The sequence below is a fragment of the Vibrio sp. WZ-1 genome, assembly GCF_052037695.1.
Classification (GTDB): Bacteria; Pseudomonadota; Gammaproteobacteria; order Enterobacterales; family Vibrionaceae; genus Vibrio.
The window spans coordinates 1-55314 of record NZ_JBQEQR010000044.1 but is presented as its reverse complement, the minus strand read 5'-3'; the positions used below and the strand labels follow the sequence as shown (position 1 = coordinate 55314).

General features: G+C 45.3%; 54 protein-coding genes, 1 rRNA gene, 1 pseudogene and 1 riboswitch. Of the genes and pseudogenes, 18 read left to right on the top strand and 38 right to left on the bottom strand.

Annotation, left to right across the window (positions count from 1 at the left end; translation table 11 throughout):
• Nucleotides 1-94 (bottom strand): 16S ribosomal RNA (locus ACTS60_RS02250); the annotation flags it as partial.
• A gap of 571 nt (nucleotides 95-665) precedes the next feature.
• Here ACTS60_RS02250 and ACTS60_RS02245 point away from each other — a divergent pair.
• On the top strand, nucleotides 666-1121 hold the full coding sequence (locus tag ACTS60_RS02245; RefSeq protein WP_440886966.1) for an RNA-binding protein: 456 nt from the start codon (nucleotides 666-668) through the stop codon (nucleotides 1119-1121).
• Here the strand turns inward: ACTS60_RS02245 and murI are convergent.
• The 3 genes from murI to ACTS60_RS02230 all read right to left on the bottom strand — a co-directional run bounded on the left by murI (nucleotide 1084) and on the right by ACTS60_RS02230 (nucleotide 4571).
• Nucleotides 1084-1890 (bottom strand): glutamate racemase, encoded by an 807-nt coding sequence (murI, locus tag ACTS60_RS02240; protein WP_045393385.1) that lies wholly within the window; start codon nucleotides 1888-1890, stop codon nucleotides 1084-1086. The two genes, ACTS60_RS02245 and murI, sit on opposite strands and share 38 nt — an antisense overlap.
• 40 nt (nucleotides 1891-1930) lie before the next feature.
• The gene (locus ACTS60_RS02235; protein WP_440886965.1) at nucleotides 1931-2614 is read right to left on the bottom strand and encodes an ATPase; all 684 of its coding nucleotides are present in this window, start codon (nucleotides 2612-2614) and stop codon (nucleotides 1931-1933) included.
• Between the two features lie 82 nt (nucleotides 2615-2696).
• Nucleotides 2697-4571: a TonB-dependent receptor domain-containing protein gene (locus tag ACTS60_RS02230; protein WP_440886964.1), complete on the bottom strand. Its 1875-nt coding sequence runs from the start codon at nucleotides 4569-4571 to the stop codon at nucleotides 2697-2699.
• Nucleotides 4572-4629: 58 nt separating this feature from the next.
• Nucleotides 4630-4828: riboswitch (cobalamin riboswitch) on the bottom strand.
• Between the two features lie 186 nt (nucleotides 4829-5014).
• Here ACTS60_RS02230 and trmA point away from each other — a divergent pair.
• Nucleotides 5015-6124 carry a tRNA (uridine(54)-C5)-methyltransferase TrmA gene (gene trmA / locus ACTS60_RS02225; RefSeq protein ID WP_182027376.1) on the top strand — a complete coding sequence of 370 codons (1110 nt, stop codon included), beginning with the start codon at nucleotides 5015-5017 and terminating at the stop codon, nucleotides 6122-6124.
• Nucleotides 6125-6189: 65 nt separating this feature from the next.
• On the opposite strand, the gene ACTS60_RS02220 is transcribed toward trmA, so the two are convergent.
• Nucleotides 6190-6555 carry a YijD family membrane protein gene (locus ACTS60_RS02220; protein WP_038884856.1) on the bottom strand — a complete coding sequence of 122 codons (366 nt, stop codon included), beginning with the start codon at nucleotides 6553-6555 and terminating at the stop codon, nucleotides 6190-6192.
• On the bottom strand, nucleotides 6555-7196 hold the full coding sequence (fabR, locus tag ACTS60_RS02215) for an HTH-type transcriptional repressor FabR (RefSeq protein WP_010444457.1): 642 nt from the start codon (nucleotides 7194-7196) through the stop codon (nucleotides 6555-6557). Before fabR ends, ACTS60_RS02220 begins: the two co-directional genes overlap by 1 nt.
• Before the next feature lie 264 nt (nucleotides 7197-7460).
• Here fabR and sthA point away from each other — a divergent pair, with 264 nt between their 5' ends.
• Entirely contained in the window at nucleotides 7461-8891 is a 1431-nt protein-coding gene (gene sthA, locus ACTS60_RS02210) for a Si-specific NAD(P)(+) transhydrogenase (protein WP_302847034.1), read from the top strand.
• A 68-nt stretch (nucleotides 8892-8959) separates the two neighbouring features.
• Here the strand turns inward: sthA and dinF are convergent, their stop codons facing one another.
• The 3 genes from dinF to lexA all read right to left on the bottom strand — a co-directional run bounded on the left by dinF (nucleotide 8960) and on the right by lexA (nucleotide 12008).
• Nucleotides 8960-10303: an MATE family efflux transporter DinF gene (gene dinF / locus ACTS60_RS02205; protein WP_440886963.1), complete on the bottom strand. Its 1344-nt coding sequence runs from the start codon at nucleotides 10301-10303 to the stop codon at nucleotides 8960-8962.
• Between the two features lie 55 nt (nucleotides 10304-10358).
• Entirely contained in the window at nucleotides 10359-11153 is a 795-nt protein-coding gene (locus ACTS60_RS02200) for a class I SAM-dependent methyltransferase (protein WP_009705150.1), read from the bottom strand.
• A 234-nt stretch (nucleotides 11154-11387) separates the two neighbouring features.
• Nucleotides 11388-12008: a transcriptional repressor LexA gene (gene lexA, locus ACTS60_RS02195; RefSeq protein WP_440886962.1), complete on the bottom strand. Its 621-nt coding sequence runs from the start codon at nucleotides 12006-12008 to the stop codon at nucleotides 11388-11390.
• A 368-nt stretch (nucleotides 12009-12376) separates the two neighbouring features.
• Between lexA and plsB the strand changes: the two genes are divergently transcribed.
• Complete coding sequence (gene plsB, locus ACTS60_RS02190) at nucleotides 12377-14803, top strand: glycerol-3-phosphate 1-O-acyltransferase PlsB (RefSeq protein ID WP_440886961.1); 2427 nt, start codon at nucleotides 12377-12379, stop codon at nucleotides 14801-14803.
• Nucleotides 14804-14893: 90 nt separating this feature from the next.
• On the opposite strand, the gene ubiA is transcribed toward plsB, so the two are convergent.
• Both ubiA and ACTS60_RS02180 read right to left on the bottom strand, forming a co-directional pair.
• Nucleotides 14894-15748, bottom strand: a complete 855-nt coding sequence (ubiA, locus tag ACTS60_RS02185; RefSeq protein ID WP_440886960.1) for a 4-hydroxybenzoate octaprenyltransferase — start codon at nucleotides 15746-15748, stop codon at nucleotides 14894-14896.
• Nucleotides 15749-16288, bottom strand: a complete 540-nt coding sequence (locus ACTS60_RS02180; RefSeq protein ID WP_440886959.1) for a chorismate lyase — start codon at nucleotides 16286-16288, stop codon at nucleotides 15749-15751.
• A gap of 153 nt (nucleotides 16289-16441) precedes the next feature.
• Between ACTS60_RS02180 and ACTS60_RS02175 the strand changes: the two genes are divergently transcribed.
• A complete protein-coding gene (locus ACTS60_RS02175) occupies nucleotides 16442-16852 on the top strand; it encodes a flagellar basal body-associated protein FliL (RefSeq protein ID WP_440886958.1) in 411 nt (136 codons plus the stop codon).
• 69 nt (nucleotides 16853-16921) lie between these two features.
• On the opposite strand, the gene glpG is transcribed toward ACTS60_RS02175, so the two are convergent.
• From glpG to ftsY, 6 genes are all read right to left on the bottom strand, one after another.
• Nucleotides 16922-17764: a rhomboid family intramembrane serine protease GlpG gene (glpG, locus tag ACTS60_RS02170; protein WP_440886957.1), complete on the bottom strand. Its 843-nt coding sequence runs from the start codon at nucleotides 17762-17764 to the stop codon at nucleotides 16922-16924.
• Nucleotides 17764-18084 carry a thiosulfate sulfurtransferase GlpE gene (gene glpE / locus ACTS60_RS02165; protein ID WP_440886956.1) on the bottom strand — a complete coding sequence of 107 codons (321 nt, stop codon included), beginning with the start codon at nucleotides 18082-18084 and terminating at the stop codon, nucleotides 17764-17766. The genes glpG and glpE overlap by 1 nt, the downstream gene beginning before the upstream one ends.
• Before the next feature lie 411 nt (nucleotides 18085-18495).
• Nucleotides 18496-19353, bottom strand: coding sequence for an RNA polymerase sigma factor RpoH (gene rpoH / locus ACTS60_RS02160; protein WP_440886955.1), 858 nt, complete (start codon nucleotides 19351-19353; stop codon nucleotides 18496-18498).
• 175 nt (nucleotides 19354-19528) lie between these two features.
• The gene (ftsX, locus tag ACTS60_RS02155; RefSeq protein WP_440886954.1) at nucleotides 19529-20491 is read right to left on the bottom strand and encodes a permease-like cell division protein FtsX; all 963 of its coding nucleotides are present in this window, start codon (nucleotides 20489-20491) and stop codon (nucleotides 19529-19531) included.
• On the bottom strand, nucleotides 20481-21155 hold the full coding sequence (gene ftsE / locus ACTS60_RS02150) for a cell division ATP-binding protein FtsE (protein WP_440886953.1): 675 nt from the start codon (nucleotides 21153-21155) through the stop codon (nucleotides 20481-20483). The genes ftsX and ftsE overlap by 11 nt, the downstream gene beginning before the upstream one ends.
• Before the next feature lie 22 nt (nucleotides 21156-21177).
• A complete protein-coding gene (ftsY, locus tag ACTS60_RS02145; protein WP_440886952.1) occupies nucleotides 21178-22386 on the bottom strand; it encodes a signal recognition particle-docking protein FtsY in 1209 nt (402 codons plus the stop codon).
• Nucleotides 22387-22609: 223 nt separating this feature from the next.
• On the opposite strand from ftsY, the gene rsmD reads away from it, so the two are divergent.
• Together rsmD and ACTS60_RS02135 are read left to right on the top strand one after the other, a co-directional pair.
• Nucleotides 22610-23209, top strand: a complete 600-nt coding sequence (gene rsmD / locus ACTS60_RS02140; RefSeq protein ID WP_440886951.1) for a 16S rRNA (guanine(966)-N(2))-methyltransferase RsmD — start codon at nucleotides 22610-22612, stop codon at nucleotides 23207-23209.
• A 25-nt stretch (nucleotides 23210-23234) separates the two neighbouring features.
• Complete coding sequence (locus ACTS60_RS02135) at nucleotides 23235-23501, top strand: DUF1145 domain-containing protein (RefSeq protein WP_440886950.1); 267 nt, start codon at nucleotides 23235-23237, stop codon at nucleotides 23499-23501.
• 66 nt (nucleotides 23502-23567) lie between these two features.
• On the opposite strand, the gene ACTS60_RS02130 is transcribed toward ACTS60_RS02135, so the two are convergent.
• The 4 genes from ACTS60_RS02130 to ACTS60_RS02115 form a co-directional block, all read right to left on the bottom strand.
• Entirely contained in the window at nucleotides 23568-24152 is a 585-nt protein-coding gene (locus ACTS60_RS02130; protein WP_010444492.1) for a YhgN family NAAT transporter, read from the bottom strand.
• 112 nt (nucleotides 24153-24264) lie between these two features.
• The gene (locus ACTS60_RS02125) at nucleotides 24265-24486 is read right to left on the bottom strand and encodes a YecH family metal-binding protein (RefSeq protein WP_440886949.1); all 222 of its coding nucleotides are present in this window, start codon (nucleotides 24484-24486) and stop codon (nucleotides 24265-24267) included.
• A 69-nt stretch (nucleotides 24487-24555) separates the two neighbouring features.
• Nucleotides 24556-25176, bottom strand: coding sequence for a lysoplasmalogenase (locus ACTS60_RS02120; RefSeq protein WP_440886948.1), 621 nt, complete (start codon nucleotides 25174-25176; stop codon nucleotides 24556-24558).
• Between the two features lie 1011 nt (nucleotides 25177-26187).
• Complete coding sequence (locus ACTS60_RS02115; protein ID WP_440886947.1) at nucleotides 26188-26553, bottom strand: DUF4145 domain-containing protein; 366 nt, start codon at nucleotides 26551-26553, stop codon at nucleotides 26188-26190.
• Nucleotides 26554-26794: 241 nt separating this feature from the next.
• On the opposite strand from ACTS60_RS02115, the gene ACTS60_RS02110 reads away from it, so the two are divergent.
• Entirely contained in the window at nucleotides 26795-27124 is a 330-nt protein-coding gene (locus ACTS60_RS02110; RefSeq protein ID WP_440886946.1) for a DUF2500 domain-containing protein, read from the top strand.
• Nucleotide 27125: 1 nt separating this feature from the next.
• Here the strand turns inward: ACTS60_RS02110 and ACTS60_RS02105 are convergent, their stop codons facing one another.
• On the bottom strand, nucleotides 27126-28139 hold the full coding sequence (locus tag ACTS60_RS02105; RefSeq protein WP_440886945.1) for an acyltransferase: 1014 nt from the start codon (nucleotides 28137-28139) through the stop codon (nucleotides 27126-27128).
• A 249-nt stretch (nucleotides 28140-28388) separates the two neighbouring features.
• Here ACTS60_RS02105 and ACTS60_RS02100 point away from each other — a divergent pair, with 249 nt between their 5' ends.
• Nucleotides 28389-28769 carry a cystatin domain-containing protein gene (locus ACTS60_RS02100; RefSeq protein WP_440886944.1) on the top strand — a complete coding sequence of 127 codons (381 nt, stop codon included), beginning with the start codon at nucleotides 28389-28391 and terminating at the stop codon, nucleotides 28767-28769.
• An 89-nt stretch (nucleotides 28770-28858) separates the two neighbouring features.
• Here ACTS60_RS02100 and arsJ read toward each other — a convergent pair whose 3' ends face one another.
• The 6 genes from arsJ to rhtB form a co-directional block, all read right to left on the bottom strand.
• Entirely contained in the window at nucleotides 28859-30076 is a 1218-nt protein-coding gene (gene arsJ, locus ACTS60_RS02095) for an organoarsenical effux MFS transporter ArsJ (RefSeq protein WP_440886943.1), read from the bottom strand.
• Between the two features lie 258 nt (nucleotides 30077-30334).
• Entirely contained in the window at nucleotides 30335-30829 is a 495-nt protein-coding gene (locus tag ACTS60_RS02090; protein WP_440886942.1) for a cyclin-dependent kinase inhibitor 3 family protein, read from the bottom strand.
• An 11-nt stretch (nucleotides 30830-30840) separates the two neighbouring features.
• On the bottom strand, nucleotides 30841-31842 hold the full coding sequence (locus tag ACTS60_RS02085; protein WP_440886941.1) for an ArsJ-associated glyceraldehyde-3-phosphate dehydrogenase: 1002 nt from the start codon (nucleotides 31840-31842) through the stop codon (nucleotides 30841-30843).
• Between the two features lie 41 nt (nucleotides 31843-31883).
• The gene (locus ACTS60_RS02080; RefSeq protein ID WP_440886940.1) at nucleotides 31884-32219 is read right to left on the bottom strand and encodes a metalloregulator ArsR/SmtB family transcription factor; all 336 of its coding nucleotides are present in this window, start codon (nucleotides 32217-32219) and stop codon (nucleotides 31884-31886) included.
• A 102-nt stretch (nucleotides 32220-32321) separates the two neighbouring features.
• Nucleotides 32322-33545, bottom strand: coding sequence for an EAL and HDOD domain-containing protein (locus ACTS60_RS02075; protein WP_440886939.1), 1224 nt, complete (start codon nucleotides 33543-33545; stop codon nucleotides 32322-32324).
• A 25-nt stretch (nucleotides 33546-33570) separates the two neighbouring features.
• The gene (gene rhtB, locus ACTS60_RS02070) at nucleotides 33571-34188 is read right to left on the bottom strand and encodes a homoserine/homoserine lactone efflux protein (RefSeq protein ID WP_440886938.1); all 618 of its coding nucleotides are present in this window, start codon (nucleotides 34186-34188) and stop codon (nucleotides 33571-33573) included.
• A gap of 65 nt (nucleotides 34189-34253) precedes the next feature.
• Between rhtB and ACTS60_RS02065 the strand changes: the two genes are divergently transcribed.
• Together ACTS60_RS02065 and ACTS60_RS02060 are read left to right on the top strand one after the other, a co-directional pair.
• Nucleotides 34254-35234, top strand: coding sequence for an alpha/beta fold hydrolase (locus ACTS60_RS02065; RefSeq protein WP_440886937.1), 981 nt, complete (start codon nucleotides 34254-34256; stop codon nucleotides 35232-35234).
• A gap of 181 nt (nucleotides 35235-35415) precedes the next feature.
• Nucleotides 35416-36240 (top strand): Cof-type HAD-IIB family hydrolase, encoded by an 825-nt coding sequence (locus ACTS60_RS02060; RefSeq protein WP_440886936.1) that lies wholly within the window; start codon nucleotides 35416-35418, stop codon nucleotides 36238-36240.
• A 69-nt stretch (nucleotides 36241-36309) separates the two neighbouring features.
• Here the strand turns inward: ACTS60_RS02060 and ACTS60_RS02055 are convergent, their stop codons facing one another.
• Entirely contained in the window at nucleotides 36310-36780 is a 471-nt protein-coding gene (locus tag ACTS60_RS02055; RefSeq protein ID WP_440886935.1) for an EVE domain-containing protein, read from the bottom strand.
• 39 nt (nucleotides 36781-36819) lie between these two features.
• On the opposite strand from ACTS60_RS02055, the gene ACTS60_RS02050 reads away from it, so the two are divergent.
• Complete coding sequence (locus ACTS60_RS02050) at nucleotides 36820-38370, top strand: COG3650 family protein (RefSeq protein WP_440886934.1); 1551 nt, start codon at nucleotides 36820-36822, stop codon at nucleotides 38368-38370.
• Nucleotides 38370-38966: a tRNA-uridine aminocarboxypropyltransferase gene (locus ACTS60_RS02045; protein WP_440886933.1), complete on the top strand. Its 597-nt coding sequence runs from the start codon at nucleotides 38370-38372 to the stop codon at nucleotides 38964-38966. Before ACTS60_RS02050 ends, ACTS60_RS02045 begins: the two co-directional genes overlap by 1 nt.
• A 91-nt stretch (nucleotides 38967-39057) precedes the next feature.
• Here ACTS60_RS02045 and ACTS60_RS02040 read toward each other — a convergent pair whose 3' ends face one another.
• The 7 genes from ACTS60_RS02040 to lptM form a co-directional block, all read right to left on the bottom strand.
• Nucleotides 39058-41544: an EAL domain-containing protein gene (locus tag ACTS60_RS02040; protein WP_440886932.1), complete on the bottom strand. Its 2487-nt coding sequence runs from the start codon at nucleotides 41542-41544 to the stop codon at nucleotides 39058-39060.
• 140 nt (nucleotides 41545-41684) lie between these two features.
• Nucleotides 41685-42401: a 5-amino-6-(5-phospho-D-ribitylamino)uracil phosphatase YigB gene (yigB, locus tag ACTS60_RS02035; RefSeq protein WP_440886931.1), complete on the bottom strand. Its 717-nt coding sequence runs from the start codon at nucleotides 42399-42401 to the stop codon at nucleotides 41685-41687.
• A 14-nt stretch (nucleotides 42402-42415) separates the two neighbouring features.
• Nucleotides 42416-43357, bottom strand: coding sequence for a tyrosine recombinase XerC (xerC, locus tag ACTS60_RS02030; RefSeq protein ID WP_440886930.1), 942 nt, complete (start codon nucleotides 43355-43357; stop codon nucleotides 42416-42418).
• Nucleotides 43323-44027: a DUF484 family protein gene (locus tag ACTS60_RS02025; protein ID WP_440886929.1), complete on the bottom strand. Its 705-nt coding sequence runs from the start codon at nucleotides 44025-44027 to the stop codon at nucleotides 43323-43325. Before ACTS60_RS02025 ends, xerC begins: the two co-directional genes overlap by 35 nt.
• A gap of 20 nt (nucleotides 44028-44047) precedes the next feature.
• Entirely contained in the window at nucleotides 44048-44878 is an 831-nt protein-coding gene (gene dapF, locus ACTS60_RS02020; protein WP_440886928.1) for a diaminopimelate epimerase, read from the bottom strand.
• Between the two features lie 10 nt (nucleotides 44879-44888).
• A complete protein-coding gene (lysA, locus tag ACTS60_RS02015) occupies nucleotides 44889-46142 on the bottom strand; it encodes a diaminopimelate decarboxylase (RefSeq protein ID WP_440886927.1) in 1254 nt (417 codons plus the stop codon).
• A 60-nt stretch (nucleotides 46143-46202) separates the two neighbouring features.
• Complete coding sequence (gene lptM, locus ACTS60_RS02010; protein WP_440886926.1) at nucleotides 46203-46319, bottom strand: LPS translocon maturation chaperone LptM; 117 nt, start codon at nucleotides 46317-46319, stop codon at nucleotides 46203-46205.
• Nucleotides 46320-46393: 74 nt separating this feature from the next.
• On the opposite strand from lptM, the gene cyaY reads away from it, so the two are divergent.
• The gene (gene cyaY, locus ACTS60_RS02005) at nucleotides 46394-46708 is read left to right on the top strand and encodes an iron donor protein CyaY (RefSeq protein WP_440886925.1); all 315 of its coding nucleotides are present in this window, start codon (nucleotides 46394-46396) and stop codon (nucleotides 46706-46708) included.
• Nucleotides 46709-46776: 68 nt separating this feature from the next.
• On the opposite strand, the gene ACTS60_RS02000 is transcribed toward cyaY, so the two are convergent.
• The gene (locus tag ACTS60_RS02000; RefSeq protein WP_440886924.1) at nucleotides 46777-49305 is read right to left on the bottom strand and encodes a class I adenylate cyclase; all 2529 of its coding nucleotides are present in this window, start codon (nucleotides 49303-49305) and stop codon (nucleotides 46777-46779) included.
• 348 nt (nucleotides 49306-49653) lie between these two features.
• On the opposite strand from ACTS60_RS02000, the gene hemC reads away from it, so the two are divergent.
• The 4 genes from hemC to ACTS60_RS01980 are packed head-to-tail and all read left to right on the top strand — an operon-like array spanning nucleotide 49654 to nucleotide 53733.
• Nucleotides 49654-50592 (top strand): hydroxymethylbilane synthase, encoded by a 939-nt coding sequence (hemC, locus tag ACTS60_RS01995; RefSeq protein WP_440886923.1) that lies wholly within the window; start codon nucleotides 49654-49656, stop codon nucleotides 50590-50592.
• Between the two features lie 2 nt (nucleotides 50593-50594).
• The gene (locus ACTS60_RS01990) at nucleotides 50595-51323 is read left to right on the top strand and encodes a uroporphyrinogen-III synthase (protein WP_440886922.1); all 729 of its coding nucleotides are present in this window, start codon (nucleotides 50595-50597) and stop codon (nucleotides 51321-51323) included.
• 17 nt (nucleotides 51324-51340) lie between these two features.
• Complete coding sequence (locus tag ACTS60_RS01985; RefSeq protein ID WP_440886921.1) at nucleotides 51341-52552, top strand: uroporphyrinogen-III C-methyltransferase; 1212 nt, start codon at nucleotides 51341-51343, stop codon at nucleotides 52550-52552.
• Nucleotides 52552-53733 (top strand): heme biosynthesis protein HemY, encoded by a 1182-nt coding sequence (locus tag ACTS60_RS01980; RefSeq protein ID WP_440886920.1) that lies wholly within the window; start codon nucleotides 52552-52554, stop codon nucleotides 53731-53733. Before ACTS60_RS01985 ends, ACTS60_RS01980 begins: the two co-directional genes overlap by 1 nt.
• A gap of 1168 nt (nucleotides 53734-54901) precedes the next feature.
• On the opposite strand, the pseudogene ACTS60_RS01975 reads toward ACTS60_RS01980, so the two are convergent.
• Nucleotides 54902-55314, bottom strand: a pseudogene (locus ACTS60_RS01975) (IS5 family transposase); the annotation flags it as partial.

The window sequence follows — 55314 nt, the reverse complement described above, 5'->3', positions numbered from 1 at the left end:
CCCCGAAGGTTCAGATAACTCGTTTCCGCTCGACTTGCATGTGTTAGGCCTGCCGCCAGCGTTCAATCTGAGCCATGATCAAACTCTTCAATTTAAGATTTTGTTCGGCTCAATGAATACTGAACATTACATAAAGTAATGTTTGAATTGACTGTGCTGAATCTTTCGATTCAATGGTCACTTCGTTTCATTGAAACCTAATTTGATACCGCTTTCCGTTAAGAAAGAAATATCTAATTGGATTATCATCAACGAGTGCCCACACAGATTGATAGGTTCTTATTTTTAAAGAGCTTTTTCTAACTAACTCACCACCTCAGCGCTTCGTCGTTAGGGGTGCGTATCTTACGCCTCCAAATTTGAGAGTCAAGCATTTTTTCAAATTCTTTTTTCTCTCTTCCCGACTCGCTGTGTGACTTTCGTCTCACTCCGTGTCGGTGGATGCGCAGTATAGGGAATCTAGAAATGAGCGCAACCCTTTTTTTAAAAAAACAGTTCAAGCGCTTATTTATCCATCAAACACGTAATATCTGCATATTTCTTCGTCACATTTGAGACATATCACAGCAATTGGTTGGAAAAACACCAACCATATACGTAAGATCCGTGTGTCTATTTTGTTAATAGGCAGCTTATCTATTTTTCATCTATATGTAGTAATCAAAATGACGTCTAAAAAAAATCTGATCTTATGTGTTGGGTTGTCGGTTCTTGGTGGAGTTATCTTCTCTCAAGTACCAGTCTCACCAGCATTGAGCTTTGTTATCGGTGTTGTCGCTACTGCTTTTCTGTTTTCACTTTCTAGCAAGACACCTGTTATTCAATCTTCTGATTCCGATCCTTCAACTAAAACGCTGTATGTCGGCAACCTTCCTTATAAGGCTAATGAGAGTCACGTTCGTGATTTGTTTGCTGAGTACGGGCAGGTTTACGCGGTACGCTTAATGAAAGATAAGCGCACTGGTAAAAGAAGAGGGTTTGGTTTCGTAGTGATGGCAGCAGCAGATGCAAAACCTACTATCGCTAAACTTAATGAGAAGGAATATATGGAACGTACGCTTAAAGTGCGTATTGCTAATGACCCTAAACACCCGGATGGCGATAAACCTGAACAGGATTAAATCCTAGGTTTGCCAAACATACATTCAGTGCATCTTCTTGCCAAGGAGGTGCACTGGCATATATCTTCTTACTCCCCTCATCTTTACTCTCTTCCTTTGTGTCACTCGATATTAACGCTTTCACTCGTCGGGCAATGGCTTCTCCAGAATCAACTAACGTTACTTCGCCACCCAATGCTTGATGTATTTCGTCTTTAATTAAAGGGAAGTGAGTACAGCCTAGTACTGCAACATCGACTTTATTACGTAGTGGGAGAAGAATACTCTCCAACTCTGAAAGAGAAATACTTTCACCACGCAGCTTTTCTTCTGCCATATCCACTAAGCGAGTCGAGCCTAATAACTCGACTGGTTTGCCTTGAGCAAAGTCGCGGATAAGTTCATGAGTATATTGACGAGTCACTGTCGCGGGCGTAGCAATAAGTCCTACGCCTTGAGAAGCAAGTAGTGATGCTGGCTTTATCGCAGGAACTACACCAACAACTGGAATAGATAGATTCGCACGCAGTGAAGGCAGCACTATGGTACTTGCGGTATTGCAGGCGATGACCACGATGTCAGCTTGATGCTCTTCGACCAACGCTGCCACCAGCTTATTAACGCGAGTAATCAACACATCTTGATCGAGCTCACCATACGGATAGGCTTCGTTATCGAACAGATACAAGTAATCCATATGTGGCAGAAGTCGGTGGATTTCTTGGAAGACCGATAACCCTCCGACACCGGAATCAAACACTAGGACTTTTTTCTTACTTGATGCTCGCACGAGTCTTACCTGCAAATTAGGGACTCGGCGATCATACTGGTTAGATTTGTTTTGGCAATGCTTTGGCTTGGTATCTTTGATGACTGAATCGCTCCCCTATTTCCACTTCAAGCATAGTCAATTCTATATGTCCTTGAAATGAAGGGGTTGATGTCACCAATGTATGGAATTCGCCATTTTCTCCGCAGGGATCAATATGACCGGGGAATGACTCTATTAGTGCTTTGTCATACCTACGTCCACACAACTCCGACTGCAATACTTCTCCATCGGTCGTTACCAGCATGGTTTGAATGCCACGATCGACAATTTCAATCGCTAACACCCTGCTCTCTTCTCCTAGTAAAGGGAAGACACACTCCCAACCAGCAGGCTCAATATAGCTGCGTCGATAATCGGCAATACCATTACAGAACATATCGCCAAACGCGACGGCTTCAATGTTTAGTCCACTATTATGTAATGCATTAACGATAGTCGATTGATAAATGTCGTTACTCGGGAACACTTCAGACAGTTCGATAGTTATAAGCGGAAGGCCAAGTAAGTCTGCCTGCATTTGCACAACCTCTAATGGCGTCGCTTGGAAAGGCACTTCTTTATCAACGTAGGTGGTGTACAAGCCAACCACCTGATAAAGGGGATTCTCGTTTAGTCGCTCCAACGTTAGCGTAGAGTCTTTGCCACTCGACCAGCTGACCACGACACGTTTTGCTTTTGTCATTAACTTTCCTCGTTACCAATTTCCACTCGGACCTGACTCACAATAAGAAAGACCGCCGATGTGGCGGTCTTATTAGATTCGATTAGAAGCGGTAGTCCACCGAGACAAAGTACTGACGCCCTGGTGTCGCGTAGCCCACATACATCTCGTAATCTTTATCAAAGGCGTTACTTAGCTTCGCATTGATGTCCCAGTTTTGGCTTACTGCGTAAGACGCGGTGAAGTTCCATAGACTGTAGCTCGGCAATCTTGTACTGCCACTAAACCGCTCGCCTTGGTATAGATACTGTGAACCTAGCGTCCATTGGTCAAACGTCGCGTAAGCGTTCCATTTGGCACCGCGCTTAGAGCGGTAAGCGAGTTGAGTATCTTCTGCACCAGATTTATCAACGGGGTCTTTGTAATCTAAGTAGAACTCGTGAGAAACGATATTTGTATCGAATTTCACCTCTAGCTCCACACCTTTAATTTCGGCTTCACCAACATTTTGCATGCCAGCTCCTTCCCAAATCAACATGTTCTCAATTTGGTTGTAGTAACCCGTTACCGTCCAATCAACAATCGATACTGCACCCGATAGCGACAGCTCGGTATTTTCTGACTCTTCCGGTTTCAGGTTTGGCATTTCGTAGCCTGGGTAATACAAATCAACAAAGCTCGGGGCGCGGAAGGCTGTACCGTGGCTCAGAGTCAATTCATAACCTTGGTAAAACTTCCAACCCGCTGCAGTTTGCCACGTGGTGTTGTTACCAAACTGGTTGTTGTCGTCATTACGTACACTCGCTTCTAACGTCCAGACGTCATAAGCGTATTGAGCAATGGCACTAACACCAAAGTTGGTTCTTGGGTTCTTTTCTGGATCGTAGTCTTTAGCTGGTCCCCAGTCACTTGGTGCAATATAGCCCTTGGCGAGCTTCTCAGTACGGTAATCCAAACCACCACCAACGCTCAACTCTTCGTTAACACTGTACGAGTTCAGCCAAATCGCGTTGAACTGTTCAATAGCAACGTGGTCGCCAGTTGATTTGCTTTGGCCTGATTTATGGTCATAGTTGTCTTGCTGACCATAAGCCAGTTTCAATTCAGATGAGTAAACGTCTCTGTTATATTCCAACGACAGATCTGCACCAACATACTCAACTTCACCCGTTTTCTTTTCGTGCTTATCAACCGTTCCCCAAGCAGGATTACCATAGCTACTGTTATCGTAATCGTAGTCATTGTTGTAAGCACTCAACCCAACATAACCAGATAAGTTATCAGAGAAATTTTGTTGGTAGCCTAGTTTAAAGTTGAGTGTCTCAAAGCCATGCTCATCACCGTCGTTCACACCTGGTAAAGGTTTAACGTTAAAACCGTCTGTTTTCTCGTAACCGAGCACGCCCTTAAAGTGTTTCCCTTCACCTACAGGTTTAGAGACCACAAACGTGCCTTTTTTATAGTTATTTGAGCCATAACCTGCAGACACTCGACCTGAATCGTCATTAATAGACGCACGAGTAATAATGTTGATTACACCAGAAATCGCTTCCGAACCGTAAATAGAAGCTCGCGCCCCACGAATGTAGTCGATACGTTCAATCGAGTTGATTGGAAATTGGTTAAAGTCGATACCACCCATGATTGCACGTGGCATACGTACACCATCTACTAAAACCAGAACTTGGGATGAACTACCACCTCGAACGTAGATAGATGCAGATTGACCACGTCCACCGTATTGAGCAACTTCAACACTCGGCAGAGTACGGAACACATCAAACAGGCTATTTGCTTGAAGGCGTTGAATATCTTCTTTAGTTACGGTAACGGTTTGTGCGAGAACCGCACCATCAATTTGCTGGAATCGGTTTGCGGTAACCACAACCGTTTCGTCTGCGGAGGCTTCTTGGGCCTGTGAATAAAAGGTAGGTGAAAGCAGCGATGCACACGTCATCGCAAGAAGAGTTTTTCTCATTGTATTGTCCTAAATCGCGTAATTCCTACCGAGCCCTACTCTTATTGAGCAGTCCAGTGCTGTGGCTCAGTTGCTGGCAGGTATTCGGACTTAAGAGCGAGGTTGTTCTACCTACTTGCTCGACTTCCCACATAAACTAATGCAGTGTCTTAATGAGCGTTCGTTCTCTTTTACCGCTGCGCGTCAGTTCTGGATTTCCACCAGATTCCCATTTCAGCCATCTAGATTGCTAGATAGCACCAGCTTGAGGCAAATACTATTAAGCTATTGATTATTTGTCCAGCCAATATTAACCCTGACCATTGTAACGATTTGGTTCATTTGAGTATCAACTGACACAGAACACACTATCTTTAGATCAATTAGGGCACAAAACTGGACATCCTATTAAGATTGAATAAAATCTGCGCTCTTAAATTGAATGCACCATAAAAGGTAAGATCATGGCTACTCTTGATGTAAACCCACAACGCTACCAAGAACAACTGGCTGAAAAAGTCGAACGTCTGACCGATATGTTCGCGCCATACAACGTGCCAGAACTGGAAGTGTTTGAATCACCAGAGCAGCACTACCGCATGCGTGCTGAGTTCCGCGTTTGGCATGAAGGTGAAGACCTTTACTACATCATGTTCAACCAAGAAACTCGTGAAAAATACCGTGTTGACCAATTCCCAGCAGCCAGTCGCCTGATCAACGACTTGATGCCACTTTTAGTGGATGCGATGAAAGACAACGAATCATTACGTCGCAAACTGTTCCAAGTGGATTTTCTGTCTACCCTAAGTGGTGAGATTCTGGTTTCACTGCTTTACCATCGTCAACTTGACGAAGAATGGATTGAAAACGCAAAAGCACTAAAACAACGCTTAAATGATGAGGGCTTCAACCTAAACATCATTGGCCGTGCACGTAAGATGAAGATTGTCTTAGACCGTGATTACGTGATCGAAAAGCTAGATGTGAATGGTCAAAGCTACATTTACCAGCAAGTTGAAAACAGCTTCACCCAACCAAACGGTAAAGTGGCAGAGAAGATGCTGGAATGGGCGGTCGACTGCACTCAAGAAAGCACGGGGGATCTACTAGAGCTTTACTGTGGTAACGGTAACTTCTCTCTGGCGCTGGCACAAAACTTTGACCGCGTGTTAGCAACTGAGCTAGCGAAGCCATCTGTGGTTTCTGCGCAGTACAACATCGCCGCGAACGAGATTGATAACGTACAAATCCTACGTCTATCAGCGGAAGAGTTTACTCAGGCAATCGAAGGTAAGCGTGAATTCCGTCGCCTACAAGATGCAGGCGTGGATCTGAAGAGCTACAACTGCAATACAATTTTTGTTGATCCACCACGCTCAGGTATGGACGTTGATACTTGTAAAATGGTGCAAGGTTATGAGCGCATCATGTACATCTCTTGTAACCCTGAAACATTAAAAGAGAACTTGGACATTCTATGTGAAACACACAACGTGACGCGTTTTGCTCTGTTTGACCAGTTCCCTTACACCCACCACATGGAAGCTGGCGTACTATTGGAACGCAAAGCGTAATCCACCAGCGTCAGGCATAAAAAAAGCGAGCTCAGTAGCTCGCTTTTTTGTTGAGTTCTTTTGGCTTACTCAGCAGAAGTTTTCTTTTCCATGAAACCTAGCTTTTTTCCAACCCAAGCCAATAGAATCATTGAAACTAGGATCGCGAAGAAGTTAGAACCTGCTTCTGGGTATTGTGCTTTGATGAAAGCAGAGTGACCAAATGCCCCCACGAAGAAACACGCCAGACCAACAAGTGGGATATCTTCCGATACTGGGTTGTTAAGGTATTCTTGGTAAAGCGCCTGTACTGCTAGCACGAGTGCAATCAGAGGGAAGATTGAGAAAGATACTTCGCTCATGGTCAACCATGACAACAAAGCATCACCACACATACCTGCAACCAGTGCCAAAATCAGCGTTTTCTTTTCAGATTTATTTCCATTCGACATTATTCTATCCCGCCTTTTAATCGGTTACGTTCACGTTCTTTGCGATACCAATAAGCCCCTTTGGCTATCATTCGCAATTGCATGATCAATCGCTCGGCGAGTTCATCGCGCTCACGTCGATCTAAGTCTAAAACTTCCGCACCTGAACTGAATACCAAAGTGACTGACGCCTCAGCTTGAGTAAACGCCTCTTCCTTGGTCATACCGGTGCTTATTAAATATTCAGTCAATTCTGCCGCAAAATGTTGTATTTCTCGAGCGACAGCAGTACGAAACTCAGAGGAAGTACCAGAGCGCTCACGCAACAACAAGCGGAATACGTTAGGACTACTTTCAATGAATTCCATGAAGGTTTCAACCGAAGTTCGAATCACACTGCCTTCTTTGACAATACGCTGACGAGCTTGACGCATCAGTTGGCGTAACAGTAGACCGCCCTCATCAACCATGGTTAAACCAAGTTCGTCCATATCTTTGAAGTGACGGTAAAAAGAAGTGGGTGCTATTCCGGCCTCCCGGGCAACCTCACGCAAGCTGAGATTGGAAAAGCTGCGATCCGCACTGAGTTGATTAAATGCCGCATCGATCAATGATCGACGTGTCTTTTCTTTTTGCTGCGCGCGGATTCCCATCGATTTCATTCTAAAACTTGCTCTTTTTTCTATTGGGTACAAGAGCATCAATATAACGCAATTAGCCCCTACGTAAAAAGATATGTTGCCTCGACTGAAGCAAGCGCGAGCAAGTTACTATTGCCCGACGTTTAAATGCAAACGTTTCGCTTCAAATTGTAGACATACAGCATACCAATTAGTTCTTTTGGTCGATTCTACGTGATCACTTCCACTCTCTAGCAGCGATGATGTGTACCTGTAGAGCAAATGAGTTAAAATCCCGCTACAGCAATGTTAATTAAATATAACAAGGAAGACATCATGGCGCATGCTAATCACTATGACGTGATCGTAATTGGTAGTGGCCCTGGCGGTGAAGGGGCGGCAATGGGATTGACCAAAGCCGGTCTGAATGTTGCCATCGTTGAAAAAGAAAGCAGTGTTGGTGGCGGTTGTACGCACTGGGGAACCATACCATCGAAAGCATTGCGTCACGCGGTTAGCCGTATCATTGAGTTCAATAGCAACCCTCTATTCTGTCGTAATAACACCAGCCTTCATGCAACATTTTCTGACATTTTAGGTCATGCGAAATCGGTGATTGATAAGCAAACTCGACTTCGTCAGGGCTTTTATGACCGCAATTCATGCACACTGTTGTTTGGTACTGCGCGCTTTATCGATAACTACTCCATCGCGGTGATGCAAAGTGATGGTACGGAAGAGGTGTACTCCGCGGACAAATTTGTTATCGCCACAGGCTCTCGTCCATACCAACCGAACAACGTCGACTTCTTGCATGAACGCATCTACGACAGTGACTCTATCCTGAGCCTGAAACACGACCCTCGCCACATCATCATTTACGGTGCTGGGGTTATCGGTTGTGAATACGCTTCTATCTTCCGTGGTTTGGGTGTAAAGACCGATCTGATTAATACTCGCGACCGTCTGCTCTCTTTCCTAGATAACGAAGTCTCAGATGCATTGTCTTACCACTTCTGGAACAGCGGCGTGGTGATTCGCAACGACGAAACATTCGAGAAAATAGAAGGCACCGAAGACGGCGTAATCGTACACCTGCAATCAGGTAAAAAGATGAAAGCAGACTGCTTACTGTATGCTAATGGTCGAACGGGTAATACAGACAAACTCAACCTACCTGCAGTTGGATTAGAAAGCGACTCTCGCGGGCAACTTAAAGTAGATGGTAACTACCGTACAGAGGTGGAACACATCTATGCAGTCGGTGATGTGATTGGCTACCCTAGCCTAGCGAGTGCAGCGTATGACCAAGGTCGTTTCGTGGCACAAGCCATCACGAAAGGACAAGCTGACGGAAATCTGATTGATGACATCCCAACGGGTATCTACACCATTCCAGAAATCAGCTCAGTGGGTAAAACCGAGCAAGAACTGACTGCGGCGAAAGTGCCTTACGAAGTGGGACGCTCTTCGTTCAAGCATCTCGCTCGTGCACAGATTGCAGGTAAAGACATCGGCAGTTTGAAAATCCTCTTCCATCGTGAAACCAAAGAGATTCTTGGTATTCACTGCTTTGGTGAGCGCGCGGCGGAAATCATCCACATCGGTCAGGCCATCATGGAACAAAAAGGCGAAGCCAATACGATTGAATACTTCGTCAATACCACCTTTAACTACCCGACCATGGCAGAAGCGTATCGCGTAGCGGCACTGAACGGTTTGAACCGATTATTCTAATTCAATTGGGTTGCCATGATCCAAAAGCAAAAACAGCAGGTTTCGACCTGCTGTTTTTTTATGTGTAACTAGGCAAGAAAGCTTCCCTTGCGCCATTGATAGAAGAATATAGCGCCGAGTCCAATCCCTCGCATTGCCATGAAACTGGTCATCGCAAACCACAGCGCATGGTTTTGCCAGCCAGAGAACAAAAAGAAAATCGCAAAGAAACAGCAAGTCGCCACGAACATACTGTTTCGCATATCTTTACCTTTAGTGGCACCAACAAAAATGCCATCAAAGAGGAAGCACCACATCGAGGCCAATGGCATGACCACCAGCCATGGCAGATACACCGAAGCTTGCTGCTGCACCGCTTCAATCGAAGTGATCATGGCGATCAAGTGTGATCCCGCCAAACCAAATACTGCAGTCAAACCTAAACAGATGATCAGACTCCAAAAGAAAATACCAATCAACGAAGCACTGAGCTGCGCTCGGTCTTTGGCACCAATCGCTTTACCAACCATGGCTTCCATGGCGTAAGCAAAACCGTCCATGCCATAGGAAATCATCATCAAGAAACTCATCAATACCGCATTGGCCGCAACCACATCATCACCAAAGCTCGCACCTTGGAAAGTCATAAAGCTAAACGTAGCTTGTAAACAGAGTGAGCGTAAGAAGATATCGCGATTGAGTTTTACGAACCGCCCTAGCCCATGTTGAGTATCGGTGAGAAGGCTCTTAGGTGATGGCAATTGACGTGCACGCCATGTTTTCCACACACACATCAAGCCAAACGCCATGCCTGAGTAATCAGCAATCACCGACGCTAGCGCTGCCCCTTCGACTTTCCAGCCCAAGCCAATAACAAACAGCAAATCGAGCGCAATATTGGTTACGTTGGTGATGATCACCATCCACATTGGTGCTTTGGAGTTTTGCGTTCCGAGCAACCAACCCAACAGAACAAAGTTCATCAGCGCAGCGGGCGCACTCCATACACGAATGGAGAAATATTGCATGCCGTAGCGCTTCACTTCCGCACTGGCATCACTCCAACCAAATATCAGATCCGCGATCGGGTTATGGGCAATAAGAAAGACTAACGCAAACAGCAATGCCATGAGTGAGCCTTGCATAAACACCAAGGCGAGTTGTTTTCGGTCTTCACCACCATAGGATTGCGCCGCTAATCCAGTAGTCGACATACGTAAAAAGCCAAGCAACCAAAACGTCACACTGATCATGGTGCTACCAAGCGCAACACCACCTAGATACCAAGCGTGTTCAAGGTGACCGATCACCGCAGCGTCAACCAAGCCCAATAGTGGAACAGTAATATTCGACAGCACCATAGGAATAGCGAGCGCTAACACTTGGCGATGCACTTGAGGATTCGATAAAGGAGAGAAGATAGAGTTTGTCACAGGCACCTCGTTGTTTAGATCAGCGAGTGTACCTGAGTGTTCAATGCCTAGCCAATTACCACTTGATGTGAACGAGAACTGGCGTGAGACGATGCTTCAACATTGGGATCTTATTCAACCAACGTTGCCATGCTTTCCAACGTGAGCAGAATCGGTCGAATGGCGAGAAGGCTTTCACCCATTGCGCCCATGGCAGCCAATGCAGTACTTGTTGTGCTGGTGCTTCAAAACCATGTGCATACGTATCTGAGCCGAGCTTCTGACCCCATTTACTTTCGGTTAAGTCACCTGCTAGTACCATGCACACTTCTGCCGATACAAAATGACGACCCAGAGTTTGGATGAAAGTCGCAACGCGCGATTCATCGCAATCGAGTAAAGCCATCTCACACAGAATCAATACTGGTGCCTTTTCAGGGATGCGCAGTTCATCTAACCAACTCATGTCTTCTACGCTGCCGCAACGATGCTCGTAGCGTTCGTTTTTATGAAACAATCGCTGACGCCAAACCAGATTCTCGGTGACATCCAGTTCAATCCAGTGACAACGACCATTGTCCAAACGGTAGAAGCGCGTATCTAAACCGGCACCGACGTTAATGATCCAAGCGTCTGAGTGTTGTTGAAGAAAGTGACTGACCTGCTGATCGCACAGCTGAGTTAAAGTCACGTGCAGCAGCTGCTTCTGATCAACGTCGCCACTGATGCAATCTGGCGCCATCTTGCAACTCAAGCACGCTTTTGCAGCGATCGGATCGTACACCAAGCCGTTATCGACCAAACTTTCGCGGCTACGCAAAAACAACGGTTTCAACAGATGATTAGGTACGTGATGTTGAGGCTTGGACATGGGCATTTCCTTGCGCCGAAAAGAAAATGGTTAAATGGAATTAGATGATAATAAATCTCAATATCACTTTCAAGTTTTACCGTAACAGCCAAAAACTCTGAGTCAGTGCGAACGTAACTATGCTTGTAAGAAAAGAAATGTGCTTTGAAGAAAATAAAAATGGGAAAAGAAAGTGCAGAAAACACAAAGCCCAGCAGAGCGCTGGGCTTTATTAGAATACTTGAGGTAAGAAGCCTACATCCAGTCGGTATTGCGGATGATGCCAACTGCCAGACCTTCGATCATCAAGTGTTGTGACGTTAGGTCGACTTGGATTGGTGAAAACTCTTCGTTTTCTGCGTGCAGCAGTACTGTAGAACCTTTGCGCTCGAGACGCTTCACTGTCACATCGTCATCAACACGAGCAACGACAACTTGACCATCGCGCACATCTTGAGTTTTGTGCACAGCAAGTAAGTCGCCGTCCATGATACCGATATCTTTCATACTTTCGCCGTTTACGCGAAGTAAGAAATCGGCTTTAGGCTTGAACATCGCAGGATCTACTTGGTAGTGAGATTCCACATGCTCTTGAGCCAGAATCGGCTCACCAGCAGCAACTTGACCAATCAAAGGCAAGCCTTGATCGTCGTTTGCCGCATCTTCAAGTAGGATTCGGATCCCGCGAGATGCGCCAGGAATAATTTCAATCGCTTGTTTACGAGCAAGCGCTTTTAGGTGTTCTTCTGCAGCATTTGCAGAACGGAAGCCCAGCTCACGCGCAATCTCTGCACGAGTTGGTGGCATTCCGGTGTCTTCGATTTTGCTTTTAATCAAATCGAAAACTTGTTGTTGGCGTGGCGTTAACGGCTTCATATGTCACCTGTCTTTTTATACAGTTAACTGTGAGTATATCCAGTAAACGAACAAATGAAAACCCAATTGGTTGTTTTTTAATTTATTTGCGCCAGTTTCAGATCCCACCCACAAACCTCAAGTAAACATGCGTTTTAAACGCTCAATACCCAATTCGTCTAGTGAAAGCAACAACCTAGGAGTTCGATTAATTTCCACTCAATAAAATTAAAAGGTTTGACCAGTTTCTGGTATCCTTGCTGCGCTTAAATTTTATCGCCTAGGCTTATTTCTATAGCCGTATCTATTTCCTTCTTCATATAAGAAGGTAAAGCGGACACAGAAATAAGGTTAGGTTTGTTTGAATACCTATTGAGGCTGTGAACTTTATGTCTTCTGGACAATCATTTTCACGTTCATTACTAAAACTACCTTTATCGGTAATGGTAAAGGGCACCACTATCCCATCGAATCCGATTGACGATCTCAACATCGATCTCACTAAGCCGATTGTGTATGCCTTACCATTCCGTTCGAACGTGGATTTGCTGACACTACAAAAACAAGCATTGAGCCTAGGTCTACCAGACCCGCTTAGCCCGCTAGACATCAATGGCAAAAAACTCACTCGCTACGTCTTTATCGCATCTCGCCCAACCGTGATGAACAATGATAATGACGTGCCAAGCGAGTCTGTTGCTCTATTTACTGAGTTACTTGAACTGCACAAACTCGACAGCGAGTTAGACGTTCAAATGATCCCAGCAACGGTACTTTGGGGCCGCAAGCCAGGTAAAGAAGAAAACCACAAACCGTACCTGCAACCAATGAACGGTCCGCAAAAAGCAAAAGCGGTCATGGCAGCCGGTCGTGACTGTCTAGTACGCTTTAGCCCTGTGGTTTCACTGCGTTACATGGCAGATTCTCACGGGACAGATAGCGCTATTGCGCACAAGCTTGCACGTGTTGCTCGTATCCACTTCTCTCGTCAGAAGCTCGCGGCATCAGGTCCGAACCTGCCTCAACGCCAAGTGCTGTTTGCACGCTTAATGGAATCGCCTGCAATCGAAAAAGCGATTGAAGACGAAGCGCAAAGCAAAAACATTTCTATCGAGAAAGCTCGCAAAGAAGCCCATGACATCATGGATGAGATTGCGGCAGACTTCTCGTATGGTTTGGTGAAAAACGGCGATCGTATTCTTGGTTGGTTGTGGACTAAGCTGTACCAAGGTCTACACATCAACAACGCTTCGACGGTTCGTCGCCTAGCGCAAGATGGTCATGAGATCGTGTACGTGCCATGTCACCGCAGTCACATGGACTACCTACTGCTCTCTTACGTTCTGTACCATGAAGGTATGGTGCCACCTCACATTGCCGCTGGTATTAACCTGAACTTCTTCCCGGCGGGTCCAATCTTCCGTCATGGTGGTGCGTTCTTTATTCGTCGTAGCTTTAAAGGCAACAAACTGTACTCAACCATTTTCCGTGAGTACCTGTCTGAGCTGTTTGCTAAAGGTTACTCGGTTGAGTACTTCAGTGAAGGTGGTCGTTCGCGTACTGGTCGTCTGCTGCAAGCAAAAACTGGTATGTTGGCAATGACGATTCAAGCCATGCTGCGCGGTCTAAACCGTCCAGTTACACTAGTACCTGTTTACATCGGTTACGAGCATGTAATGGAAGTGGGTACTTACGCCAAAGAACTTCGCGGTTCGCGCAAAGAGAAAGAAAACGCGGGTCTTGTTCTGCGTACTCTGCGTAAGCTGCGCAACTTTGGTCTTGGTTACGTGAACTTCGGTGAACCGATTCAGCTAAACCAATACCTGAATGAACACGCGCCAGAATGGACTAAAGACATCGACCGCATGGGCGGCAGCAAACCACAATGGATGAACCCTGTGGTGAACGGCCTAGCAAACAAGATGATGACGCACATTAACGATGCAGCAGCAACCAACGCACTGACATTGTGTGCGACGGCACTACTGGCATCTCGTCAGCGCGCGTTGTCTCGTGATTCTCTGATTAATCAGATTGAATGCTACCTGAAGCTACTTAAAAACAACCCGTACTCAAGCACTTCAACGATTCCAACCGAAAGTGCTGAAGAGTTAGTAGATCACGCAATCTCCCTAGATAAGTTCGTGATTGAAACTGACACCATGGGTGACATCATTTCATTGGATCGTAACCAGTCGATTCTGATGACTTATTACCGCAACAACATTATCCACTTGTTTGCCCTGCCTTCTTTGATTGCTCAAATGATCATTCGTCAGCGCAACGTGACGGTAGAGAAGATTCAAGAAAACGTCGCTCAAATTTACCCATTCCTGAAAAAAGAGCTGTTCCTAAGCTACAAGGAAGAGGAATTGAATGAGCTGGTAGTGAAGATCTTAAACGAGTTCGTTGAGCAGAAAATGGTTTGCCAAGAAGGGGATAAGCTGGAAATCAACCAGTCCAACAACCAACCATTGGTTCTGTTGGGTCGCACTATCACAGAAACCCTACAGCGCTACTCTATTGCAATGAATCTATTGGTTGCCGACCAAGAACTTGGTAAATCTGACCTTGAGCAACAAAGCCAAGACATTGCACAACGCTTGGGTCGTCTACACGGCATCAACGCACCAGAGTTCTTCGACAAGGGTGTGTTTGCTGCGATGTTCAATACACTGAAAGAACAGCAATACCTAGATAGTGACGGCAACTGCGATCTTGAGAAGACGCAGCAATTTGCCAAACTGCTATTTGCTCTGCTTTATCCAGAAGTGAAGTTGACTATCGAAGAGAGTATCCACCAGCTGCAGGCATAATCCGCTTAAGCTCGATATTCATCTCGACAAAAACACAAAAGGCATCCAATCGGATGCCTTTTTTATATCTGAATGTTTTGTACTGAGCGCTTACCAGAAAGCGATAAATAGACCTATCGCAATCACCATTCCTACATAATTGTTATTAAGGAACGCTTTAAAACACAGATCACGTTCTCGGTGACGAATCAAATGCTGTTGATATACAAACAAGGAAGCAGCCATCAGAATTGTCCAGTAGTAGCTCTGCCCAAGTTGGTAGTGCTGGCCAAGTAGCACCAGCATTGCCAAGGTAACCAACTGCAGAACGCCAATCACTAGTTTGTCATAACGACCAAACAAGATAGCCGTCGATTTGATGCCAATCTTTAAATCATCATCACGATCAACCATCGCGTATTGAGTGTCGTAAGCAATAGTCCACAAAGCGTTAATCACAAACACAAACCACACAATCCAAGGCAGTTCGCCTGTTTGCGCAGCCCACGCCATCGGAATCGCCCAACTAAAAGCCAAACCTAAAAACAGCTGTGGCAAATGGGTGTAACGCTTCATAAATGGATAAATGAACGCTAAAAAAATACCCGCAAAAGAGAGCTTAATCGTCAGCGGGTTCATAGTCAGCACTAACAAGAATGAACTGATACCAAGAACCAAAAACAGACCAATCGCTTCTTTCGAGGTCACTTTACCCGAAGGTAAAGGACGCTGCTTCGTACGTTTCACATGTCCATCGACCTTACGATCAGCAAAGTCGTTAATCACACAGCCAGCGCTACGCATTAGGAACACACCCAATACAAATACAATAAGTACATTCCAACTTGGTATGCCTTGGGCCGCAATCACAAGTGCCCAAACCGTCGGCCACAATAACAACAGAGAGCCAATTGGGCGATCCATTCGCATCAGTTGCCAATATGCTTTGGCTTTTTCTGCGGACATTTACACCTTCTCCTTAGCGTAAACCGGTGAATTAGGTAAGAATAACTCAGCAACCAGCATAGGTTTGTGATTCATCCACAGTCTTGAACGACGCGCTAAAAATTGCCCCTGTGGCAGAGTGACCCATCCCATTTGCAGAGCATCGCGTTCAACATTATCAGCGCTAAATACGGTCAAGCCCAACGGGATATCGCCCTGTTGAGCCAAGTCATATTGTTGGTCGACCAAGGTTGTACGTGGGATTAGCGTGCGCCCTATGACCCAATCCGTGTTATCCCCACTTAAAATCACCTCTCTCAGCAGGCAATCTTGATCAGACAACAATAGACTTTCATCTGCACGTAATGTCTGCGCAGTTACAATTTGGTTATGCAGCAATTCCACTGTCAGCTCCTGACAATGCTGCTTCAAGCGGCGTGACAAAGACCCTTGCTCCTCAAGCCAATGTTGAGCAAATTCATTGGGAAAGTCGAAATCTTCGGGTTTTTGCCACTCTACTTCCATTAAAGAAGTAATATAGAGTGATGTCGGCTGATTCATACTAGTATTCAATTGGTGGCTTTATGCGTACAATAAAGCAACAACTTACCGTCTTATTGAAACTGTAAGTTCTGTTATTTGTTATAGACGGTCTATTGTATCAAGACTAGAGCGATTCGAGTATCGCGATCCAGAGAAAGAAAAGTTAGAAATATGTACAAACGTTATATAGCCCAAATTATTTTTGCATTGAGCTTGCTGATCTCAGCTCCTACCTGGGCAGAATCGGAAGAAGCAGGACCTCAGTTGGCCTACTTTACTCTTGAACCAGATTTAACCACTAACTTTTACACCAAGGGCAAAAAGCTAGGTTATGTACAAGTTCGTATCGATATTATGGTTATGAGCCAACAAGATCTTGCCGTTGTCGAGCATCATCAACCACTCATTCGTGATGCGGTTATAGAGTTATTGGGCAAGCAAACTGAAGATACGATTAAATCGTTATCTGGCCGAGAAGACTTACGTAAAACCTTGGTAGAAAAACTCAATGAGATTCTTCTACCAGAAACTGGCAAGACAATTATTGCTGACTTACTCTTTACTAAGTACCTTTATCAATAATTCCCGCCGATTTAACACGACAAAACAAAAGACCGCCAATCGGCGGTCTTTTTTATTCTTATCAAGTGTTCACAATGCTTGTTGGTATTTCTGTTTGCCTGAATCAAACAGCGCAATTGCCATACCAGAGAGCAAACCCACCAGGTGAGCAGTATTAGCAATCGCCATAAATGGCTGAACAAAGCCCAACACTAACCACACTAACATAAAGCCGATAATCGGTTTTGGTAGCGTCAAACCAAGATGTGGTAGTCGGTAGCCAAGAACCCACAAATAACCCAGCAAGGCATAAACCACACCAGACAAGCCCCCGAAATTAGCCCCTTCGACATAGAACTGCCCCGCACCAGACAGCGCGGCAGATATAAAGAAAATTTGCAGTAACTTCCCAGAGCCTAAACGACGTTCAATATCACCACCTAATTGCCACCACCACAGTAGGTTAAACACAATATGTGTCACTGAGAAATGCAGCAATGCATGGCTGACCCAACGCCAAATCTGCCATTGTTGACCTTCAAAAGCCGGGAAATGCAGCAAAGCAAACACGCCTTCGCCAAAGCCGAACATCTGTAAAAAGTAGATAACCGTACAAACGGCCATGATCAACAAAGTCACTGGGCCGGCTTTGGCTTTGACCATCCCCATGATACTTGGACTGGAGTAATGGAATTTACTCTTACGAGTATCGGCAACGTCCCACGAAGCCGCGCTGTATTTAGAAGCCGATGGGTCGGCTAAGAACTGTTTCAGTTCGGCTTCGACTTCTATCTCATGCTGCGCATCCGTCAACCAAAGCGCAAACTGCCCTTCACCTTCTGGCATCATCTGGATCTCTATCTTGCGTGATGCCATGTAATCAATGAAGGCTTGCGCCATACGTGGATTATTTAACGTTACCAATCTCTTCATTAACTTCTCACTATCGGGAGTTCTGCTCGTTGCCAGGCTTCAAAGCCACCATCTACACTGTACACCTGTTCGAAGCCTTGGTTAACCAAATATTGTGCTGCGCCTTGGCTACTTATGCCGTGATAGCACATCACTAAAACAGGTTGCTCGAACTCTACCTCATTCATAAAGGATACGATTGAGTCATTAGTCAGATGAAAAGCGGATTCTGCATGCGCGACAGCAAAAGATTGAGGATCACGAATGTCGACAAGTTTTGCTTCGCCTTGTTTAAGCAATGCTTGAGCGTTTTGTACATCAATATGTTGAAACTGGTCCATTTACTTTCTCATGTTATTCTCAGAATTGACGTCATTGTAACCTATCCAAAGCTAAACTTAGCCACAGAGATAGTCGGGGCATTGAAAACTGTTCACATTCCCACCATTTGTGGATAAATCTGTGAATTGCGTTGATAAAGTGCATTTGGATCTTTTGATCCACAATATGTAGTGATGATCTTGATCTAACTGTGTGTATATTCACAACTATCCCCAAAACAAAAACGGCGATAAAGCCTTATTTTGTCCGGCTTTCGAACAGTTGATGAATAATTACTTCACAGACTTATACACAGGTAGCACAGATAAAATGGATCGCAAACTCCATCCATTTTGGATCGACAATAAAAAAGCCGAGATCACATGATCTCGGCTTTCTATGAAAATCTTACTTTGTATTCGAAGCGGAAGCTAGAACTCACCTACCGCAAGTTTCAGCTTCTTCATCGCATTCTTTTCTAGTTGACGGATACGTTCAGCAGAAACACCAAACTCATCAGCTAAATCTTGCAGCGTTGCTTTTTCATCGTCTAACCAACGCGAGCTTACGATACGCTGACTACGCTCATCTAGACTTGCTAACGCATGACTCAGGCGATTGTTCGTATGAGTTTCCCAGTTTGCCGCTTCAACATTATCCGCGACATCTGACGACTTATCTTCTAAATACAGCATTGGAGCTGTATATGAATTTGAGCTGTCGTCTTCATCTGTTGGCATATCGAACGTTGAATCTATTGCAGCCAAACGAGATTCCATCTCACGGACTTCTGAAGGCTCTACCCCCAGCTCGCGAGCAACGGTTTCTACTTCACCGTTGTTGAACCAACCTAGGCGCTTTTTCGACTTACGTAGGTTAAAGAACAGTTTGCGTTGTGCTTTGGTAGTCGCAATCTTCACGATACGCCAGTTGCGTAATACGTACTCGTGAATTTCAGCTTTGATCCAGTGAACAGCAAAAGACACCAAACGAACACCCACTTCTGGGTTGAAACGCTTAACCGCTTTCATCAGACCGATGTTGCCCTCTTGAACTAGGTCTGCCATTGGCAAGCCGTAGCCTGAGTAGCCACGAGCAACGTGAACAACAAATCGTAGGTGTGACAAGATCAGGCCTTTCGCCGCATCAATCTCACCGTTGTAGTGTAATCTTTCTGCCAGTCCTCGCTCTTCTTCTGGTGTCAGCATTGGGTAGCTGTTTACAGAACGGATATAGCTATCAAGGCTATCTTGCGTGACTAGGGCCATCGGATACGCTTCGTTTGACATTCAATTCCTCATCAATCTCTGATCTGGAGCAATACATTGCAATTTAGCTTCGCCATCTTGAACTCAAAGTGAACAAGTTGCAAGAAGGGTGAGCAATTATCCATAAACAAATCGTCTAAACAAGAGAGAAAAATTAGCTTGTGCTAATAAATTCCAAGTATAAGACCTTTATCACCTAAACTGGTTCAATTTCTTTTAGGTGTCGCTGCGCGGATACTCGTGCGGCAATACAACCCAATAAACTGCCAGTGATGATCAATAACAGAGATTCATCCCAGCTCAAGCCAATCAAACGGAACTGACTATCGTACAGCGCTGCTAAATCCTCTACCGCACTATTCATTACCACTGTAACTAATGCAGTAACCAACCATGCTATTGCTGCGCCTAGTACTCCGAACCACATGCCTGTATAGAGGTAGGGACGAAGAATAAAACTGTCGGTCGCACCGATCAGTTTCATGGTTTGAATCTCTTCTTTATTCGCCAGTACATTAAAACGCAATGTATTACCGACGATTAAAAATACAGCACCTAGCATCAGTATTGTCAGGGTGATGACAATAATGCCAGCAAGGGTTTTAATCGCATCGAGGCGAGTCAACCAATCTTCATCAAGCCTAACATCAGTGACATCTTGCTGTTGACGGACATCCTTCGCTAACGCTTTGATATCACTTTTTAACTCTGAATCTGGGGTAATAACCAACACGCCTGGTAAGGCGTAACCACTCAACAGGCTCAATGCTTGGTCAAAGCCTGCGTATTGGCTTAAATCAGCTAGACCTTGTTGCGGTGAAATATATTCTACTTCTTTAACCAAAGGCCAAGTTTCTATCTGATCTTTCAATACCATCACTCTAGCATCTGGCATCCCTTCAGCTAAGTAAGCACTAACTTGCGATGGTGACGCGACATCTTCAGCAGCTCCCGCCACATTTTTACCCAATAGATACAAACATGCCGGCATAGAAAGTGCCATTGAAATCACAGCAAGAGTGAGGATATTGCCTAACGGGCGTCGCCATAACGCACGAAAAGACGCTTTCGCTTGCTTTGCATGGACAGAGAAAAACCCATCGGTATTTGCACGACCGGTATTACGCCCTTTCTTATGGGTGCGTTTATTACCTACCATAGTCTTCTACCTCACTAAGGAAGCCTTGGTTCAATTCGAAATGGCGATATTGAGGGCGAGTATTCACTAACCCGATATCGTGCGTCGCAAGGAGAATCGTTACGCCAGCACGGTTAAATTCTTCAAACAGCCGAATAACTCGACTAGACAGCTCTGGGTCTAAATTACCCGTCGGCTCATCCGCCACCAATAACGTTGGTCGGTTTACAACAGCACGAGCAATACCCACTCGCTGCTGCTCACCACCAGATAACTGGCTTGGCAAACAACGGGCTTTATCAAGCAAACCCGTTTTATCCAATGCCGCTGAAACTCGGCGTTTGATTTCATTTTCAGAAATCGACTCAATACGCATCGGCAGCGCGACATTGTCGAACACGCTTCGGTCCATCAATAAACGGTGATCCTGAAATACAATCCCAATGTTACGACGTAAAAAAGGGATGTCTTTACTTGGAATACACGTGATATCGTGCCCATTAAATTGGATTTTTCCATCAGTTGGACGCTCTATCGCACATATCAGTTTCAACAAAGTACTTTTACCTGCACCCGAGTGACCACCCAAAAACGCCATTTCTCCGCGCCTAAGGTGAAAATCGACCTTCTGTAAGGCTTGTCGACCACCTCGATATGCTTTGCTCACTTGCTGAAATTTGATCACCGTTGATTACCTCTAACTCTAATTACTCTTCACGGCTAAACAGAGCGTCGATGAACTCTTGAGTTTCGAAAGGACGCAAGTCTTCGATACCTTCACCAACACCAATGTATCGAATTGGAATTTCGAACTGATCAGCAATAGCGAAAATAACACCACCTTTCGCTGTACCATCTAGCTTAGTCAATGTGATCCCGGTTAGAGGAGCAACATCACTGAAAAGTTTCGCTTGGCTAATGGCATTTTGACCGGTACCTGCGTCTAGCGTCAGCATGATCTCATGTGGTGCAGAGTCATCAATCTTCTTCATCACGCGTACAATCTTGCGCAGCTCTTCCATTAAGTTAGCTTTGTTTTGTAGGCGACCTGCTGTATCAGCAATAACGACATCCACGCCACGCGCTTTTGCTGCTTCAATCGCATCATAGATAACAGACGCACTATCCGCGCCAGTGTGCTGGGCAATGACTGGAACGTTGTTACGTTCGCCCCATACTTGTAGCTGTTCAACCGCCGCAGCACGGAAGGTATCACCTGCAGCGAGCATGACTTTCTTGCCTTGATTTTGGAATTGCTTCGCTAGCTTACCAATTGTGGTTGTTTTACCAACGCCGTTCACACCTACCATTAAGATAACGTAAGGCGTTTTGCTGCTATCGATTTCAAGTGGTTGCTCTACTTTCGCTAAGATTTCCGCCATCTCTTCTTTTAATAGGCCGTATAGTGCTTCACCATCTTTCAGATCACCGCGGGAAGCTTTCTCGGTCAGGTTATTGATGATTTTTGTGGTGGTATTCATCCCCACATCGGCAATCAACAGTTGTTCTTCTAGCTCTTCAAAAAGGTCTTCATCGATCTTTTTGCCGCTAAACAAGCCAAAGAAGCCTGCACCAATGTTTGCTTTTGTTCGGCTTAGGCTGCGCTTAAGGCGAGCAAAGAAGCTTTCGGTTGGTTTTTCTTGTTCTTGAACACGAGGAGCAACTGGAGCTTGTGGCTCTTCTGCTTCTGCTTCTGCTTCTGCTTCTGCTAGGACAGGCTCAGCCTTTTCCGACTCTTCTTCAACTTTAGTTTTATCTTCTGCTGACTCGGCAACATCTTCTGTTGGCTGTTGCTCAGCAGCAGGTGCTTCCACTGCTTCTTCTTTTACTGATTCTTCAGTTGTCGGTTTTTGGCTTTGCTCTTCATCACCAAAACCTAGCCACGAAAGTAATCCGCGCTTCTTTTTTTCCGTCATCTGGGGCTATCCTAGATTGTTCTCTTATCTATTAATGACTCTTTTCTGACAAGAATATTATCTTTACAGAAAAGGCGAATGACAAAGTTGTGAAAACTTTCCAATTAGGTGAATCTAATCTTATTAGTGTTACACTCTGTCATCTTGAATATTCTGGGCTGTATCCAAGCTCAAAGCTTGGGCGATTGGATATAGTATCACTTTATTAGCGGTCAAAAAATCTATGGTAAGACGTCGCCAGCAAAACTCATCACAAAAAAAGCCAACAACGGGCTTTGTTCGCATTATTAGTGGTTTATGGAGAGGCAGAAAGCTACCTGTTCATGACGCTGAAGGTTTGCGCCCAACCACGGATCGCGTAAAAGAAACCCTATTTAACTGGTTAGCTCAAGATGTGCCGCAAGCCAAATGCCTCGACTTATTTGCTGGCTCCGGCGGTTTGGGCTTTGAAGCTGCTTCTCGCCAAGCAGAGCTTGTCACCATGGTAGAGCTAAATCCTCAAGCATTTCAGCAGCTACAGAAGAACATTGCGTCATTGAAGACTAACAATATTCAAGTAGTGAACACCGATGCGTTAAGTTTTTTAAAACAACCAGGTACACCACATCACGTAGTATTCATCGATCCACCATTTCGCAAAGGTTTATTGGATGAAACCGTGACCTTGCTTGAGCAAAACGGCTGGCTGGCTGAAGATGCGATGATTTATATTGAAACTGAAAAAGAACTAAACATTGCAGGGCTTCCAGAAAGCTGGCGCCTGCACCGTGAGAAAACTGCAGGCCAAGTCAGTTACCGCTTGTATGAACGCGCCCCAGCTTAAAGCCTCAATTTAAAAGGATAGTTAAATGAAAGCATTATTGATACTGGCTAAAGCAGCCATCGCCTTTGTCTGGTTTATATTAATCCTCAACTTCTTTATGCCCTTTCCAGGCAAAGCGGCCATTGCGTTGTATATCATGGCGGCATTTTTGTTCATCATGCACGGATTGCAAATGGCGATCTTCATCGGTGCATTTGGTGACAAAATTAAGATGAGCAGTTGGGAGAAATACTCGATTTTGATTTTTGGTATCTTTGCTCTGCTCGACATCCGTCGCAAGCACATGATGTAAAAACCTCAGATAAACAAAAGCCGCTCACAAGAGCGGCTTTTTTGTATTCATTCGACGATCAAGAATTTAGCCCATGTAGCTCTTCACGCCATCAAGGAACATTTGGGTCGATATCATCACCAAGAGTAATCCCATCAAACGCTCAACTGCTTTCAAGCCACGCTCTCCTAGGATGCGGTGGAAGAAGCTGTAGAACATCAAAATAAAGAAAGTCGCGCCCCAAGCAATTAATACGGCGGCAGACAGTTCCATAATCTTATCGGGATGCTGAGAAGAAAGTAAAAGCAGCGCTGCAATCACCGAAGGCCCCGCAATCATCGGAATCGCCATTGGTACAATGAACGGCTCTTCACCTGCAGCCAGTCCTGTAATGCTGCCAGCACTTGGGAAAATCATCTTAATCGCGATGATAAACAGAATAATACCACCAGAAATGCTTAAGGTTTCCGGCTGAACATGAAGGAAGCTCATTATGCTTCGGCCTGCGAAGAGGAACAGCATCAGGATCATCAAAGCAAACAGCAATTCACGGATCAATACTTTACGGCGACGCTTGGCATCTAGATGTTTGAGAATCGATAGCACAATCGGCAGATTGCCGAGTGGATCCATAATAAGAAACAGCATGGTCGCTGCAGAAAGAATGTCCATGTTCTGACCTCAACAGGAAAATTGGCGGCCAGTATATCAAAGTGAATACGTGATTATATGCTTGAAGGCGAAATGAATTTTCCGCCTTCAAAGAACAACGTTTAGCTGCTGCTTAGTGATTGCAAATGCGCGCCATATTAACCACAAACTTACCTTCCAGTTCGCGTACTTTTTCGCGGTTTAGCAAAAACTCTAACAATGCATCTAAGTCTAGATCATTCAGCTTACAGGTATGAAAGCGTGCCTCAGCACCGAAATGAGCAGCAAGCTCATCACGATTCATAGGGGTTTCACGAAGTAGGTTAAGTAAGTTATGAGCATGAATTTCAGTCATCATCAATCCCAATCATCAAAGTTAGTCAGAGCAGTTTAACTAAAACAGGAGCTATTACTTTGACCTGCGTTAGTAAATGATAGAAGCAACAATTAAAGCGTGGGCAAGAAAATAGCTACCAGTAACCCACGCATAGGCATGCTTCATTGGCTTTCGATAACCATGAATAGCATAAGCAAGGGCAGAATAGATCAAGAGCAAGGTGCCACTGAAGCCAAGTGCTGTCGCTAACGTCGGAGATTGCAACCACACTTCTCCGGCTGCCCAAGCCAACTGCACCAACATAATGCCCATAATTACCACAGGGAAAACTAAAGAGTCGAGTTGCGGGAGTAATAGAAAGAAAGCGACAACACTAGCAGCCAGAAGCAAGGCTAACAGCCACCAAACTATCTCGCCGTTTAGCTGGATCCAAAATGACTTGCTATAGCATATTTGCGCAAGCAAGTAGCCAGCAAAATAGATCGGCTTGCGAGATTTAAATGAATGAAGTGTATCGGCAAACATAGACACCAGCAGGCCACCCACAATCCAATACGTGTGGGGAGCTGGTTCCCCTTCAGTTAGCGCAAGTGTGGCTAATAACAGTAAAGTGAAGACTTTAAATACCAGAGATTGTGTTGGGCTGTCTTGCTTTGCCCCTAATACGGAATACATCCCAGATAGCCCTATCGCTAACCAACTCCACATGATCTCTACACCTTTCACTCTACCTCGCCGCTAGTCTAGGTAGACCAATCTTGATGTAAAGGTGCAATAGGTGAAAGTTGGATCTCGCTAGCGAATCAAAACATTTCGTAATCACAACTGACTCACTCAAGCGAGTGTTGTATTCAGTCAATCATCAGCACAGACAAGCCGCGTCATTTCTCGATTTTTCAGAACGTCATCAACAATTCTTTGGAAAATAAACCGTCAGTTTGCTCACCATTCGAGCATCATGCGCAAATAAGCAACACAAAACTAAAATCCATCACCTCTGCTCACCGAGAAGGACAAAACCACCTAACCTCTACAGAACAAACCGCTACCAGCCCAGTAATTTGGTAGATTAAAAATTCAAACAAAAACACATAAGCGACTGATATAACTAAACATAAAGGAGATAAGTCGATAAAAACTAACCATTGCTAATCAAGATTATACCTACCCCTTTTGAAGCCGAGACTTTCTCATCAGATAGGAAAATATGCCCTTGGAAAAACCTTATTCAAACCATTCCAGACAGCATTAAATAGATTTTTCTCAACTTTTGAGAAATTCATCAAAAATAGATCACCAAACATATAACTGAGACAATAAACACTATAACACCATTCAATTAATTATATTTAACACATAAAAATCATATACTTAAAATGATAAAGAGGAATAAAACGACAAGTCGCACACTTTAGCAACAGCACAAAAAACACAGTTTTATTAGTCAAATTAGGGTAAATAAAAGGAAGTTTAGTGTTAGTTTTGAAAAGTTTTGCGCTTTGAAGTTGATCAAAGGCCAAAAACAGTGCTATATTATTTACATCGAGTTCATCAATGATTTTAGGGGTAGTGTTATGATTTCTTCTTCTCAAAAACAAGGGCTGGTAATGATTGCAGTGGTTGTTGGTTTAATGACACTGCCAATGATGTACTAAGTTACTGTTTAAAATAAAAAAGGGACGCTTTCGCGTCCCTTTTTTATTATTCAAATTTCATTGTCTACAAGTGCTTAACTAGAATGTCCCAATGCATGTAATAGAAACCAAGAGCAGCAAGCGTAATCAAGGCCATTAACAAAATAGCCGCTCGCCAAATAAAACGAGAACTTCTTGGTGTAAGTTCCTTTTCGCATGCATCACATGCCGCCATAAAGCCTTTTCTGTCATCCAACTTATAGCCTTCTTCGTGAACAATCTTATTGCGCACGGTTGCGATAAAACGCAATTTCGCTATAACGTCATGTGGTAAACGCTCTTCACAGCTGCTGATCAATTGATGCAACCCCTTCCCTTCTGCGTGGTATTGGGTACGCAGAAGTTTTTCGATAGTTCGGGTACGCATGACTACTTTCTCAATATCTGACATCGCAACCCTCCTTACTTGACCATTCCTTTGTCTTTCATCTCATTCTTCTATAAATTTAGAACTTTTTCGAGCCAAAAGGTGCAAATTTCCTTTTAAATTGTGCTCTTGAACGCATATAAAACGTGAAGTGCGCCGAATAAAATCTACGACACTTTTACTAGATCACGAATAATTTATCTCAACTCATAGTTTAATCGGGGAGTTCTGTAAAATAGGCACCAATGAAACATTGGAGGTTATCATGCCAATCTCACTTATTTTGGCTCTATTCGCCCTGATTGCACTTGGTGCATGGGTATTTTTCCGCTTTTACAGCAAGCATTACTTTGGTGAAGATGCACCAGAACAAAGTGCGCAAGTCACCATTTTAGACAAACAAGCAATTGAAGTGCCGGAAGCAGAGCCTGGTCAAGACGACCAAGAATATTGGATTTATGTACAACGCGGCTCGATTGGGCCAAAACGCGAGTTTCAAATCGGTGTGCACTACTACCACGCCCTGAATCCGGGTGATAAAGGCACACTGACTTACTGTGGCGACAAGTTCTTACACTTCGCCCTAAAACGCTAACCTACGGCAGTAACCAACGAGTCTTGGCGGACTTAGAGAACACGTAGCTCATCGCCAAGGCTCCGGCACCACTCAATACAATCCACACCGGAATCACCCACACAGGGTGACCTTGATACCAGCCAAATGCTTTCATCGGCCACAGGAAGATAGGGTGAAGAAGGTATATTCCTAAACTGTGTTGGCTAATAACACTCACCACTTTTTGTGCTTTTGGAGTTAAACCCTCTCCAAAGTAGCGACACAGCATAAAGATCATCGACGCCGCTAAAATCACATTCAGTGTTTTGTATGAGAGCCAACGTCCCACTGTGTATTTTTCCGCCTCTAAGCTATTAGTCACAACCATGGTAAAAGTCACCGCTAATGCCACTAGCCCAAAGGCGGTAAACGCCGTGACAACAGAACGATTGAGAGGGACTTTCTTAAACAGCACATAACCGAGTGGTAAATACCCCATATAAAGCCAGTATTGATTACTCCATGGCCCATCAATTTTGAACAGGAATAAGGTACTGGTGAACAACCAAAATGCTAAAAAGGTGTATAAAACATTATCGTCGACACTGCGCACCATCCATTGGAACAGCGGAATCACAAAGTAAAGCGGAATGAAATAATAGAAAAATCCGAGGTGATAGTAAGTCGCATGGTGCGGACTATTGCTGATGACTTCTTTTACCGTCGCAAAATCAAACCCCTGTGCTGTCCAACCTGACAAATACGCATAAAACATCGACCAAATAAGAAAAGGGACTAATACCTTACCCAAGCGCCGTTTGACGTAGTACTTGGCATCAAAAGGACGCGTATCGCTGAGCATCAATGCACCGGTGATCAAAATAAAAACGGGTACAGCCCAACGGGTCACGCTGTTTACACCCACCGCTGTTAACCATTGGTCAAATGGAATCACGCCCAACTCATTACGATATGGTGCCAACACATGGATGGCGATCACTGCTACCGCCGCCACACAACGTAATAAGTCGAAAAACAGAACCCTTTCTCTCATACCCTTTCCTAATTTGCGTAACTTCACGTCTATAGCATAGGGCAATTTTCATCCAGTGAAATAGTTAACAATCTGTTTTTGCTTATTTTTAACCCTACAATGACGCTAGAACATCATTCACCTGCAAAATAAATCGCTCCAACATCTATTGCGAAGTGAATTCGGTAACCCTAAGCTTTCTCGGATATGAAACAGCTTTAATTTCTTTATTCCTTTAGGATGCCAATTAGATTATTAAGAGAGGTCTTTATGAAGAAAACATTATTAGCGTCACTGATTTGTGTAGTGGCTTTAGCTGGATGTAATCAAAAGGAAGAGACCGTGGCACCAACACAATCGCAACCGGAAGCGAACCCTATCTGCAACGCTGAAAACCTTGCTGGCGGTTGGTCTCAAGGTGAAGTAACACCAGAGGCTCAGCAAGCGCTCGATTTTGTACTGGGCCAAATGAACACTGCAGCTAAGCTAACCAAAATCTTGAGCGTACATACTCAGGTGGTAAATGGCATTAACTACGCGATTGAATTCGAAATGGACAATGGTGAAGTTTGGAACACCATCGTTTACCGCTCACTGAAAGGTGATATGGAAATGACGCAGCCAGCACAACAAGGCCGCATTTGCCCATAAGCAAGACTTGCTGATTTATGATACTGAATCGTAAAAACAAAAATGGCTCCCAAAGCGGAGCCATTTTTTATTCTGAATCGTAAATCGATTTAAGCCGTCGCCACTTTGGCTTTTGGTAGTTTGATAGAGATGACCGTCGTTAGCGCTAAGAAAGCAAAAGAGACCCACAGACACGCCGCTAAACCCGCTTCTTGGTAAATCCAACCGGATAGAACCGTACCGATCAAACGTCCCATCGCATTCGCCATATAGTAGAAGCCGACATCCAGTGATACTCCGTCGCCTTTCGCATAACTAACGATCAGGTAAGAGTGCAAAGATGAATTCACCGCAAACACAGCGCCAAAAATCATCAAACCCACCACAATGACCAGCTCTGGTTGCCAACCGACTTGCACGCCGTAAGCAATTGCGCCAGTGATAACAGCAAGGATACCTGCCCAAATTAACGCCGCACTGCCATCTGGCACTCGACCTTGCGCTTTACCGGTAATACGAGGCGCAAAACCTTGAACGAATCCGTAAGCAATCACCCAAGCCGCAAGGAAGCCGCCCACCATCAGGTGATCCCAACCAAACACGCTGCCAAGATAAATTGGCAGTGCAACAACAAACCACACATCACGCGCGCCAAATAGGAACATACGAGCAGCGGAAAGAATGTTCACCGATTCTGACTTGGAGAAAATTTGACGGAACTTAGGTTTGCTCTTCGCCTTACCCATATCCGCTTCTAGCCAGATCAAGCTGCATACAAACACAACAGCCAACACACTTGCCATGATGACCATCGAAGTTTGGAAGCCAAACGCCGATAGCAGCAAACCACCAACGAAGAAACCCGCACCTTTCAGCGCATTCTTCGAGCCCGTTAAGATCGCAACCCACTTATAAAGTGCACCTTGCTGCTCGTCTGGCACCAAAGTTTTGATCGCGCTCTTGGCACTCATCTTATTTAAGTCTTTGGCAATACCCGAAATTGCCTGCGCCGCCATTACCCAAGGGATGGTCAACCAAGCATTGGGCACTGCCAACATCAGCAAGGCAAAAATCTGCATCCCTAAGCCGACGTTCATGGTTTTGTTCAAACCAAGTCGAGCACCTAGCCAGCCACCAACCAAGTTGGTCACTACGCCAAAAAATTCATAGAAAAGGAACAGCGAAGCAATGGCTAAGCTTGAGTAGCCTAAGTCATGGAAGTAAAGCACCACCAGCATACGGAGTGCACCATCCGTCACGGTGAAGTTCCAATAGTTGAACGTCACCAGCATATACTGACGGATACTTTTGCTTAGTTTTGAAATCATAACGACCTCAGATGTACAGCGTTTAGGGCATTTAGATCATGGCGTTCCAAATGCTCTATGACCTGAACACCAGCATTGAGCCATCTCAATACTGGCACTAAATTGTGAAACAAGAATTGATGAAGCATTCAAACATTATTCATTTATAAACAATAATTTAAATACAAAATCAATAAACAAGAATCACATAAATTGGTAAGCCACTACGGCATAAAGAGAGCTTTTGGATTATGATGTTCCAAAAGCTCTATAAGCTGATCAGGTGTCTTGAGCTACACGCTCGATGTACTCAACTTGTACTGGCTTGGTGAAGGCACCAGGACGCAAAGCTTGCACTTCACGTACGATGTCTTCTAGCGCCCAATCTTTCTCTAGCAGTAGGTGCGCAGCAAACAAACCTGTACGACCAGAGCCACCCATACAGTGCATTGCAACCTTGCCACCTCGCGCAAGAATCGCATGCAACTCAGGGCTTGCTTGCTGCCATTTTGCAGCGAAATCTTCGTTCGGTGCGCAATCGTCTTCAATTTCAATTTGGAACCATTTCATACCCAACTGTTGAGTCAATTCGCCCAACGCCGACACGTCTTTTGTTGCCAATTCAGTGTCATCAAGAGCGGTAACAATCGCTTCGACACCTTGCTGTTTTAGCTGCTCTAAAGAAGCTTGCAGCTCAACACCTTTGGTACCAGGACACGGAGTCAGTACCAACGCGCCCGTTTCTAAATCTAATTGCCATGTAGGATGAGACATTTTAAAACTCCTTATGCCATACCAACGTTACGAACCAATTCCGCAGTACGCGTCGCGTAGCCCATTTCGTTATCATACCAAGCGTAAATCTTCACCATGCGAGAGCCGACAACCATGGTTGATTGCGCATCGACGATAGTTGAACGTTGGTCGCCTTTGTAATCGATAGAAACCAATGGACGCTCTTCGAAGCCAAGGATGCCTTTTAGCTCGCCTTCAGAGGCTTCTTTGAGTAGTGCGTTAACCTCTTCAGCCGTAGTATCACGTTTCACATCGAAAATAATGTCTGTCAGCGACGCATTTGCTAGAGGGACACGAACCGCGTGACCATTAATCTTGTCTTTTAGATCTGGGAAAATTTCTACAATTGCAGTCGCACTGCCCGTTGTGGTTGGGATTAGACTCATGCCACATGCACGTGCACGACGTAGATCTTTGTGCGGCGCATCCAAAATGGTTTGTGTATTGGTTAAGTCGTGAATCGTCGTGAATGACGATTGTTCGATACCCAGTTTCTCGTGAATCACTTTCACCACTGGGGCAATACAGTTGGTAGTACAAGACGCTGCAGTTACGATGCGGTGCTGCGCTGGATCGAAGATGTGGTCATTCACACCGACTACGATGTTTGCGACGCCGTCTTCTTTCACAGGTGCGCTAACAACAACACGTTTTACGCCTTGTTCTAGGTATTGGTTTAGGAAAGAAGTACTGCGATGAACGCCCGTAGCTTCAATCACAACATCACACAGCTCCCAGTTCACAGCGTCGATATCACGTTCTTGTGAAGTCGTGATGCGTTTACCGTTGATCACCATATCCGTGCCTTCTACCTGCACCTCGTGGTTCCAACGACCCTGAACTGAATCGAATTCAAGTAAGTGACCGAGCGTTGCTGCATCACCCGCGACGTCATTGATGTGTACGAACTCTAGCTCAGGCCAATCAAATGCCGCACGCAATGCCAAGCGGCCTATTCGCCCGAAACCGTTAATACCTACTTTAATCGCCATAATCTTCTACCTTTAAGTCTTTTCATTAATGCGTCTTGCTACTAACAGCAAGCAGTACGATTCTTATCACGTAAACGTGAGATATCTTGTTGGTATTCTTGCTTCAAACAGTTAGAGGAAACTAGGTCATCAATCAATTTTCTCATCCAACCTGGTAACTGATTCGCTAACTGGTAGTACACCCACTGACCTTGACGTCTGTCTATTAGAATGCCATTTGATCTTAGCTGTGCTAGATGACGTGAAACCTTGGGCTGGCTTTCTTGTAGCGCATAGGTTAGATCACCAACACACGTTTCCCCTTCGCGCACAACAAGCATTAAGCAGCGCACACGAGTCTCATCGGAAAGAAGTTTGAAGAATTGATGCGGAAGCATTGTTACATACCTATATATGGATATGCGTATATGCTTATTTAAAACTGGGAAGGCGTCAAGCGATCGCGCTCAACTGTAATAAAAGTTTAATATTTGATCGGACTATGCACCAACGAAGGTCTGGCTCAAGCGCACTGCTTCACCAAGCTGAGATTTAACATCATCAAAAGAAAGACCAAGCAGTTGGGAGAACTTTTCCACCCCATTCCAGTCAGCACGTTCGTAACACTCTTCTAGGGCAATGAGTGCTCCATAAGCGCCTTCGCGATGCAAAAGCGCTTGTTTTAAAGCAGGGCTAAGTGGTAACTGCTCTACAAGAGAATCGACTGATAAATCGAGCATGGCATCAAGGATCGATAACAACCCGACCATAAAACCTTGCTCATTGAGGTTCGAGAATGGCTGATAGCTAGACATCAACTGACAAAACTGCGCACGTTGTAAAGATAGATTGTACAACTCTCTGGGTTTATTGCTCGAGATATAAGATGCCACCACCAACGAGACAAACATCTTGAGCTTCTCTTGCCCTAAGTAAATCAATGCTTGACGAAAAGAAGTGATAGCAACTTCAAGAGTACTTGATTGCGTATTTACAAAGCGCAGCAACTTGTACGACAACGCGACATCTTGGGTAATGATGCTTTCAATCCGATCGAAATCAGGATCAGGTACACACACTTCACGAAACAGCTTCAGAGCAAGAACCTGCTCAGGACTGACGTACTTAGTTTGGGATATCAGAGGTTGGCTAAAAAAGTACCCTTGGAAAAACTTAAAACCAGCCTCTTTGGTCGCTTCAAACTCTTCTTCCGTTTCTACTCGCTCGGCTAGGAAATGGTACTTCACTCTTTTGTCTAAATGACTTTTAACCAGTTCACATGCCTTATCTAAGCCCATCGCCATAATGTCGAGTTTCACGATATGGACATAAGGCAAAAAACGGCGCCACTCCTGAGTTAACGTAAAGTCATCTAGAGCAATTAAATAACCTTCTCGATAGAACTCTCGAATTGCATCTAGAAGGTCATCAGTTGGGCGGCATGTCTCCAGCACCTCAATAACAATTTTGTTTTTGGGTAAGCTGCGAGGCAATCTGCGCACCAAGCTTTGATGAGGAAAATTGATAAAGCAACGTGACGAAGCAATAACAGGGTTAGTGCCGACAGAAAGAAAATTCTCGACGATAAGTCGATATGTCGCTCGATTAGAATCTATATGAGCAGGGTAAGCATTGCGCTCACCATCACGGAATAACAATTCATAGCCCAGCGTCTGTCTTTTACGATTAAAGATTGGCTGGCGAGCGACATACGTAGTATTCATGCTAAAGGATTACTCTTCTGGTAGCTTATGACTTCGCAGCCGCTAATAATGCACCACATCCCATAAACATTGAACCGAATACTTTGTTTATTTTGCCCATGATCTTATCTGAACGAATAAAACGTCCCATTTGTGCGGCCAAGCTTGTATATCCAAGCATCACACATGCATCAATCACGACGGTAGTAACTCCCAAAACGAGCAGTTGAGTTAGCTGATCTTTTGCAGGGTCGATAAACTGTGGAAACAGCGCCACTAAGAACACGATCGATTTTGGGTTAGTCAGGTTGATAAGAATGGCTTTGTACAATAATGACTTACCTGACATCGCTTTATGAGTCTCTGGCGTTACCAGACTAGAGGTATCACGCCACTTCTGAATGCCAAGCCATACTAGGTAAGCGGCACCAACCCATTTAATGACACTGAACGCCGTCGCAGACTGAGCGACCAAAGCACCAATACCAGCACCAACCAAAGCAATATGAATCGCCAAACCGATTTGTAAACCAACAATAGCCCCCAGAGACTTACGCGTGCCGTAACTTAAACCATTGCTGATTGAGTTGACGGTACCCGAACCCGGAGCCAGACTAAAAACGATTGCTGTTACCACATAGGCTAACCAAACATGGGTATCCATTGCATTTCCTCACACTTTCTTCGATGATACATCGCGTAAACAATGTATCTTCAGGTAATCGACTAATGGCCATTAACCATTCACCTTTGACTTATACTCAAGAGACCTTATTTGAGCAAGCAATAGGTGGCCCGATCGCAGCACTTTGGCAAAAACGTCAAGACGGCTTTATAAAAGGCACCGAGAAAAAAAATATTTACTGGTGCAAACTGACCCATCCTGAACATACCAAAGCCATTTTTTTCGTAAATGGTCGAATCGAGTCTTCGTGGAAGTATCAAGAGTTGTTCTATGACTTCTATCGTCAAGGCTACGACATCTACTCATTTGATCATCGTGGACAAGGTTTATCAGAACGACTCATCTCAGACTCAGACATGGGTCACGTCTACGACTTTAATGACTACATTGAAGATATGGAGCTGGTATTGCAGCAGTTAGATTTAAGCCAATACCAACAACGCTTTATTGTTTCTCATTCAATGGGAGGCGCTATAGCAACACGCTACTTGCAAACGCATACAAACCACGCCTTTGATGGCTTAATTCTCAGCGCCCCTATGTTTGGCATCCGTTTGCCGTGGTACTTGAGCCCAATAGCGATACCTGTTAGTCAAATATTAGCCGCAGTCTCCCCCAGCCCAACCTATGCACCGGGTCATAAGGCATACTACCCAAAACCATTTGAAGACAACCCATTGAGCCAAAGTTATGACCGCTATCATTGGTTTCGCCGTTTATACAGTAAAAAACCAGAGCTACAAGTTGGCGGCCCTAGCACACGTTGGGTATGGCAGAGTTTAATGGCGGCCAAACAGTGCATTTTATTAACTCGTCAGTTGAAAATTCCGGTTTTATTACTCCAATCTGGTAATGACCGCATCGTAAGTAATCAAGCTCAAAAGCGTTTCATAGACAAACTAAGCAAAACTAACCCTAAAGCGAGCCTAGTTTCTATCGCAGGTGCTGAGCACGAAATCCTATTTGAAAAAGACCAATATCGTAACCAAGCACTAGACGCAATTTTTGCCTTTATGCGCAAGTAACAGCAACAAAACGGATTAAAGAGGAAATACGAGGGCACCGATTTACCCTCTTTTTTTTCCTTATTTTGGCGTAGACTGCTCCATGTTCCCCCGCACTCGGAGCAGTACGACCCAGTCAATCTACTGCGCTCCGTGTGTAATCAACCTGTTCTACTCTATCCGAACCGTTTACGAGGGCTTCATGAGCACATCGCTACCTTGCAAAGAGATCACCAAAATCGTTGCCTCAGATCTGGATGGCACGTTACTCGCACCTAACCACCAGCTAAGCGCTTACTCAAAAGAGACGCTAAAAACACTGCACGAGCAAGGCTACACGTTTGTCTTTGCAACAGGTCGCCATCATGTAGATGTGGCAAGTATTCGTCGAACCGTCGGGATCCCAGCTTACATGATCACCTCAAACGGCGCGCGTGTGCACGACCAAAACGATCAAGAGATGTACAGCCAGAACGTACCTGCAGATTTAGTACAACCGGTGATCAACACGATCAAAACGGATCCAGAAATACTTATCCACATGTACCAGAACGACGATTGGTTGTTGAACAAAGACGACGAACAGCTACGTGATTTCCACGAAGAGTTCACTTATAAACTGTACGATGAAGATAATGCTCCTACCGATGGTATTGCGAAAATTTTCTTCACTCATCCAGCTCAAGACCACGAACACTTGGTGACTTTCGAAAACAAGTTACTTGAGCAGTTTGGGGACAAATTGAACATTGCCTTTTCAACACCTTGGTGCCTAGAAGTGATGAGTGCTGGTGTTTCTAAAGGTGATGCGCTGAAAGCTGTCGCAGAATCCATTGGTTTAACATTAGAGAACACCATTGCATTTGGTGACGGCATGAACGACGTAGAAATGCTATCAATGGCGGGTAAAGGATTGGTTATGAGCACCTCTCACGAGAAAGTGATGAAAGCCCTGCCAAACAATGAAGTGATCGGCAGTAACGCCGACGATGCAGTTGCGCACTACTTGCAAGATCATCTGCTATAACCTGTATTGGCTATCAACAATAGGTTATCGACAAAATCACAAAGGGCTGCACCATGCAGCCCTTTTCTTTTATCGCTGACTTGGTAGCTTCTCTTTATCGAGGATCGCTTGCCACTCTTCTTCACTCACCGGCATAATCGATAAGCGATTGCCGCGTTTCACTAGTGGCATGTTTTCTAGCTCTGGCATCGCCTTCATGACCGACAGCGGAATCAAGTGCTCGGTCTTACGCACAAACTCGATATCGACCATTATCCAACGTGGGTTTTCTGGGGCAGATTTCGGATCGTAATAGTCGCTCTCTAGGTCAAACTGGAAATGATCGGGATACGCTTCACGAGTGACTTTGGCAATACCCGCCACACCTACATTCTTACAAGAAGAATGGTAAATCAACACCAAGTCGCCCAATTTAACTTGGTCACGCATCATATTACGCGCCTGATAATTACGAACTCCCTCCCAACATGAAACCTTTTGGGTTCGAAGCGTGTCAATAGAAAAGGTATCTGGTTCTGTTTTAAATAACCAATATGCCATAATGCCATCCGATGCAGATTGTAATGAGGAAGATATAACATGAAGGCTTTGAAAAACCCAGTGGCAGTAGCCACACTGCTGGTCCTGCAAGCGTGCAGCATGCAGCCGCAGCAGTCCGATGCAGATACTCCAACCACCCCGCCTGCATCCCTAGATAAGCCGGAAACCATCTTACCTCAAACCTTTATGCTGCGTGGTGAAGTGGTGATTGGGCACGAGAGCCAATACATCACACCTTGTGGCAGTGACAAACAATACTGGCTACAACTGTCGCTACAACAAATACAACGTGCAGTGGCAATCACCAATGAACCTTATCAGACCATGTATGGTGAAGTGATTGGTCACCTCAACCCACCAGGCGTCGACGGTTTCTCTGCAGATTTCGATGCTAACTTTGTGGTTGAGCAGGTAAACTTCCTCACCACAGAAAATCCGCATCGCTGCCACCATGCTAACAAACCAACAAGAATTTTTGGTAATGAACCTTCTTGGGCCGCCAGCTTTGAAGGCAACACACTAAAGTTCCAACAAATGGGCAAACCGAGCGAGACGCTCGAGATCGACAGCAGCAAACTGCAACCTCGCCAGCGAACCTATCAGCTTGATACTGGCAAGCTACACATGACCGAAAACCTGTGTTCTGACACCATGAGTGACTCCCTTTACGGTTGGAAGGCGAGACTAGAGCATGGCGATAAAACCTACCAAGGCTGTGGCATGGCTGCCAACGTAGATTCAACATTGGAGTGGGTGAATACTTACGTCGCGACATCGACCCAATCACAAGGCTTCGAAGTGCAGATGACACTGAACAGCGACCACAGTGCCATCACCAAATACAGCTACTCAGACGGCCAGCCACCATTGGTTGAGTGCGGCTACTGGCAACAACTGAGCCCATCGCAAGTCCAAGTGGTGATGACCCATCATCAACGGCAGCGACTCGTTTCTGAGCGCTTGTTTATGCGAGATGGTAATCAACTAAAAGCAACACAAGAAAAAGTGGGGAATGTCGTTTACCCTATCGCCGATGATGGCCTTGTGCTTTACCCAGCAACAGTTCGTAACTCAGGCACAGAACAACCTGCGGCAGAGCGCAACAACGATCCAATTGGTGCAGCTGATGTTCCTTCCAGTGCGGATTTCAACTCAGAAGTGGACGCTGCAGTACGCAACTACTTCTTCATTCATCAAACCAACCCGAGTAACAACCAATACCGTTGGTTAACTTACGATTTGAATAGCGATGGTGATGAAGAGCTGCTCGTTCAGCTCGATTGGTGTGGTTCTGGCGGTTGTACCCTACTCGTGTTTGAAAACCACAAAAAAGAGTGGCGTTTCAACAGCCGAATGACGCTAGTACACAGCCCAATTATGCTTGGTCATCAAACCTCACATGGTTGGCGCGATCTGATTTTTAATGTCAGTGGAGGCGGTGCAACGCCAAATCAACACGTGATGCAATACACCGGCGTGAGCTATCCAATCAACCCAAGCTTGGCACCAACAGCGAGCAAAGAACAAGTGAGCGGCGTACGTCTGTTCTCCGATGGTATCAGCCCCGTCCGTGAAGGGGTGCGCTTGTAATGGCACAGCCTTGTCCACAATGTGGCTTTCAGTTCAATTGCATCTGTTCACTGCTGCCTAAGTTAAACAGTAAACATGTGCTGATGCTGTTGATGCACCCTAATGAGCTGACACGTGACACCAACACTGGCAAGCTACTCACACTGTGCCAGCTGAATGTCACTCAAACGGTGTGGGACCGAAAAACGCCACCAGCGGAGTTATTAGAAACACTTGCCGATCCAAGCCTGCTGCCAGTATTGCTATTCCCAAGTGAAGAAAGCCTGACACTTGAACAAGTGCAGCAGCAAAGTAATCAGCAAAACAGACAACCGCTGTACATCATTGTTGATGCAACCTGGCAAGAAGCGCGCAAGATAATAAACAAGAGCCGTTGGCTAGAAGGCGTCGCGATGATGGGCCTAACCACCCAAGCCGATTCTCAATATCAACTGCGTCGTAACCAGCAACAAGGCAACTTATGCACTTTCGAAGTCGCAGCTCAACTGTTGGGGCAACTCGGTGAAGCACAAAATCAACAACAGATGCTAAGCTTATTTGACCAATACCTTCCTCGCTTCCAAGCTGAGAAAAGTGGGCACGAGTTCAAAAGCTAACTTTCCCCCAATACAAAAAACGCAGCCTAATCGCTGCGTTTTTTGTAGATACGGTTTCACGTGAAACAAAATGCGTGAGTCGGCGAATGGATTAGAACAAGCGAGTAGGCTCACCCAAGTAATAACCTTGCAGATAATCAACACCCATGTCTTGAGCAATATTGCAAACCGCTTCGTTGTGAACAAACTCCGCTACAGTTTGCGCATTAAACACCTGACACAGACGTACCAACTGCGAAGCAATCTTCCGCTGTTTAGGGTCTTGGTCTATATTCTTGATTAAGCTTCCATCAATTTTAATTACTTCCGGTTCCAGCTTAAGAATCTCATCAATGTTGGAATACCCAGCGCCAAAGTCATCAACAATAATGCGGGCTCCAAGCTTTCTGAAATGACTACACACCTCAATCATTCGCCCATAGTCCTTGATTTGCTCCGACTCCAATACCTCTAAACCTAAACGACGAGGGTCATTGAGCTTTAATATTGAGCGCTCAAGCACCGCTAAGGTTTTGTCACTGAAAAAATCTTGAGGCGATAAGTTAATAGAGAAATCGCCCTCTTTGTCCTGCATATAACCCAAAGTATTTCTGATCATATGACGACTCAAGCGAGTGTATAGATGGGTGTCTGTGATGATAGGGAGGAATCGTCCAGGAGGAATAATAGAACCATCTTCCTCAACAATTCTGACGAGACATTCTTGGCTTGCTGGTCGATGACTATAAGCATGAACAATGGGCTGGCTGTAAGTAACAATATTCTGTTGCAGTATGGCGCGACTCACACAGCTCAGCCAACCAAGCTGCTCTCTACGAACATCTTCATTTACCTCTACGTCCTTGGCATTACATATATGAGTATTATTTCTCACCCCAGCTCGGCGGGCCTCTATCGCTTTCAATAGCAGTTCATCTGTCGTGGCATTTGGAAAATCTCGACGGCTGACCAAACCACCGCACAGTGAGACAGTGAGGTAATCAATATTCAGCAAACCACGTGACTCAAAGTTTGTCTGTTCAACCGCATCAGCAAAGCGAGTGAAATGCTGTTTGATAACCTCACTGCTAGCATCAGCTTTAAACACAAATGCCCACTCACCCACTCCTATGCTGTACAGCTGCAAGGCGGCAGGTTTACCCAAGCGTTTACGTAGACGGTTACTAAAATGAAGAGATAAGTCATTAAGTAGTTGGTCGCCCACTCGATAACCATACTTTTCGTTGATGTGGCTAAAATTAAGCAGCTTTAACGTCAACAGGTGTTCTTCGTCATCTAGGGCATTCAACGCTTCTTGCAAAGCCACACGGTTTCTTAAGCCTGTTCGAGTATCACGCCTAAAGCTCTCGTGTAACTTCCGAGCCTGCCTCTCAAGTTGATACTCCATATGAGTATTCATTTCATTGAGATCGCTAATCGCATTTCGTATTAAGCTAAACAAAGGAGAGATTGAACTGCTGACTTCATCACCAAGCACGCTCAAAGAGTCGACCTCATCTCCCTCTCGCAGTGCTAGGTAGGTCAAGCTATGGTGCAATATTTCTTGCTGACCATTATTTCGGTGCAGCTCCCCCATACAATAACTGCCCAATGTCGGGGCAATATCGGCGAAAGCTTTGACCTCTGAGCTGCCATCAATAAAATCTAAACGCGATGCACAATTGTAAATCATCACTGATTCTGGCTGATGCATCATCAACTCAAGAACGCCATGCTTCACCTGTTCTAGAGTCAATGAAGGATGGTTGTAACAAAACTGCACTTCATCCCCAACACACCAAGACTTATCAAATGTCATGCTACCATCAGAATGAATTTCTACGACCGCGCAAACTTCTTTCCTACCCACCGACTCACGATATAAAGGGAAATTAATCAACTGGCCAAACGTCAGTTCACGTCCATCTGAAAGATATCGTTTATACACTTCGTAAGCCGTTTTGTTACCCAACTTAAACAGCCGACTTCCTTTCGCTTCAGTGACCTGATGAGGCATACCTACAGGATTCCACTCCGAATAAGCATTGGTCCACGTTTTAAGTGTCTCGCTATGCATCGCAACTGCCACAGCAGCGTATTCGTAACACTCAGTTTGAAACAGAACCCAGCAACCATCGTCATTCGCTTGTGCTAAGCCCCCCGATAGAGAAGGATCATCAGTAGAAAAGCTTCGATAAATGGGATAATCACGACGTTCAACTTGGACAGAGAAACTGATAATGGCTTTTGAGTTATCACGCAAAGCAAGTGATTGTTTTAAATCATAACCATCAATGTCGGGAGAAAAAGAGTAGAGTTGAACAGCAGAGGTAAGTGTTGTGTCTACCAACTCGCTCACAATTAGCAAACTACCATCGGTAAATATATCGCCTGAATAAATCAGTGTTCGGGCACTGTGACCAATAACATGCGCATGAGGTACAACTTCCAACAAACATTGAGCAAAACTGGTCGCTTCTTCTCGCGATTGCGTAGAGAGTAGCTGCACCAAGTACTGCTTGCTTGTTTGCCACGAAATTGTGCCTAAAAAATCATTGAGCTGATTCTGGTCATGAATCAACTGAGAATAAGTTCGCATGTATTGAAATGACACCCTATCGCTTATCGTCCTTTAGTATTATTGAAAGGACATTTTTACTGTTAGCTTAGTAATTTACGTGGGTTTATAGGGCTTGACCAGACTAATATTAAAGACTCAATACATTAATGCGATTGTCGTTACAAAAGTGTGAGCAAGTGTTGTAAGTAGCTGATTTCGACATCGGGTAACGCACGACTTTGAGGCTGTTTAATGACATTTTTATTCATATCATTAAACCAACACGCAGCAAAGCCCGACTGCTTCGCACCTTGAACATCGGTGACTAAATGGTCGCCAACATGAAGAATATGTTCGGCTGGTAAATCCAAATACTGTTGTGCTTTAGTGAACATATCCGGAGCGGGTTTCGCACAACCATCTGGTCCTGCTTTCAACACTTTCTGGAAATAAGGCGTGAGACCAATTCGGTCTATATCCACATTGCCGTTGGTGATGGCCACCAACGGGATTTCTTGTCCTAGTTCAGCAAGCACATCAAGGCTTTGCTGTGGAACCTCAAAACGGTTACGCCAATCCAAAGCGACATCGACTGCTGCTTGCGCAGCTGCATGTGCGGCGGCGGCATCATAACCAGCTTGGTAGAAGGCTTGAGTAAGCTGCACCAAGCGCCACAACGTGACATTGTTTTTTAGCTCAGGTTGTTGCGCAGCGACACGTTGCTTGAGTGCAAACCAATCGGCTTTGTCCATATGAGCCACCGCCGGATGATGATGTTTAAGCCAAGACAACAGCTCACGCTCCATTCGTACTATCACTGGATAGTTGTCATAGAGGGTGTCATCAAGGTCAAACGTCATCGCCTTTACAGACGCAATGCGGCGGTAGAATTTCATGGTATTCCTTGGAGTTAATCGGACTTGTCGTCGCTTCTCTTACGTGCTCTCGGGTGCGCCTGATCATAGGCTTGCGCTAAGTGTTGGAAATCTAGGTGAGTATAGATTTGCGTGGTCGAGATATTCTCGTGACCCAATAGCTCTTGCACCGCACGTAAGTTATTACTCGACTCCAACATGTGTGTCGCAAACGAGTGGCGCAGTTTGTGCGGACTGATGTGACTCGCCACCGACTGCTTCTGCCCCCATTCAGCCATGCGCTTTTGCACGCTGCGATGTGAAATTCGCGTACCCAATTTGGAGACAAATAAGGCTGGCTCTCCCGATGCGGCTAAATCACCACGAACACGCAGCCATTTCCCGACCCATTCGGTTGCCATACCAGAGAACGGTACTTTGCGCTCTTTATCACCTTTACCGATTACTCGCAGTTCACCACTTCTGAGGTGAACATCACGAACATCAATACTAACCAACTCAGCCAAACGCAAACCTGCCCCGTACATCAACTCCATCATGGCGCGATCACGCACTGCTAGCGGGTCGTCTTCATTCACTTCGAGCAGTTGATTAACTTCATCCACATCCAAATTTTTTGGTAATGGACGCTTTTTACGTGGCGCAGATACCCCTTTAGCGGGATTGGCTGACATTTCCCCACGCAGGATTAGGAAATCAAAGAAGCTACGTAGAGAAGACAAGCGAGTCGCTAAGCTGCTGGCTTTCATGCCTTCACGCATGCCTTTACCTGCCAACTGACGCACCCAGCCAGCATCAACTTGCGACCAATCATTCAAGCCCATTTCCATTAAATGGTGAGCCATGGTTTCCAGTTGCTGCTTGTAGTTACGTTGAGTGTGCAGGCTAAGCCCCTTTTCGCTTCGCAGGAATTCGTAGAAGCGTTCAAGAGGCTTTTGAAGGCTAGTTGGCAGAGGAGTGTTGGGAGTTATCGTCATTGTGACTTTGCCATACCAATGTTTGAGCGAGATGTGCCACTACCAAGGATAGATGACGCAAAAACAGAGTATCCATATCTGGTTGGAAGTGGCCACCCTCCTCGCTAGAAAACGCTAAAACGCCAAGCGTCTGCTGTTTTACGAGTGGCAACACCACATAGGAACCCATTTCTGGAACATTCATATTCCCAAACAAAGCTTCACGATCCACCTTACGTAAGCGACCTAGGTACGCTTCTTTGCCGTTTAGGTGGTTAGTGGCAAAGCGTTGGTAACTTTCCTTGCTAAGTTGAGTCGATGCATCGCACTGACTCAACAAACGAACATAAGCTCTCAAACCAAGGTCTTTGGCTTTCAGTTCAATAGCTTTGATCACTTGCTTAAAGTCACCACACTTTAGGATTTGTCCTTGCAGATCCATGAACTCGTAGAAAGTACGATCATTGTTCGCCGCCAACGACATCAGTGTGGTGATCTCTTCTTCCAGCTCTTCAATGCGTTGACGCTGGCGGTTCATTTGGATATGAACCAAAGAGACCGTACCTAAATCCGCATGTGGCATTGATAGACGATCAATCAGTTCCGGACGCTGAACAAAGAAGTCCGGATGGTCTTTCAAATACTGGGCGACAACTTCTGCTGTTAGGGCATCTGCTTCGACTTGTGACATTTGGTTTTCTTGTTCTTCAACTAGCACGACAACTGACCATCAAATACGTGAGTTGCTGGGCCAGTCATAAACAGTGGCTTACCCGGCCCTTGCCAAGAAATACGTAGATCACCACCCGGAAGCGATACTTTCACGTTCTCATCAAGTAGACCTTGCAGAATGCCTACTGCCACTGCGCCACACGCACCACTACCACAAGCTTGAGTTTCACCTGCGCCACGCTCATACACACGTAAACGGATGTTATTGCGATCCACAACCTGCATAAAGCCTGCGTTCACTCGTTCAGGGAAGCGTTCATGTGATTCAAGCAGAGGACCAAGTGTTTCCACATCAGCCGTATCTACATCATCAACCACAGTCACTACGTGCGGGTTACCCATGCTCACTGCACCGCAGAATAGGGTTTTCTCGCCGGCACGCATGATGTAGGTTTTCTCTTTCTGCTTTGCTTTGAAAGGAATCTTATTCGGTTCGAACTCTGGTACGCCCATGTTCACCGTCACATCACCATCATCTTCCACATCAAGAATCATCTTACCTTTCTTGGTGCTAACACTGACGCTGTACTTATTAGTTAGTCCTTTCAAACGCACAAAACGCGCGAAACAGCGAGCGCCATTACCACACTGCTCAACCTCACTGCCATCCGCATTAAAAATACGGTAGTGAAAGTCAGTTTCTGGGTCATAAGGCGCTTCAACCACGAGTAATTGGTCAAAACCAACGCCCGTGTGACGATCCGCCAAGCGACGGATCAAATCTTGCGAGAAAAACACGTTTTGGGTGATACAGTCGACGACCATAAAGTCGTTACCCAAACCGTGCATTTTGGAAAAGTGGAAATGCATTTGTTGTGTGTTACTCCGGTAGAATCTGTTCCAGCTGCCACAAACTGGTCAGCTCCTCACGTTGGCGAACAAGGTGGCTTTGATTACCATCCACCATCACTTCCGCCGCTCGGGTACGAGTATTGTAGTTCGAAGACATAACAAAACCATAGGCGCCAGCTGAGCGAACCGCGAGTAGATCACCTTCTTGCAGCACTAGTGCTCGATCTTTACCCAAGAAGTCACCCGTCTCACAGATAGGCCCTACTAAGTCGTAAGTTTGTGCTTCACCTTCTCGTGGTGAAACTGGCACGATGTCCTGCCATGCTTGGTAAAGTGCTGGACGCATCAAGTCATTCATTGCCGCATCAATGATGGCAAAGTTCTTGTGCTCTGTATGCTTAAGGAACTCTACACGCGTGAGCAAGACACCTGCGTTAGCAGCTATTGCTCGGCCTGGTTCGAAAATTAATTCCAGATCTTGATGATTTTCTAGACGACCTAGCAGTGCTTTGGCGTAATCAGAAGGCTGTGGTGGCAGTTCATCACGATATACCACACCTAAGCCACCACCTACATCGAGGTGACGAATATTGATGCCTTGTGCTTTCAAATCATCAATCAGAGCCAGTAGACGGTCTGTAGCGTCGATGAAAGGTTCAATCTCTGTCAACTGAGAGCCAATGTGGCAGTCAATGCCTTGCACGTTGAGGTTTGGCAGGCTCTGGGCAAATTGATACACCGCAGGTGCACGGTCAAAAGCAATACCAAATTTGTTATCACGTAGACCAGTCGAAATGTAAGGGTGCGTTTTTGCGTCTACGTCAGGGTTAATTCGTAGAGAAATCGGTGCGATCACACCCAGCTCACCCGCAACTTTGTTCAAGCGCTCAAGCTCAGGTTCTGATTCCACATTGAAGCATTTAATGCCCAGCTCCAGCGCGCGTTTCATCTCTGCTGGTGTTTTGCCGACACCAGAGAACACCACCTTTTTAGCATCACCGCCAGCGGCGATAACACGTTCAAGCTCCCCACCCGAAACGATATCAAAGCCAGAACCCAAACGAGCTAGTGCATTCAATACACCAAGGTTAGAGTTTGCTTTTACTGCATAACAAACAAGATGAGGATGCTGACCCACTGCGCTATCAAACGCATTCCAGTGACGCTCTAGCGTCGCGCGTGAGTAAACATAAAGAGGAGTGCCATGTTGCTCGGCAAGAGCTTGGAGTGAGACGTCTTCGGCCCAAAGCTGGCCATCATCCTGATAGTTGAAGTAATCCAAAATTCGCTTCCCTTAATTAATTCGACTGCTAAACCCTAAATGTATGATGCTATAAATTCGTTATTGTGATTGCTCATTCTTCTGAGCATCATCTGGAATATAAAGATCCCCTGACTGTCCACAACCAGCTAAGGTAGCAGCCACCATCACAAACAACACAGTAAGTAGTTTTTTCATTTTGCATATCGTGATTATTGATTCAATGCCCCCTATAATCGCACCACACTCAAGAAAAGCAATAGGATAGACGGATGAACGATACTGAATTTCATCAACTGGTGGATGCGCAGATGCAAATCATCGAAGAATCCATCGATGAATCAGGCGCAGACATTGATTACGAGGTGTCTGGTAACGTTATGACATTGGAGTTTGAAGACCGCAGCCAAATCATCATTAACCGCCAAGAGCCAATGCATGAGATTTGGTTAGCGTCGAAGTCAGGTGGTTTCCACTTCAAGCTTATCGATAGCAAATGGACCTGCTCTAAAACAGGCATGGAGCTATTTGAGATGGTAAAAGAAGAGTGTGAGAAGCATGCCGGCGAAGCGATAGATTGGGCATAAGCCACCTGCTTTTCTAGCTAGCCAACCACAAAAAACGAAAAGAGCACCCCGGTGCTCTTTTGTTATATTTATACGTTTACTGCTTTAGTTGTACGAGTTGGCGTACAACCGTCATTACGATAAGGGATAATGTAAGTATTACCCTCTTCCGGATGAATGATTTGGTAGTACTGCGGCAAGTTAAAGTTAATAAACTTCGACGAGACACGGCTGTCATCTTTCACCGAGGTGTAGAAGCTGTTCACCGACGCAATCATTTCATCTTTTGAACCACTGAACTGGTGGTAAACTTCGACTTGGTTTGACTCATCCAATACATAAATATTGAAACCGTCATCGGTATCCTCAAAGAAGAACTGCACCAAACCTTCACTCGCAAAGCCATCCACTACTTCTGGTAGTTGGTACTCTTGCTCACGATCCAGCATCAATAGCGGTGAGCCTTTCAACTTGTTGGTTGAGATACTACGGTAGAAATCGACTGAATTTTCGAGCTTCTGCACCGATACGCCACGACGTTCAAAGAACAAGCCATAAGTCTGGTTCCCAAGACGCATTGCTTTAAAGCGGCGACGTTTCTCTTGTTCAACGGGCTTCAAACGTAAATCAATACACTCTGCTAAGAGTTGGTAAACCATATTACGCATCACGCCACGCATGTTTTCCGCGTAACAGAACACATCCACCGACTCTGGCGGAATTGCATCTTGGTGCATTTTGCCAAGAATAGTCTTCAGCGCGTCCAGCATTGCGGTTTCGCCTTTAAAATGCAGCGTACGCACTTCGTGCCATGAGTTACGGTAAACCAAATCGACACTGCCGACTAAGTTAATTTGCTCAGGGCCAAAGCTGAAGATATCGGTATTCTTCACATCCACCTTGAGTGAACGCCCAGACAATGCCGCCGTTGGATCATTTTCAAAGTTGATGAACATCGCCATTTGGCTGATTTCACACGGGCTCGCTAATGCTTGCATGGTTGGACGACGTTTACGCAGTGAGAAGGTGTTACGCAAGTCGCTCACCATTTGGTAGAACTTATCGATGTCTAACTGCGCTTCACGCACCACGGCATGCAAACGGGTTGATTCTGTAATCAAACCATTGAAGAACGCCCAAGAAACCAGCTTGCTCAAGTATTCATGGTGTTCAAGACAAGGCTGACCAAGAATGCGATGCGCGATCAGTGGTTGCTTGTATAAGTACCAGCCTGATTTGTTCACACTCCCTTCTTTCACTTCGATGAAGCTCAAGTCGGGCTCGTGCAAATCAGGTGAGATTTGTGGATTAAGCAATGTCACTTTACCCGGCAACACTTCGAATGCGGCATACAGCTTACGCGCAAGAATACTGATGTCTTGGGGACTGATTGCTGAAGTAATATCATTGCGACGCGCAAACTGGATCAAGTTACGGTAGCTTTGCATCAAAGCATCCAGCAGCGCATGGTGCACGACTTTCACTTGTTCTACTTTCCAGTTACGGCGATCGTCGAGCTCTGCCAATACTGCTTCATCCCAATCCCATTTCGCAATCATGTCGCTTAAAGCTTCACGACGCCAAGCCACGGAGCCTACATCAGGTTCACGAGACAGTTTTTCATGGGTTTTAAGGTAGAAACAGCGGCGAACTAGGTCCAAACGTGTGTCGTCTTGGATTCGCTCTAGATAGCGCGTTACTTTCTCTAGCATCAAGTAATACGCATCCATGCCGTACAAGTCAGGCTCGTGGGCAAAGAAGCGGCGTTTGGTGTCGATGCTAAGAAGTTGCGTATGCGGGTATTCCCACGAGTAAGCTTCAAGCAAGATCGCTTTCAACACCGACTTGTATGGAGAGTCGATACTCTTGTACAGCTGCCACAAGTTCGAGCCGAAGTACTCTTCAGCAGGAATGCGGTTAAGCTGACCAAAGTTGATCCACTCATCACAGTTGATGTAGCCATCTTTACAGAGCTGTGCAACATACTCGTCGTAACACTCTTCCATTTCTGGTGGCACAATTTGCCACAACAGGCGTTGGCCTGCGAGACGCACAGCGGAGCGGTAAAATTCGTCCAGCAATAAAAGATGCTGAGAAGAGCCACAGTTATCACCGGTCATCTCTTCTGAATGATTACTGCGGAAACGCTCTTCATCCATCAAGAAGAAGTTCGCCTCGACACCTTGGCTTTGCGCCCAGTCGGTGATCAGCAAACATTTGTTAGTCAACAGTTCACGCTGGTCGTTATCCATCTGGGGAGAAATACATACCCAGATATCCAAATCACTTGAAGTGCTTTGACCAATAGACGATGTACTACCCATGGTATACAAGCCAAGGATCGCTGGTCGCTCAGCGGTTTCGAGCGGCTGACCAATCGTTAACTGAGTATCTTCTAGGAATTGTTGCTGAAGTTGATTCAACTCAAAACCAAATACACCATAAGGTACATCGGCATCGTAATAGCCAGGAATCACAGGATGGTTGTAGTTCAACAAGGCAGGAATCAAGTGGAATACTTGCTGGCTTTGCGAATCCATAAGCGCCAGCGCACGATCAATACGTTGCTGGTTAAGATTATCTAATCGCTGAATGAGTTTTTGGGTGTAAGCCTGCAAGGGAAGTTCCTTGGTTGAACAATCACGAAAATCTGCTGATGTTTTAAACCAAAATGGCCTAAAAACGTGATCAATTTAACACTTTCATCAGAGTTGGTAAAGATTTCCACCCGCAAATAGTTGTGGTCTAAAAACCCCACACTAGTCGCAAAAATTGATAGCGCCGTAGTGTCGCTTGTATTCGCCTATAACTAATAATAGTCCTTAGTCTAAATGAGAATCTAGTCACACTATTTTCATAACGTCATGTAATTCCAATTCTGCCTCCCAGAGAAGCCCAACTAACATTAAGACTTTCACGCGTTGAGTGGTAGGATTAAGCAAAACTAAAACAGCATTGAGAAGACCATGACACAATCTACGCCAATTCGCATTGCAACTCGAAAAAGCCCGCTTGCTCTATGGCAAGCATACTACGTAAAAGATGCCCTCCAAGCCGCTCATCCAGGCCTTGAAGTGGAACTCGTCACTATGGTGACCAAAGGCGACATCATTTTGGATACGCCGCTAGCAAAAGTCGGTGGTAAAGGCTTATTCGTTAAAGAGTTAGAAGTGGCAATGCTTGAAGGTCGTGCAGACCTTGCGGTGCACTCAATGAAAGATGTGCCAGTAGACTTCCCAGAAGGTCTTGGCTTGGTGACGATTTGTGAACGTGAAGACCCACGTGATGCGTTCGTATCTAACACTTACAACAACATTGATGAACTGCCACAAGGCGCAGTTGTAGGTACTTGTAGCCTGCGTCGTCAGTGTCAGTTAAAAGAATACCGCCCAGACCTAGTTATCAAAGAGCTGCGTGGCAACGTAGGTACTCGTCTAGGTAAGCTAGATGCAGGTGAATACGACGCAATCATTCTTGCAGCGGCTGGCCTGAAACGCCTTGAGCTAGAAGAGCGTATCCGTAGCTTTATCGAGCCTGAACAATCACTGCCAGCAGTAGGTCAAGGAGCAGTAGGTATTGAGTGTCGCGTGGATGACGAACGTCTACTCAAGCTGCTTGAGCCACTAAATCACCAAGATACAGCAGACCGTGTACGCTGTGAGCGCGCAATGAACCTCACTCTTGAAGGTGGTTGTCAGGTACCAATCGGCAGTTACTCGCTGCTTGATGGCGACAACATCTGGCTGCGCGCACTGGTTGGTGAACCAGACGGCAGCCTAATTGTACGCGGTGAGATTCGTGGTCACCGCAATGATGCCGAAGCACTTGGTGTTCAACTTGCTAATGAGCTACTTGAAAACGGTGCGCGCGACATCCTAACCAAACTGTACGCAGACCACGAATAATCATGGCAGTGTTGGTCACTCGTCCGGGAGAGCAAGGCAGTGCGCTTTGCTCTCTACTCGAAAGGCACGGAAAAACTGCAATTCATCATCCATTGATCGACATCGTCGCCGATCTCAGTGACACACAACTCTCCAAATACATCAAAACTGCTCAAATCATCATAGCGGTAAGCCAACATGCGGTGCAATGCGCTGAGCAAATCTTGCTTAACAATGCTAAATCATGGCCCAAGCAGGCTCGATACCTTGCCGTTGGTCAAAAAACAGCACACTATTTGAGCAAATGCACCCAACAGAAAGTACACTATCCCCAAGTCAGTGATAGTGAGCACTTGTTGCAGCTTCCCGAGTTAAACAATGTAGATAAGCAAACCATTGTTATTCTTCGCGGTAATGGTGGAAGAGAGCTGATAAAAGATGCATTGGTGAGACGTGGAGCAAAAGTTCACTATTGTGAGACTTATAAGAGAGAATTTATCCCATTCGATCCAGTAAGCTGTGTCTCACAATGGAAAACCCAGCAAATCGACCAGATTATCGTCACCAGTGGTGAACAACTGGATTATTTGTGTAGCCAATTGACGCCAGAGCAATTGGCTTGGCTTAATCAACAAGAGTTGTATATCCCCAGTCAGCGAATCGCTGACATCGCAATTCAAAGGGGCTTCACTCAGGTCAGGTGCACAGGAAGCGCATCCAACCAAGAACTACTGGCTGCTCTCCAGCCCTAGCTACACAGGATATAGGCATGACAAGTAAAAATAACGACCAAAAGAATAACGATAAAAACCTTTCCGAAGAAACCACATCGGCACCGCTAGCTGAAAAAGACACGCCTAAAAAGGAATCTGAGCCGAGTAATGCAGAATCAAAGCCTGCTGAGTCAACCAAACCAGCAGAACCAAACAAAGTTGAGTTTGAAGAGAAGCAAGGCAAACGTGGCGTGAAGCTGGGTACTGTTGCAATCGTCTTATCACTGATTTTTGGTGGTGGTCTGACTTACAAAATGCTTGAGCAGCAATCTGAATACCAAACTCAGATCGCTCAGCTTCAAAGCCAACTAGAGCAAGCTCAATCAGCGATGAAACAGGAGCTTAGCCAAGTAAAACAAGAGACCATTGAGAAAGCGACCACTGTGACTCACAAAGCAGAAGTGGTACTGGGTCAGCAACAAAAGAGCATCGAAAGCCTACAACTGGCAGTTGCTGATGTGAAGGGTCGTCGTCCAAACGACTGGCTACTGGCAGAAGCTGACTATCTCGTAAAACTAGCAGGTCGTAAATTGTTCCTAGAGCACGACGTAGAAAGCGCGACTCAATTGATGGAAAGCGCGGACCAACGCATCGCTGCGCTGAACGATCCAAGCCTAGTCGGTCTGCGTAAAGCAATGGCAAACGACATTACTAAGCTACGTGTTGTACCTTTGGTAGACCGTGATGGGTTGGTATTGCGCCTCACCGCATTGCAACAGCAAGTCGACAAACTACCACTAGCGAATGCTTTGCTTCCAGAAGCAGCAGCGGTAGAAAAGCAGCAAGTGTCTGAAGACATTGCAAACTGGCAAGATAATCTGATGACGTCATTGAAAGACTTCTCTGAAAACTTCATCACCTTCCGTACTCGTGACGGCAACGTAATCCCTCTATTGTCCCCACAACAACACTTCTACTTGAAAGAAAACATCAAAGCGAAGTTAGAGACGGCAATTAAAGCGGTTTACCAAGAGCAAGGCGAAATCTACACCACCTCTTTGGAAACGGCAGATAAGTGGGCAATGGCATTCTTCAACCAAGACGACAACTCGGTGAAGGAGTTCAACAAAACACTGAGCCAGCTGAGCAAGCAAGACATTCAAGTTGAATATCCTGCGAAACTAGAAAGCCAAAACCAACTCTCAGACGTGATTCGTGAACGCCTACGCCGTGAAGTAACCACAATGACAGGTACGGAGGATAAGTAATGGTTCGTCTTATTTTCCTATTTGTTGTTCTTGGTGCTGGCTTATTCGTTGGCACTCAATTCTCAGGTCAGCAGGGTTATGTCCTGATCTCAATCGCGAACAAAACCATTGAGATGAGCGTAACCACCCTAGTGATCTTCGTGATTGCAGCATTGGCGGCACTGTTCTTCTTAGAATACGCAGTCAAGAAAGTGGTTTACGCAAGCTCAAGCACTTGGAACTACTTCAGCGTGCGCAAAATGCGTCGCTCTCGTCGCTACACCAACGAAGGCATCATCAAGCTACTTGAAGGTGACTGGAAAGGTGCAGAGAAGAAAGTGACACGCTGGGCAAATCACCACGATATGCCTCTTCTATGCTACCTAGTGGCTTCAGAGGCTGCACAAGGTCAAGGTGACAAAGCCAAGCGTGACCAGTATCTAGAACTGGCAAGCCAGCAAGAAAATGCGCACCTGGCGGTAGAGCTGACTCGAGCTAAACAGTTTATTCGTGATAACGAGTTCGAATCTGCATTTGATACGTTGCAAGCACTAAAAGGTCAGTACGCGAATAACTCGATTGTTCTTAACCTGCTAAAAACCACTTACATGCAGCTTAAGTTATGGCAACCGCTGATTGACCTAATGCCTCAACTAACCAAAGCCAAACTAGTAACAGAGGAAGAGCAAACGGAGCTGATTCAGAAAGCACAGTGCGGTTTGCTACACGAAGTTGCGCAACAACAAGGTAGTGAAGGTCTTATCTCACACTGGAACGGTCTACCACGTAAAGTAAAACAAGATGCACACCTCATTGCTTGCTTCGCACGAGAACTAATCTCACGTAAAGCCGATTCCGAAGCCTTCACTGTGCTCAAAGAAGCACTGAAGAAGCATCCAACACCTGAACTATACCGACTACTGCCTGAGCTGAATTTATCAGACAGCCACCCTGTAATCGTGTTCTTAGAAGGTGTATTGAAACGCGAACCGGATAATGCGGCTGCTCACAGTGCTCTAGGGCACTTTCTATTCCGCCAAGAAAAATGGCAAGAAGCACAGCAACAGTTCGAAGTCGCTCTTAAACTTCACTCAGATGTATCTGACTACGCATTCCTAGCAGATACACTAGAGAAGCAAAACCTGACTAAAGCGGCTCACGAGGTCTCTCGCAAAGCCTTAACGCTAGTTCAAAACAACTAAGCGATGCAGGAAGTAGAAAGCCGACAGTGAACTGTCGGCTTTTTTATTGCCTGCAATTCCTCATGCCCCTTTATTGCTTCAACTAACTACCCAAAAGCTGTGCTCCCTCTGCTGACTATTCTTCATTAGAAACAATCATCAAAGCTTCTGTCATTCATTCCAAACGGCACTTCTTCGTGTCATTAAGAACCACGTGAAACAATCTCGAGCACTTTCTGCAAAACAGAATGATTTAATCTAAATGATACCAATTCCGTTAATTAGATGTTCAAAAAATTGCGCCGGTAAAATCACTTAGAACAAGGCAAAGATTGCAGCTAGCTAGTTACTCTACCTACAAAATCTTTAACACCGTTATAAGTGATTTTAACCAACAAGAATGTGCAGATAATTGATGGAATTGGTATGACTAAGAAGGCAACTCTGTACTCGCAGAACATAACTACATTGGATTGATATAGAGAGAATTAACTGAATACATTAACTAACTGATGTTATGTACTCAGTTCGATGAGAGAGCCCAAGATAGCGTTTGTTGTAAAAGCTAAAACAAAGACTCATGTCCATCGGCAGTAAATATCAGAAGGCGTTCAGAAGCGCTAATACACATTGAATACTGCAGCGAGGAGATACGCTTAGCACAACACTTCTCAATAGATGAAGAGTAAAGGCGATTAGTTTGTGGCTCGCGTTCGGCTAGGAGGTTGATTCAGATGTCTTAAGCTACTTCCCAAGCATCAGAAACGACGAAAGCCCGCTGATTTTTCAGCGGGCTTTCTATGTATTGTCTGAGGTTCGGGGTTACGCACAACTAGGGATTTACTAAATCCCTACCATTCCCAGTTTGCGCTGAAATGAAAAAAGCCTCGCTATTTCTAGCGAGGCTTCTTAATAGTGGCGGAGAGATAGGGATTTGAAAGCTACCTCTCGCACAAAGAATCAAAAATTACCGTTAAATATCAATTACTAAATTTGGTGTCACTTGCAAAGGTTGAACAATTGTTTTGTCCAATTGACTATAGTCTCCGCAGTAGGGTTTGCCAACATTGGAATTTCAAAAAGTAAATTACCACCTTCTAAAGAAGGTGGCTTTGTGTGACCCCCCTAAAAGGGCTGTCTCTTGATCACAAGTCTAGGGCGTGTTGATCTTTGCTGTGCAATTTCTCGTTCAACAATACATCGGTAGCCACATTAACATGAATGCCAGCGATAACATGCTGGCATAATTCCTTTCTAGCTTGTCATATCTACTTGAAATAGCTCGATAATGCTTAATTTCCCCAAAGGAATTTTCGACCAAGTGACGATACTTGTATAGACACCAATCCATACTGTCTTTGTCTATATCTTGTCCGTAATTGCGTTTAGCAATTACTGTTTCTCCGCCACGCTCCTTAACAAAAATGCGGAAAGGTTCGCTGTCATATCCTTTATCACAAACGATGGTATTAACTTCATCGAGTTGCTCAACTAAGCTTTCGGCATGCACTATATCGTGGCGTTGTCCTTCTGATAAATCAAAGCAAATCGGCAGGCCACCACTTCCACGGCTAAGTGAATTTTGGCAGAGTTGCCCCCGCT

Coding starts and splice junctions, on each gene's coding strand:
- ACTS60_RS02245 (WP_440886966.1), top strand. CDS start 666: ATGACGTCTAAAAAAAATCTGATCTTATGTGTTGGGTTGTCGGTTCTT.
- ACTS60_RS02235 (WP_440886965.1), bottom strand. CDS start 2,614: ATGACAAAAGCAAAACGTGTCGTGGTCAGCTGGTCGAGTGGCAAAGAC.
- ACTS60_RS02230 (WP_440886964.1), bottom strand. CDS start 4,571: ATGAGAAAAACTCTTCTTGCGATGACGTGTGCATCGCTGCTTTCACCT.
- trmA (WP_182027376.1), top strand. CDS start 5,015: ATGGCTACTCTTGATGTAAACCCACAACGCTACCAAGAACAACTGGCT.
- ACTS60_RS02220 (WP_038884856.1), bottom strand. CDS start 6,555: ATGTCGAATGGAAATAAATCTGAAAAGAAAACGCTGATTTTGGCACTG.
- fabR (WP_010444457.1), bottom strand. CDS start 7,196: ATGAAATCGATGGGAATCCGCGCGCAGCAAAAAGAAAAGACACGTCGA.
- sthA (WP_302847034.1), top strand. CDS start 7,461: ATGTTAATTAAATATAACAAGGAAGACATCATGGCGCATGCTAATCAC.
- ACTS60_RS02200 (WP_009705150.1), bottom strand. CDS start 11,153: ATGTCCAAGCCTCAACATCACGTACCTAATCATCTGTTGAAACCGTTG.
- lexA (WP_440886962.1), bottom strand. CDS start 12,008: ATGAAGCCGTTAACGCCACGCCAACAACAAGTTTTCGATTTGATTAAA.
- plsB (WP_440886961.1), top strand. CDS start 12,377: ATGTCTTCTGGACAATCATTTTCACGTTCATTACTAAAACTACCTTTA.
- ubiA (WP_440886960.1), bottom strand. CDS start 15,748: ATGTCCGCAGAAAAAGCCAAAGCATATTGGCAACTGATGCGAATGGAT.
- ACTS60_RS02180 (WP_440886959.1), bottom strand. CDS start 16,288: ATGAATCAGCCGACATCACTCTATATTACTTCTTTAATGGAAGTAGAG.
- ACTS60_RS02175 (WP_440886958.1), top strand. CDS start 16,442: ATGTACAAACGTTATATAGCCCAAATTATTTTTGCATTGAGCTTGCTG.
- glpG (WP_440886957.1), bottom strand. CDS start 17,764: ATGAAGAGATTGGTAACGTTAAATAATCCACGTATGGCGCAAGCCTTC.
- glpE (WP_440886956.1), bottom strand. CDS start 18,084: ATGGACCAGTTTCAACATATTGATGTACAAAACGCTCAAGCATTGCTT.
- rpoH (WP_440886955.1), bottom strand. CDS start 19,353: ATGTCAAACGAAGCGTATCCGATGGCCCTAGTCACGCAAGATAGCCTT.
- ftsX (WP_440886954.1), bottom strand. CDS start 20,491: ATGGTAGGTAATAAACGCACCCATAAGAAAGGGCGTAATACCGGTCGT.
- ftsY (WP_440886952.1), bottom strand. CDS start 22,386: ATGACGGAAAAAAAGAAGCGCGGATTACTTTCGTGGCTAGGTTTTGGT.
- rsmD (WP_440886951.1), top strand. CDS start 22,610: ATGGTAAGACGTCGCCAGCAAAACTCATCACAAAAAAAGCCAACAACG.
- ACTS60_RS02135 (WP_440886950.1), top strand. CDS start 23,235: ATGAAAGCATTATTGATACTGGCTAAAGCAGCCATCGCCTTTGTCTGG.
- ACTS60_RS02130 (WP_010444492.1), bottom strand. CDS start 24,152: ATGGACATTCTTTCTGCAGCGACCATGCTGTTTCTTATTATGGATCCA.
- ACTS60_RS02125 (WP_440886949.1), bottom strand. CDS start 24,486: ATGACTGAAATTCATGCTCATAACTTACTTAACCTACTTCGTGAAACC.
- ACTS60_RS02120 (WP_440886948.1), bottom strand. CDS start 25,176: ATGTGGAGTTGGTTAGCGATAGGGCTATCTGGGATGTATTCCGTATTA.
- ACTS60_RS02115 (WP_440886947.1), bottom strand. CDS start 26,553: ATGTCAGATATTGAGAAAGTAGTCATGCGTACCCGAACTATCGAAAAA.
- ACTS60_RS02110 (WP_440886946.1), top strand. CDS start 26,795: ATGCCAATCTCACTTATTTTGGCTCTATTCGCCCTGATTGCACTTGGT.
- ACTS60_RS02105 (WP_440886945.1), bottom strand. CDS start 28,139: ATGAGAGAAAGGGTTCTGTTTTTCGACTTATTACGTTGTGTGGCGGCG.
- ACTS60_RS02100 (WP_440886944.1), top strand. CDS start 28,389: ATGAAGAAAACATTATTAGCGTCACTGATTTGTGTAGTGGCTTTAGCT.
- arsJ (WP_440886943.1), bottom strand. CDS start 30,076: ATGATTTCAAAACTAAGCAAAAGTATCCGTCAGTATATGCTGGTGACG.
- ACTS60_RS02090 (WP_440886942.1), bottom strand. CDS start 30,829: ATGTCTCATCCTACATGGCAATTAGATTTAGAAACGGGCGCGTTGGTA.
- ACTS60_RS02085 (WP_440886941.1), bottom strand. CDS start 31,842: ATGGCGATTAAAGTAGGTATTAACGGTTTCGGGCGAATAGGCCGCTTG.
- ACTS60_RS02080 (WP_440886940.1), bottom strand. CDS start 32,219: ATGCTTCCGCATCAATTCTTCAAACTTCTTTCCGATGAGACTCGTGTG.
- ACTS60_RS02075 (WP_440886939.1), bottom strand. CDS start 33,545: ATGAATACTACGTATGTCGCTCGCCAGCCAATCTTTAATCGTAAAAGA.
- rhtB (WP_440886938.1), bottom strand. CDS start 34,188: ATGGATACCCATGTTTGGTTAGCCTATGTGGTAACAGCAATCGTTTTT.
- ACTS60_RS02065 (WP_440886937.1), top strand. CDS start 34,254: ATGGCCATTAACCATTCACCTTTGACTTATACTCAAGAGACCTTATTT.
- ACTS60_RS02060 (WP_440886936.1), top strand. CDS start 35,416: ATGAGCACATCGCTACCTTGCAAAGAGATCACCAAAATCGTTGCCTCA.
- ACTS60_RS02055 (WP_440886935.1), bottom strand. CDS start 36,780: ATGGCATATTGGTTATTTAAAACAGAACCAGATACCTTTTCTATTGAC.
- ACTS60_RS02050 (WP_440886934.1), top strand. CDS start 36,820: ATGAAGGCTTTGAAAAACCCAGTGGCAGTAGCCACACTGCTGGTCCTG.
- ACTS60_RS02045 (WP_440886933.1), top strand. CDS start 38,370: ATGGCACAGCCTTGTCCACAATGTGGCTTTCAGTTCAATTGCATCTGT.
- ACTS60_RS02040 (WP_440886932.1), bottom strand. CDS start 41,544: ATGCGAACTTATTCTCAGTTGATTCATGACCAGAATCAGCTCAATGAT.
- yigB (WP_440886931.1), bottom strand. CDS start 42,401: ATGAAATTCTACCGCCGCATTGCGTCTGTAAAGGCGATGACGTTTGAC.
- xerC (WP_440886930.1), bottom strand. CDS start 43,357: ATGACGATAACTCCCAACACTCCTCTGCCAACTAGCCTTCAAAAGCCT.
- ACTS60_RS02025 (WP_440886929.1), bottom strand. CDS start 44,027: ATGTCACAAGTCGAAGCAGATGCCCTAACAGCAGAAGTTGTCGCCCAG.
- dapF (WP_440886928.1), bottom strand. CDS start 44,878: ATGCATTTCCACTTTTCCAAAATGCACGGTTTGGGTAACGACTTTATG.
- lptM (WP_440886926.1), bottom strand. CDS start 46,319: ATGAAAAAACTACTTACTGTGTTGTTTGTGATGGTGGCTGCTACCTTA.
- cyaY (WP_440886925.1), top strand. CDS start 46,394: ATGAACGATACTGAATTTCATCAACTGGTGGATGCGCAGATGCAAATC.
- hemC (WP_440886923.1), top strand. CDS start 49,654: ATGACACAATCTACGCCAATTCGCATTGCAACTCGAAAAAGCCCGCTT.
- ACTS60_RS01990 (WP_440886922.1), top strand. CDS start 50,595: ATGGCAGTGTTGGTCACTCGTCCGGGAGAGCAAGGCAGTGCGCTTTGC.
- ACTS60_RS01985 (WP_440886921.1), top strand. CDS start 51,341: ATGACAAGTAAAAATAACGACCAAAAGAATAACGATAAAAACCTTTCC.
- ACTS60_RS01980 (WP_440886920.1), top strand. CDS start 52,552: ATGGTTCGTCTTATTTTCCTATTTGTTGTTCTTGGTGCTGGCTTATTC.